General features: G+C 30.1%; 44 protein-coding genes, 1 tRNA gene and 1 pseudogene (1 of these 46 running past the window's edge). 15 read left to right on the forward strand and 31 right to left on the reverse strand.

Annotated elements, in window-relative coordinates:
- Positions 1 to 98: 98 nt before the first annotated feature.
- Complete coding sequence (locus JEY78_RS09710; protein ID WP_291850228.1) at positions 99 to 791, reverse strand: DUF4294 domain-containing protein; 693 nt, start codon at positions 789 to 791, stop codon at positions 99 to 101.
- Positions 792 to 944: 153 nt separating this feature from the next.
- Between JEY78_RS09710 and JEY78_RS09715 the strand changes: the two genes are divergently transcribed.
- The 9 genes from JEY78_RS09715 (at position 945) to JEY78_RS09755 (ending at position 12,344) form a co-directional block, all read left to right on the forward strand.
- Positions 945 to 2,030 (forward strand): M42 family metallopeptidase, encoded by a 1,086-nt coding sequence (locus JEY78_RS09715; RefSeq protein ID WP_291850231.1) that lies wholly within the window; start codon positions 945 to 947, stop codon positions 2,028 to 2,030.
- Positions 2,031 to 2,068: 38 nt separating this feature from the next.
- Positions 2,069 to 2,614, forward strand: a complete 546-nt coding sequence (locus JEY78_RS09720; protein ID WP_291850234.1) for an NUDIX domain-containing protein — start codon at positions 2,069 to 2,071, stop codon at positions 2,612 to 2,614.
- 188 nt (positions 2,615 to 2,802) lie between these two features.
- Entirely contained in the window at positions 2,803 to 5,256 is a 2,454-nt protein-coding gene (gene hypD, locus JEY78_RS09725) for a trans-4-hydroxy-L-proline dehydratase (RefSeq protein WP_291850236.1), read from the forward strand.
- The gene (locus JEY78_RS09730) at positions 5,257 to 6,165 is read left to right on the forward strand and encodes a glycyl-radical enzyme activating protein (protein WP_291850239.1); all 909 of its coding nucleotides are present in this window, start codon (positions 5,257 to 5,259) and stop codon (positions 6,163 to 6,165) included.
- Positions 6,166 to 6,242: 77 nt separating this feature from the next.
- Entirely contained in the window at positions 6,243 to 6,995 is a 753-nt protein-coding gene (locus JEY78_RS09735; protein ID WP_291850242.1) for a 1-acyl-sn-glycerol-3-phosphate acyltransferase, read from the forward strand.
- A gap of 121 nt (positions 6,996 to 7,116) precedes the next feature.
- Complete coding sequence (locus JEY78_RS09740) at positions 7,117 to 9,033, forward strand: DUF294 nucleotidyltransferase-like domain-containing protein (RefSeq protein ID WP_291850244.1); 1,917 nt, start codon at positions 7,117 to 7,119, stop codon at positions 9,031 to 9,033.
- Between the two features lie 3 nt (positions 9,034 to 9,036).
- On the forward strand, positions 9,037 to 9,705 hold the full coding sequence (locus tag JEY78_RS09745; protein ID WP_291850247.1) for a PolC-type DNA polymerase III: 669 nt from the start codon (positions 9,037 to 9,039) through the stop codon (positions 9,703 to 9,705).
- Between the two features lie 60 nt (positions 9,706 to 9,765).
- Entirely contained in the window at positions 9,766 to 11,682 is a 1,917-nt protein-coding gene (locus JEY78_RS09750; protein ID WP_291850250.1) for a DUF294 nucleotidyltransferase-like domain-containing protein, read from the forward strand.
- Positions 11,682 to 12,344 carry a PolC-type DNA polymerase III gene (locus JEY78_RS09755; protein ID WP_291850252.1) on the forward strand — a complete coding sequence of 221 codons (663 nt, stop codon included), beginning with the start codon at positions 11,682 to 11,684 and terminating at the stop codon, positions 12,342 to 12,344. Before JEY78_RS09750 ends, JEY78_RS09755 begins: the two co-directional genes overlap by 1 nt.
- Positions 12,345 to 12,391: 47 nt before the next feature.
- Here JEY78_RS09755 and acs read toward each other — a convergent pair whose 3' ends face one another.
- The 7 genes from acs to JEY78_RS09795 all read right to left on the reverse strand — a co-directional run bounded on the left by acs (position 12,392) and on the right by JEY78_RS09795 (position 23,213).
- Positions 12,392 to 16,216, reverse strand: a complete 3,825-nt coding sequence (gene acs, locus JEY78_RS09760) for an acetate--CoA ligase (protein WP_291850255.1) — start codon at positions 16,214 to 16,216, stop codon at positions 12,392 to 12,394.
- A gap of 52 nt (positions 16,217 to 16,268) precedes the next feature.
- Positions 16,269 to 16,631 (reverse strand): response regulator, encoded by a 363-nt coding sequence (locus JEY78_RS09765; protein ID WP_291850258.1) that lies wholly within the window; start codon positions 16,629 to 16,631, stop codon positions 16,269 to 16,271.
- A gap of 1 nt (position 16,632) precedes the next feature.
- Positions 16,633 to 19,263 carry a sensor histidine kinase gene (locus tag JEY78_RS09770; protein WP_291850261.1) on the reverse strand — a complete coding sequence of 877 codons (2,631 nt, stop codon included), beginning with the start codon at positions 19,261 to 19,263 and terminating at the stop codon, positions 16,633 to 16,635.
- A 258-nt stretch (positions 19,264 to 19,521) separates the two neighbouring features.
- Positions 19,522 to 21,213, reverse strand: a complete 1,692-nt coding sequence (locus JEY78_RS09780; protein WP_291850268.1) for a sodium:solute symporter family protein — start codon at positions 21,211 to 21,213, stop codon at positions 19,522 to 19,524.
- A 22-nt stretch (positions 21,214 to 21,235) separates the two neighbouring features.
- Positions 21,236 to 21,490 carry a DUF4212 domain-containing protein gene (locus JEY78_RS09785; RefSeq protein ID WP_291850270.1) on the reverse strand — a complete coding sequence of 85 codons (255 nt, stop codon included), beginning with the start codon at positions 21,488 to 21,490 and terminating at the stop codon, positions 21,236 to 21,238.
- Positions 21,491 to 21,501: 11 nt separating this feature from the next.
- A complete protein-coding gene (locus JEY78_RS09790) occupies positions 21,502 to 22,677 on the reverse strand; it encodes a hypothetical protein (RefSeq protein WP_291850274.1) in 1,176 nt (391 codons plus the stop codon).
- A gap of 116 nt (positions 22,678 to 22,793) precedes the next feature.
- Positions 22,794 to 23,213 carry a helix-turn-helix domain-containing protein gene (locus JEY78_RS09795; RefSeq protein ID WP_291850277.1) on the reverse strand — a complete coding sequence of 140 codons (420 nt, stop codon included), beginning with the start codon at positions 23,211 to 23,213 and terminating at the stop codon, positions 22,794 to 22,796.
- Positions 23,214 to 23,541: 328 nt separating this feature from the next.
- Between JEY78_RS09795 and gltB the strand changes: the two genes are divergently transcribed.
- The 4 genes from gltB (at position 23,542) to JEY78_RS09815 (ending at position 30,843) form a co-directional block, all read left to right on the forward strand.
- Complete coding sequence (gltB, locus tag JEY78_RS09800) at positions 23,542 to 28,053, forward strand: glutamate synthase large subunit (RefSeq protein ID WP_291850280.1); 4,512 nt, start codon at positions 23,542 to 23,544, stop codon at positions 28,051 to 28,053.
- A 4-nt stretch (positions 28,054 to 28,057) separates the two neighbouring features.
- Entirely contained in the window at positions 28,058 to 29,518 is a 1,461-nt protein-coding gene (locus JEY78_RS09805; RefSeq protein ID WP_291850283.1) for a glutamate synthase subunit beta, read from the forward strand.
- A 227-nt stretch (positions 29,519 to 29,745) separates the two neighbouring features.
- Entirely contained in the window at positions 29,746 to 30,273 is a 528-nt protein-coding gene (locus tag JEY78_RS09810; RefSeq protein WP_291850286.1) for a hypothetical protein, read from the forward strand.
- Positions 30,274 to 30,285: 12 nt separating this feature from the next.
- The gene (locus tag JEY78_RS09815; protein WP_291850289.1) at positions 30,286 to 30,843 is read left to right on the forward strand and encodes a PepSY-associated TM helix domain-containing protein; all 558 of its coding nucleotides are present in this window, start codon (positions 30,286 to 30,288) and stop codon (positions 30,841 to 30,843) included.
- A 36-nt stretch (positions 30,844 to 30,879) separates the two neighbouring features.
- Here JEY78_RS09815 and aroC read toward each other — a convergent pair whose 3' ends face one another.
- A complete protein-coding gene (gene aroC / locus JEY78_RS09820; protein WP_291850292.1) occupies positions 30,880 to 31,929 on the reverse strand; it encodes a chorismate synthase in 1,050 nt (349 codons plus the stop codon).
- Positions 31,930 to 31,997: 68 nt separating this feature from the next.
- Positions 31,998 to 32,749: pseudogene (locus JEY78_RS09825) on the reverse strand (sulfite exporter TauE/SafE family protein).
- Positions 32,750 to 32,884: 135 nt separating this feature from the next.
- On the opposite strand from JEY78_RS09825, the gene JEY78_RS09830 reads away from it, so the two are divergent.
- Positions 32,885 to 32,969: transfer RNA gene (locus JEY78_RS09830), tRNA-Ser, on the forward strand.
- A 171-nt stretch (positions 32,970 to 33,140) separates the two neighbouring features.
- On the opposite strand, the gene JEY78_RS09835 is transcribed toward JEY78_RS09830, so the two are convergent.
- The 16 genes from JEY78_RS09835 to JEY78_RS09910 all read right to left on the reverse strand — a co-directional run bounded on the left by JEY78_RS09835 (position 33,141) and on the right by JEY78_RS09910 (position 52,095).
- Complete coding sequence (locus tag JEY78_RS09835; RefSeq protein WP_291850294.1) at positions 33,141 to 34,115, reverse strand: hypothetical protein; 975 nt, start codon at positions 34,113 to 34,115, stop codon at positions 33,141 to 33,143.
- Between the two features lie 11 nt (positions 34,116 to 34,126).
- The gene (locus JEY78_RS09840; RefSeq protein ID WP_291850297.1) at positions 34,127 to 35,194 is read right to left on the reverse strand and encodes a hypothetical protein; all 1,068 of its coding nucleotides are present in this window, start codon (positions 35,192 to 35,194) and stop codon (positions 34,127 to 34,129) included.
- A gap of 11 nt (positions 35,195 to 35,205) precedes the next feature.
- Positions 35,206 to 36,120 carry a hypothetical protein gene (locus tag JEY78_RS09845; protein ID WP_291850300.1) on the reverse strand — a complete coding sequence of 305 codons (915 nt, stop codon included), beginning with the start codon at positions 36,118 to 36,120 and terminating at the stop codon, positions 35,206 to 35,208.
- Positions 36,121 to 36,141: 21 nt separating this feature from the next.
- Positions 36,142 to 38,385 (reverse strand): hypothetical protein, encoded by a 2,244-nt coding sequence (locus JEY78_RS09850; RefSeq protein ID WP_291850303.1) that lies wholly within the window; start codon positions 38,383 to 38,385, stop codon positions 36,142 to 36,144.
- Positions 38,386 to 38,409: 24 nt separating this feature from the next.
- Positions 38,410 to 39,120: a hypothetical protein gene (locus JEY78_RS09855; protein ID WP_291850305.1), complete on the reverse strand. Its 711-nt coding sequence runs from the start codon at positions 39,118 to 39,120 to the stop codon at positions 38,410 to 38,412.
- 19 nt (positions 39,121 to 39,139) lie between these two features.
- Positions 39,140 to 40,393 carry an SPFH domain-containing protein gene (locus tag JEY78_RS09860; RefSeq protein ID WP_291850309.1) on the reverse strand — a complete coding sequence of 418 codons (1,254 nt, stop codon included), beginning with the start codon at positions 40,391 to 40,393 and terminating at the stop codon, positions 39,140 to 39,142.
- A gap of 1,640 nt (positions 40,394 to 42,033) precedes the next feature.
- Positions 42,034 to 43,233 carry a primase-helicase family protein gene (locus JEY78_RS09865; protein ID WP_291850311.1) on the reverse strand — a complete coding sequence of 400 codons (1,200 nt, stop codon included), beginning with the start codon at positions 43,231 to 43,233 and terminating at the stop codon, positions 42,034 to 42,036.
- Positions 43,220 to 43,573 (reverse strand): hypothetical protein, encoded by a 354-nt coding sequence (locus tag JEY78_RS09870; protein ID WP_291850314.1) that lies wholly within the window; start codon positions 43,571 to 43,573, stop codon positions 43,220 to 43,222. The genes JEY78_RS09865 and JEY78_RS09870 overlap by 14 nt, the downstream gene beginning before the upstream one ends.
- Positions 43,573 to 43,866, reverse strand: coding sequence for a helix-turn-helix domain-containing protein (locus tag JEY78_RS09875; protein ID WP_291850317.1), 294 nt, complete (start codon positions 43,864 to 43,866; stop codon positions 43,573 to 43,575). Before JEY78_RS09875 ends, JEY78_RS09870 begins: the two co-directional genes overlap by 1 nt.
- A gap of 233 nt (positions 43,867 to 44,099) precedes the next feature.
- Positions 44,100 to 45,260 (reverse strand): hypothetical protein, encoded by a 1,161-nt coding sequence (locus JEY78_RS09880; RefSeq protein ID WP_291850320.1) that lies wholly within the window; start codon positions 45,258 to 45,260, stop codon positions 44,100 to 44,102.
- 9 nt (positions 45,261 to 45,269) lie between these two features.
- Positions 45,270 to 46,517, reverse strand: a complete 1,248-nt coding sequence (locus JEY78_RS09885) for a tyrosine-type recombinase/integrase (protein ID WP_291850322.1) — start codon at positions 46,515 to 46,517, stop codon at positions 45,270 to 45,272.
- Positions 46,518 to 46,715: 198 nt separating this feature from the next.
- Positions 46,716 to 47,669, reverse strand: a complete 954-nt coding sequence (locus tag JEY78_RS09890) for an NAD(P)-dependent alcohol dehydrogenase (protein ID WP_291850325.1) — start codon at positions 47,667 to 47,669, stop codon at positions 46,716 to 46,718.
- Between the two features lie 45 nt (positions 47,670 to 47,714).
- Positions 47,715 to 49,160 carry an amidohydrolase family protein gene (locus tag JEY78_RS09895; protein ID WP_291850328.1) on the reverse strand — a complete coding sequence of 482 codons (1,446 nt, stop codon included), beginning with the start codon at positions 49,158 to 49,160 and terminating at the stop codon, positions 47,715 to 47,717.
- 14 nt (positions 49,161 to 49,174) lie between these two features.
- Positions 49,175 to 50,218, reverse strand: coding sequence for a serine hydrolase (locus JEY78_RS09900; protein WP_291850331.1), 1,044 nt, complete (start codon positions 50,216 to 50,218; stop codon positions 49,175 to 49,177).
- Between the two features lie 172 nt (positions 50,219 to 50,390).
- On the reverse strand, positions 50,391 to 51,482 hold the full coding sequence (locus JEY78_RS09905) for an acyltransferase family protein (RefSeq protein ID WP_291850334.1): 1,092 nt from the start codon (positions 51,480 to 51,482) through the stop codon (positions 50,391 to 50,393).
- 19 nt (positions 51,483 to 51,501) lie between these two features.
- Positions 51,502 to 52,095 (reverse strand): ankyrin repeat domain-containing protein, encoded by a 594-nt coding sequence (locus tag JEY78_RS09910; RefSeq protein WP_291850337.1) that lies wholly within the window; start codon positions 52,093 to 52,095, stop codon positions 51,502 to 51,504.
- A 237-nt stretch (positions 52,096 to 52,332) separates the two neighbouring features.
- Here JEY78_RS09910 and JEY78_RS09915 point away from each other — a divergent pair, with 237 nt between their 5' ends.
- On the forward strand, positions 52,333 to 54,426 hold the full coding sequence (locus JEY78_RS09915; RefSeq protein WP_291850340.1) for a helix-turn-helix domain-containing protein: 2,094 nt from the start codon (positions 52,333 to 52,335) through the stop codon (positions 54,424 to 54,426).
- 33 nt (positions 54,427 to 54,459) lie between these two features.
- Here JEY78_RS09915 and JEY78_RS09920 read toward each other — a convergent pair whose 3' ends face one another.
- From JEY78_RS09920 to JEY78_RS09940, 5 genes are all read right to left on the reverse strand, one after another.
- Positions 54,460 to 55,308: a PPK2 family polyphosphate kinase gene (locus tag JEY78_RS09920; RefSeq protein ID WP_291850343.1), complete on the reverse strand. Its 849-nt coding sequence runs from the start codon at positions 55,306 to 55,308 to the stop codon at positions 54,460 to 54,462.
- Between the two features lie 114 nt (positions 55,309 to 55,422).
- Complete coding sequence (locus tag JEY78_RS09925) at positions 55,423 to 55,680, reverse strand: hypothetical protein (RefSeq protein ID WP_090228007.1); 258 nt, start codon at positions 55,678 to 55,680, stop codon at positions 55,423 to 55,425.
- On the reverse strand, positions 55,661 to 55,975 hold the full coding sequence (locus JEY78_RS09930; protein ID WP_291850350.1) for a co-chaperone YbbN: 315 nt from the start codon (positions 55,973 to 55,975) through the stop codon (positions 55,661 to 55,663). Before JEY78_RS09930 ends, JEY78_RS09925 begins: the two co-directional genes overlap by 20 nt.
- Before the next feature lie 11 nt (positions 55,976 to 55,986).
- The gene (locus tag JEY78_RS09935) at positions 55,987 to 56,628 is read right to left on the reverse strand and encodes a peroxiredoxin (RefSeq protein WP_291850354.1); all 642 of its coding nucleotides are present in this window, start codon (positions 56,626 to 56,628) and stop codon (positions 55,987 to 55,989) included.
- A gap of 196 nt (positions 56,629 to 56,824) precedes the next feature.
- Positions 56,825 to 57,671: the 3' portion of a sigma-54 dependent transcriptional regulator gene (locus JEY78_RS09940; protein ID WP_291850357.1), read on the reverse strand. Its footprint extends 320 nt past the window's final position; 847 of the gene's 1,167 nt are visible here — the last part of the coding sequence; its start codon lies beyond the right edge, outside the window; its stop codon occupies positions 56,825 to 56,827.

Consider the following 57,671-nt stretch of genomic DNA (forward strand, 5'->3'; position numbering starts at 1 on the left):
TATTCCTTGAAATTATTTGAATGGACCCTTTCAAAAAAAGACGGATAGCTAAGATAATAACTTATTCTGTATTACACAATAGTATTTAAGAGATTTTTTTACTTCTTTTTTTTAACAATTGAAGATACATCTATTTCCTTTTTACTTAAATTAATATAGTCGTATTTAAGTTTTGATGGTTGTTCTTTTAAATTTCCAGCTAAAAAAGCTCTTTGAAGAATATCTTCAATTAAATAATCTTCTGGATTTTTTTCTGGATTATATTTATCCTTCAACGAAAGTTTAAACATACTTGCCGTTGTATTATACCAAAATGCCTTCCAACCACTTCGTAAATCTTTAACAACATCATATGTTGTTTCTCCAGTTTGCCTGTGAATTAGTTTAATTAAAATCCTTCCTTCAGTTCTTGTAAGCTTTTTTAGTTGATCTGTAAATTCACCTTCCATGTATTTTTGAACTCTAATAGTATATTCTCTTTTTTTACTTTTAGATTTTATACTATCTCTTCTTTGGTTTAAGACTGTTAATCTTTCTGAAGCCAATTTAGCGTATGGATAGGCTTTTAAAACTTTTTTTCTAAACCAATAATAATACTTTTGGTCGTATGCTGTTTTAAACTTCACTTTCTTCAACAACATTATTTCATCTAATTCTATTAATAAGGTGTCTCCTTCAAAAACAATATATTGATCAGACAAAGGAATTGAATCTGTATTTTGTTGAGAATATAGGTTTATACTTATAATAAGTATAAATAAAGTAAGTATTATATGTAGGTGTTTATTCATAAATAATTTATCAATCAAAAAGAGCGCCAAATTTACGTAATTCAAATTTCTATTTCAAAAATTGTTTCGCTATTTTAAAACGTAAAAGAAATGGCAAAATTTTATGGGTAGATAACATTTTACTATCTTCGTTTATTCAATAATATAATAAATATGAGTAAACAAATTTTAAATAAAAAGTCGATTGACTTTTTGGAAAAGTATTTAAATAATGCATCTCCTACTGGATATGAAAGTGAAGGTCAAAAAATATGGATGGAATATTTGAAACCATATGTTGATACATTTATTACGGATAACTATGGAACTGCAGTTGGAGTTATTAATCCCGATGCTGAATTTAAAGTTGTAATTGAAGGACATGCCGATGAAATTTCTTGGTATGTAAATTATATAACTCCTGAAGGATTGATATATGTGATAAGAAATGGAGGAAGCGATCATCAAATTGCGCCATCTAAAATTGTTAACATACATACTAAAAAGAGCATTGTAAAAGGTGTATTTGGTTGGCCAGCAATTCATACAAGAATTAGTGGAAAAGAAGAAGCGCCTACTTTAGACAATATTTTTATTGATGTTGGTTGCAAAAAGAAAGAAGAAGTTGAAGCTTTAGGCGTTCACGTTGGTTGTGTAATTACGTATCCTGATACATTTTTTATTTTAAACAAAACTAATTTTGTTTGCAGGGCTATTGATAACAGAATGGGTGGTTTTATGATTGCTGAAGTTGCGAGATTATTAAAAGAAAATAAAATTATACTTCCTTTTGGTTTGTACATTACCAATTCTGTACAAGAAGAAATTGGCTTAAGAGGTGCAGAAATGATAACTCAAACTATTAAACCAAATGTGGCAATAGTAACTGATGTTTGTCACGACACCACTACTCCAATGATTAATAAAAATAAAGAAGGAGAAACAAAATGTGGTGACGGACCAGTTATTAGCTATGCTCCTGCTGTTCAAAATAATTTAAGAGAATTAATTATTGAAACTGCCGAAGCAAATAAAATTCCTTTTCAACGTATGGCTTCATCTAGATCTACCGGAACAGATACTGATGCTTTTGCATATAGTAATGGAGGCGTTCCATCAGCATTAATTAGTTTGGCTTTGCGTTATATGCATACAACTGTTGAAATGGTTTCTAAAGATGATGTTGAAAATGTGATTAAATTAATTTATGAAACACTCTTAAAAATTAATCCAAAAGAAGGTTTTAGCTATTTTAAATAATTTATAGAGACAGCTTCGGCTGTCTTTTTACTTTTTATATGGATGAATATATTGACATATTAAATGATACCGGTGAAGTTTCAGGAAAAACCTGCTTAAAATCTGAAGCGCATAAAAAAGGCTTGTTTCACCAAAGTGTGCATATTTGGATTCTAGATTTTGATAAAAATGTTTTAATTCAAAAAAGAGCTTCTAATAAAGATGTTTTTCCAAATTTATGGGATGTTTCTGTTGCAGGGCATATTTCAGCTGGAGAACAACCTGAAATTTCTGCTATAAGAGAAATTGAAGAAGAAATATGTTTATCAGTTTCAAAAGATGAATTGAAATATATTGGTACTTCAAAGAAGAAAATAATTCATAAAATTGATTTAATTGACAATGAATTACACCATATATATATATGTATAGTGAATTTTGATTTTAAAGCACTAAAAATTCAAGTTGAAGAAGTGTCTAAAATTAAAATAATGAAACTTGAAAACTTAATTACGGCTGTTTTCAACGAAAAAAATAATTTTGTCCCACACGGAAAAGACTATTATACTTTTGTGTTTAATGAATTAAAAAAATTGTATATTTGAGATTAGTTTATCTTCTATAATAAATGATTCTTAAAAAGAACATATCAAACTTAACAAAAACATACAGGAAACTGTTTGAATGTTTGATGTTTTTTGAACTCTCCATATAATCAACTACATAAAATTAGTTCAATCTTTTGTATCATTATTTTCAGTTTAAAGCTGAAATTTAGTTCCTAAATTATACTATGGAAGCAAATCAAAAAGTATTAAAACCAGAAAGACCTGCGTCTGCGCAAGGTAATTTTTACCAACCAATAACCAATGCTGTTGGACCAGGAATGAATGAGCGCATTCAAAAGCTTCGAAAAATTAGTTTTGAAACAGAACCTTCATTATCTATTGAAAGAGCCTTAATTCAAACACATTTTTACAAAGAAAACTTCGGGAAATATTCAATACCAGTTTTAAGAGCATTAAATTTTTTAGAAATCTGTAAACAAAAATCAATTTATTTAGGCCTTGGTGAGTTAATAGTTGGTGAACGTGGACCAAAACCAAAATCAGTGCCAACATTTCCAGAATTAACGTGTCATAGTGTTGAAGATTTTAATGTGTTAAACACACGTGAAATGCAGCGTTATACAATTTCTCAGCAAGATATTGATACCTACAAAAAAGAAGTAATTCCTTACTGGAGTGGGAAAACAATGCGTGAGAGAATTTTTAGCCACGTTCCAAAAGAATGGCGTAATTTATATGAGGCGGGTTTGTTTACGGAGTTTATGGAGCAACGTGCACCTGGGCATACAGCGTTAGACGGGAAAATTTATGAAAAGGGAATGCTCGATTTCAAAAAACAGATTCAAGAAGAAATTAAAAAACTAGATTTTTTAAATGATATTGAAGCTACAGATAAGAAGGAACAATTAGATGGAATGTTAATTTCTTGTGATGCTGCAATTGTTTTTGCAGAACGTCATGCAGATTTAGCTACAGAATTAGCTTCAAAAGAAAAAGATGACCAACGAAAAACGGAATTATTAAAAATTGCGGAAGTTTGTCGCAGGGTACCTGCAAATGCTCCAAGAAATTTTTACGAAGCCATTCAAATGTATTGGTTTGTTCATTTAGGGACTATTACTGAATTAAATGGTTGGGACGCCATGAATCCTGGTCATTTTGATCAACATTTAACGCCTTTTTACGAAAGAGAATTAGCAGAAGGAACTTTAACCAGAGACGAAGCAAAAGAATTATTAAGCTGTTTTTGGATTAAGGTAAACAATCATCCTGCACCTCCAAAAGTAGGAATTACAGCCAAAGAAAGTGGAACGTATAATGATTTTACAAATATTAACATTGGTGGTGTAAAAAAAGATGGCTCAAATGGTGTGAGCGAAGTTTCGTACATAATGTTGGAAATTATTGAGGAATTACACGTACTTCAACCTGGAAATTCTGTACATATTAGTTCCAAAACGCCAGACCGTTTTTTAAAAGAAGCTTGTAAAGTAATTCGTCAAGGACACGGTTATCCTTCTATTTTCAATCCAGATATTTATATTCAGGAAATGTTGCGTCAAGGAAAATCGTTGCAAGATGCTCGAGAAGGTGGTTGCAGTGGTTGCATTGAAGTGGGCGCTTTTGGGAAAGAAGCGTATATTTTAACAGGCTATTTAAATGTTCCAAAAATAATTGAAATTGCCTTGAACAATGGAGTGAATCCACTTACAGGAAAACAAGTAAGTATAAAAACTGGAGATCCCAACAGTTTTAAAACCTATAAAGAATTGTACGATGCGTTCTTAAAACAACTGAACTATATAGTAAATCAGAAGGTTTTAGTAAGTAATTATATTGATAGAATGTTTGCAAAATACAGCCCAGCTACCTTTTTATCGGTAGTTATTGAAGATTGTATTTCAAAGGGAAAAGATTACTATAATGGCGGTCCAAGATACAATACAAATTACATTCAATGCACAGGTTTAGGAACGGTAACAGATAGTTTGTCTGTTTTAAAGAAACACGTTTTTGAAGATAAAACTTTTTCAATGAATGTCATTTTAAATGCCATAGCTAAAAATTTTGAAGGTGAGGAAATTTTAAGGCAAACCATTATAAATAATACACCTTTCTATGGAAATGATAATAATTATGCCGATGATATTGCATTGCAGGTTTACAATGATTTATTTGAAGCAATAGATGGGAAACCAAATACAAAAGGCGAAACATTTCATTTAAATATGCTATCTACAACGTGTCACGTTTATTTTGGAAAAGTAATGGGAGCAACTCCAAATGGACGTTTGGCGCAAAAATCAATTTCTGATGGGACTTCACCGTCACACGGCTGTGATGTTAATGGACCTTCGGCTGTTATAAAATCGTTAACTAAAATTGATCAGGTGAAATCTGGTGGAACCTTGTTAAATCAACGTTTTTTGCCAAGTTTATTAAAACGCGATGAAGATATTATAAAATTAGGTCAATTAGTTAGAAGCTATTTTGCTTTAGGAGGACATCATATACAATTTAATATTGTAGATACAGCAACGTTATATGCAGCTCAAAAAAATCCTGAAGATTATAAAGATTTATTAGTGAGAATGGCTGGTTATAGCGATTATTTTAACGATATGAATATTGATTTACAGCAAGAAGTTATTGAACGAACCGAAAATGAATCGTTTTAAATGAGTACAGGTTTAATTTTTGATATTAAAAAATTCGCCATTAATGATGGACCCGGAATTCGCTTAACCGTATTTTTTAAAGGATGTAATTTAGAGTGTAAATGGTGTCATAACCCAGAAAGCATGTCTCCAAAAGCGCAAAAAATGTACAATGCTAAAAAATGTATTGGCGCGCTAAGTTGTATTGAAATTTGTCCGAATAATGCTTTAAAAATGACTCCAGATGGTATTGTAACAGATTATAACGTTTGTAATTTATGCGGTAAATGCGCTGAAGTTTGTCCTACCAAAGCTTTTGAAATGTTGGGTTCGGAAATTCCAATTGCTGAATTAATGAAAAAGATTGATAATGAAGCTATTTTCTTTGATCAATCAGGTGGTGGTGTCACTTTTTCAGGCGGAGAACCTTTAATGCATTCAGTATATTTATTGGCGGCTTTAAAAGAATGTGGAAAAAGAATGTATCACCGAGTTGTGGATACCACAGCATTTTCAAAATTAGAAACAGTATTGGAAGTTGCCAAACATACCGAACTTTTTTTAATTGATTTAAAGGTGATGAATTCTGAAAAACATAAAGAATTTACGGGTGTTGGAAATGAAAAAATTCTTTCAAATATAGTTGAATTGGCTAAAACAAAATGTGAAATTATTTTTAGAATTCCGCTGATAGAAGGAGTGAATACTTCTGAAGAAAACATATTGCAAACAGCTTTATTTATAAATTCTTTAGAAGGAAATAGACGTGTTGTAAACTTATTACCTTATCATAATATTTCAGAAAATAAGCATGTGAAATTAGGAAATTCATCCAATTATATAACATTTAAAACTCCCACAGCTATTGAAATAAAAAAAATAATATCAATTTTTGAAAAACAAGGAATTACAGCAACAATTGGAGGATAATTATTTAAAAATAACCTCAGTAAACAATGTCAGAAATGCTATGTTTGCAAAACTCAAAATTTCACTTAAAAAATTAAATGATTATACTTAAATTTTTATTAAGCTTTACCAGACTTCTATTATTTTTCCTTTTAACATTATCTGTTTTTTGTCTGCTTGCATTCACTAATTTATTTTATAAAAATAAATCGAAGAAAGTTGAACGAGGAATTGTTTTTAGGCGTACAAACATTAGAATATTACACTATATTTTAAATTCAAAAATTACAGTATACGGAAAAGAACCTTTAGTTTCTGGATTAATTATATCTAACCATAGAACTTACTTTGACCCTATTGTTATTTTAAAAAATATTTTGGCATACCCTATTGCTAAAAAAGAAGTTGAGTCCTGGCCATTGATTGGAAATTTTGGAAAAGCAACTGGTGTTATTTTTGTAAAAAGAAATTGCAAATATAGCAGAGAAGAATCGCGAAACCAAATAAACACCGTTTTAGAAAAAGGTTTTTCAATATTAAATACTCCTGAAGGAACCACACACAAAGAATCAACTACTATTCGGTTTTTACCTGGCGCTTTTAACTTAGCAGTTCAATTACGTGTTCCTGTAATACCAGTTGCTATTGATTATAAAGATATAAATGATGCTTGGGTTGGTGACGATACTTTTATCCCTCATTTTTTACGTTGTTTTAGCAAATGGAAAACTGAAATTAAAGTGAGTTATTTAGAGCCCATTTATTCAAATAATGCCGATGAATTAATAATTGCTTCAAAAAAACAAATTGATGCAGAACTAATTAGATTTAGAAAAGAATGGAATAATTAAAATTATTTTGCCCAATTAACTTACCTTGTTTTCTTATTTATAAAGGTTAATATTTAAAAACGCTTCATTAAAAAATCCTATTTTTGCAACTTAAATAGTTAATCTCAATTGAATTTTCTCTATGAAAAACACCATTGCCGAACGTATATTCGATTTTTTAAAAGATTATCCACCTTTTAATTTAATTTCAAAAGAGACTTTATTGGAAGTTTCTAAAAGTGTGGAAATTCAATATTTTGAAAAAGATCAAATTATATTTAATCAAAATGATACACCACACGAACATTTTTACATAATATATGAAGGTGCAATTAGGCTTTATAGATTTGTTGATAATGAAAAACACAATTTAGATATTTGTGATGAAGGTGATTTATTTGGATTGAGACCTTTAATAATGCAAGAAAGTTATTTAATGGGTGCCGCTGCCAATGAGGAAACCATATTATATGGAATTCCTATAAGTTTATTTAACAGCATAATTTTAAATTATCCAAAAGTTAGTCAGTTTTTAATAGCAAGTTTTGCCACCAATACACGAGATCCTTTTTCTGATAAGCATAAAGGAAAATTATTTGCCAATGTTTCTTCTATTCAAAAAATAGAAAATAGCTTTGCTGAAACACAATCGGCTAAATACAGTAAAAATCCCATAACTTGTAATGTTGAAACTTCCATAAAAGAAGCCTCAATAATAATGACAAAGCACATTATTAATTCTATAATTGTGGCAAAAGACAATATTCCTATAGGAATTATTACGGATAAAGATATTAGAACAAAAATTGGAACAGGTATTTTTAGTATATTGGATCCGGTGAGCAAAATTATGTCTAGCCCGGTAGTAACTTTTCCTGAAAAAATTACGGTGGCAGAAGCTCAAATTGCCTTGTTAAAACACAAAGTTTCACATATTTGTATCACCAAAGATGGTACAGACCAATCTGAACTTGTTGGAATTTTAGCTGAGCACGATTTAAATATTCTTCAAACAAATAATCCCATGTTTTTAGTGCGAGAAATTAAATATGCCCAAGATGCCGAAACTTTAAAGCATATTAGAACCAAAGCTTCCGAATTAACAAAAGGTTATTTAGAGCAAGAAATACCAATTTATTTTATAACCAAAGTAATAACTGAAATTAATACTGCTATAACAAAAAGAATTATTCGCTTGGCTGTAAAAGAATTAGGTCAGGATCCACCAGTGGCATATGCTTGGTTAGCAATGGGAAGTCAAGGAAGAAGTGAACAATTATTAATGACCGACCAAGATAATGCATTGGTTTTTGAAAATGTTGAAGATGAAGATTATGAACGTGTAAAGGAATATTTTTTAAAGTTTTCAACTATAATAACACAAAAATTAAACATTGTTGGCTTTGAATATTGTCCGGCAAATATTATGGCTAGCAATCCAAAATGGTGTTTATCATTAAAAGAATGGAAAGCGCAATTTAAAGATTGGGTAAAACATCCTACTTCAGATAAAATTTTGTTAAGTATTATCTTTTTTGATTTTGAATATATTTTTGGAGATAAAGAATTGTACAACCAAATGTCTGAAAGTGTATTTAGATACATTTCAAAAAAACAAACTTTTTTAGGCTTCTTAAGTAAAGCAACTTTAGACAATCCTCCTCCATTAGGATTTTTCAAACAATTTTTAGTAGAGCAAGATGGAGAAAACAAAGATCATTTTGATATAAAAAGTAGAGCAATTAGACCTTTGGTTGATGCTGCCCGAATTTTTTCATTACACCACAGTTTAAAAGTGAATAATACTATTGCTCGTTATGAAAAATTGATGGAAGAAGAACCTCAAAACAAAGATTTGTTTGAATCTTGCGCAAATGCTTTTAAAATTCTGTTGCAATTTAGAACTTCACAAGGGTTGGCAAATAAGGATAGTGGAAAATTTGTTGACATAAATAACTTGAGTAAATCTGACCGTTTAAAGCTCAAAAGTTGTTTTAAACCCATAAAAAACATTCAAGATTCATTAAAAATACGTTTCAACGTTTCTCAAATTCCATAAACAATGTTCAACTTTTTTAAGAAAAAAAAATATCCTGAATATTGGCAAAAACATATTAATGCCGTAAAAAATAGCAGAAATTATTCAAATTATGAAAGTATCCGGTTTGTATGTTTAGATACTGAAACTACGGGTTTTGATTATGATAATGATCGTATTTTATGCATTGGAGCTGTTGCTATTAAAAATAATAAAATTTTAGTTTCTGACTCATTTGAAATTTATATTCAGCAAGAAGTATTTAATAAAGAAACTATAAAAATTCACGGAATTAGAAGAAATGGTACCGAGAAAAAAGTTAGTGAAGAAGAAGCTATCATTCAATTTTTAGAATATTTAGATGATGCTGTAATTATTGCGCATCATACCAAATTTGATATTACAATGATTAATGAAGCCTTAAAAAGGCTGAAAATTGGACCCATAAAATCTAAACAATTAGATACTAATTTTATTCATAAAAAAATTGCACAGGGAAATTGGTTTAAAAAACTGTTTAGTTTAGATGAATTGTGTGAAATTTATAACATAAAAATGCACGATAGGCATACAGCCTCTGGAGATGCTCTATTAACTGCCTACGTTTTTTTAAAATTGACTTTTAAATACAAAAAAAACAACGTACTTAATTTAACCGACCTTATAAATACCAACTACTATTTAAACAAATAAATAGCTTTTTTTACTATTGCAAATTTTGTAACTTTAAAGTTTACACCGCTTTAACAGATTATGAAAAATACCATTGCCGAGCGCATCTTCGATTTTTTAAAAAACTTCCCTCCTTTTGATGTTTTAGAAAAAGAGCAATTATTTAATATTGCTTCTAACGTAAAAGTAACTTATATTGAAAAAGATTCGTTTGTTTTTAGGCAAGATGAATTACCGCATCAAAATTTTTACATAGTAAAAGATGGTGCTATTGGTTTGTATAGAACTATGGAGTCCGATCATATTTTAATAGATATTTGTGATGAAGGTGATATTTTTGGCTTGCGCCCAATAATACAAAACGATCATTATTTAATGAGCGCCAAAGCCAATGAAGAAACTGTTTTGTATGCTATTTCTGTTGAAATTTTAAAAGAAATTATAAAAACAAATGAAAAAGCTAACAAATATATTATTGCTAGTTTTTCATCAAATATTAAAACACCTTATGCAAAAACCAATAATGGTCAGTTGTTTGCGAATGTAAATTCTTTAGAAACAAATAATGCTTTTTCAGAAGTTCAAACAGCGCAATACAGTAAAAATCCTATTACATGTTTAAAAAATGCTACCATACAAGAAGCTGCATTAATAATGAGCGACAAAAAAGTGGGCTCTATTTTAATTGTTGAAGACAAAAAACCAATAGGAATTATTACCGACAAAGATTTACGATTGAAAATTGCCACAGGAATAATCTCAATTGACAAAAATGTGAGTAAAATTATGTCGTTTCCAGTGATTACTTTTCCTGAAAAAATCACCATTGCTGAGGCTCAAATTGCCATGATAAAACATAAAATTACACATTTATGTATTACAAAAGATGGGTCGCCAAATTCAGAATTAGTTGGTATTTTATCGGAACATGATATTGTTGTGTTGCACGGAAATAATCCTTCTGTGCTAATTAAAGAGTTAAAACGTTCAAAAAATGTTGAAACTTTAAAATATGTTAGAGAAAAATCAGCTGAATTATTAAAAGGTTACATTGAACAGAATATTCCAATTACATTTATTTCAAAAATTATTTCTGAAATTACCGATGCTATAACTATAAAGGCTATTGAACTTTCTATAACTGAAATGAAAACTGAACCACCTGTAAAATTTAGTTGGTTAGCGTTAGGAAGCCAAGGTAGAAAAGAACAATTATTAATTACCGATCAAGATAATGCCTTGGTTTTTGAAGATGTTTCAGAAGAAAATTATCAAAAAACGAAAAATTATTTTTTAGAACTTTCACAAAAAATTACTGAAAAATTACATTTTGTAGGTTATGAATTTTGTCCTGCTGATATGATGGCAAGCAACCCAAAATGGTGTTTATCACTTTCTGAATGGAAACAACAATTTAATAGTTGGATAACAAAACCAACTGAAGACGCAATTATGCTTTGTACCATTTTTTTCGATTATAATTTTGTGTATGGTGAAAAAGAATTGGTTACAAAACTTTCTAAAAGCATTTTTAAATCCATTCAATCCTTTGAAATATTTTTAAACTTTTTAGGAAGAAACGCTTTAAAAAACCCACCACCATTAGGCTTTTTCCGTCAATTTTTAATGGAACAAGACGGAAATCACAAAGATCAATTCGATTTAAAAAGCAGGGCTTTAATGCCTTTAATTGATGCTGCCCGTTTAATAACATTATCTCACAATATAAAAGACAAAAACAATACCATTTCTAGGTTTCATAAATTGGCTAAAATTGAACCACAAAACAAAGATTTATACCTTTCTTGTGCAGATTCCTTTAAAATTTTATTGCATTACAGAACCGAGCAAGGTTTAAAAAACAATGATTCTGGTAGATATATTAATTTAAATACACTTACCAAATTGGAAAAATTAAAATTAAAAGGTTGTTTTAAACCTATAAAAGATATTCAAGATTTATTAAATATTCGCTACAATTTAGCCCAAATGATGTGATGTTTAAATGGTTTACATATAAAACTTATCCCGAATTCTTTAAAACTTACCTAAAAAGTTTTAAAGAAAAACAGCCCAAATCTATTGAAGAAACACGGTTTGTAGTTTTTGATACAGAAACTACTGGCTTAGATTTAGCAAATGACAGAATTTTATCTATTGGAGCAATTGCCATAAATAATAATATAATTGAAGTTGCAGATAGTTTTGAAATCTATTTAAAACAAGACGCATTTAATGCTGAAACTGTTGAAATCCACGGACTTTTAAAAGATGGAAATTTAATAAAAACTACCGAAATTGAAGCCATTGAACAATTTATTAGGTTTTTAGGAAACTCAATTTTAGTAGCACATCACGCTGCTTTTGATATTGAAATGATGAACGCAGCATTAAAAAGAATGAAGCTTCCAAAATTGAGAAACAAAACAATTGATACCGGAATTTTATATAAAAAATTAGAAGGTAAAAAGGAAAATCATTTTAATTTGGACGTTTTATGCACAGAGTTTAACATTCCAAAACACGATAGACATACCGCATCTGGAGATGCCTATATTACTGCTCTTCTTTTTTTGAAAATTATTTCAAAACTTAAAAAAGAACGAACAGTTCATTATTCAGATTTGTTTAGAACTTCAAACCATAAAGGATTAATATAAAAAACGCTCCCAAAATTTGAGAGCGTTTTTTATTTAAAATTTAAAAACTACTTCACCAAAGAACCTTCTTTTATAGCTTCTACAACTTCTGGATTTAACAATGTTGAAATATCACCTAAATTTGAAGTTTCATTTTCAGCTATTTTGCGTAGAATTCTACGCATAATTTTTCCAGAACGTGTTTTAGGTAATCCTGGTACAAATTGAATTTTATCCAATTTGGCTATTGGACCAATAGTTCTTCCTATTAAATCATTAATTTCATGACGTAAAAAGTCTTCATTTTCTGGTTTTTCATACACAATTACATAAGCATATAATGCATTTCCTTTAATATTATGAGGGAAACCAACAACAGCAGATTCTACCACATTACTATGTTCATTAATAATATTTTCAATTGGAGCAGTTCCTAAATTATGTCCAGAAACAATAACTACATCATCTACTCTACCTGTTATTCTATAATTTCCTTCTAAATCTCTAAAAGAGCCATCACCTGTAAAATATTTTCCTTCAAATGCCGTAAAATAGGTTTCTTTATAACGTTGATGATTTCCATAAATAGTACGTGCAATAGATGGCCATGGGTATTTGATACACAATCTTCCTTCTGCAGGATTGGTATTTACTTCGTTTCCATGTTCATCCACCAAACAAGGTTGAATTCCTGGCAAAGGTCGTGTGGCAAACGTTGGTTTTGTTGGTGTAACTCCTGCCAATGGAGAAATCATAATTCCACCAGTTTCTGTTTGCCACCAAGTATCTACAATTGGCGATTTTTGTTTTCCAATTTTTTCATCGTACCAGTGCCAAGCTTCTTCATTAATTGGCTCTCCAACTGTACCTAACACTTTTATGGAACTCAAATCGTTGCGTTCAGTTAATTCATTCCCTTGTGCGGCCAACGCTCTAATTGCTGTTGGAGCCGTATAAAACTGATTTACTTTATACTTTTCTACAATTTGCCAAAAACGACTATAATCTGGGTACGATGGAACTCCTTCAAACATTAAAGTTGTTGCTCCAGCAGCCAGCGGTCCGTATACAATATAAGAGTGACCAGTAATCCAACCAATATCCGCCGTACAGAAATAAACATCACCATGAGTATATTGGAACACATTTTTAAAACTATACGCAGTATGCACCATATAACCTGCACACGTATGCACCATTCCTTTTGGTTTACCCGTTGAACCTGAAGTATATAAAATAAACAACATATCTTCCGCATCCATTACTTCCGCTTCACAAACTGCATCAACTTTTGCAATTTCATCATGCCACCAAACATCACGACCGGCTTTCATTTTAATATTTCCATTCACTCTATTTAATACAATTGAAGTTTCAATAGTTGGACAAGTTTCCAATGCTTCATCAACAATGGTTTTAAAATCTACCGCTTTGCTTCCTCTAAAAACGCCATCAGAAGTTAATAACATTTTACACTCAGCATCATTAATTCTTGTTGAAAGTGCAACCGCTGAAAATCCTGCAAAAACAACAGAATGCACCGCTCCTATTCTTGCACAAGCTAATACTGCAATTGCCAATTCAGGAACCATTGGCATATACACACATACTCTATCTCCTTTTTCTACACCATTATTTTTTAATACGTTAGAAAATTTACAAACCTCAGCATGTAATTCTTTGTATGTAAAAGTTCTGTTGCTTTCGTTCGGGTTGTTTGGTTCCCAAATAATGGCTAAATCATCACCTCTTTTTGATAAATGACGATCTAAACAGTTCTCTGTAATATTTAATTTAGCACCTTTAAACCATTCAAATTTTGGTTTCTCCCAATCAAACTCCACAACTTTATCCCATTTTTTACGCCATGTAAACGTATCTGCAATCTGAGACCAAAATCCTTCTGGATCATTAACACTGTGTTGGTATGATTTGTAATATTTAATGAAAGAATCAATTTTTAAATCATCTAAAGTTTCTTTTTCTTCTTCGGTTGCATGTTCAAATATTCCTATTTTATGTAATTTGAATTCATGCGTAATTTCATTAATAATTTCAGGATCATCAATTGTTGAAGGAATTGTATATTCAACACCATCTGCAATATTTCTTAATAATTTTCTAAGAATTTTTCCAGAACGTGTTTTTGGTAAACGTTGAACTAATAGTACCCTTTTTAAAGAAGCAACCGCTCCAATTTGTTTTCTAACTTCTTGAACAACTTTATATTCTAACTCAAAACTAGAAACATAATCACCCGATTTTAGAACCACTAAAGCCAAAGGAACCTGTCCTTTTAATTGATCTTCAATTCCAAAAACAGCACATTCAGCAACTGAAGGATTTGAAGCTACAATTTCTTCCATTTCAGCAGTTGACAAACGATGACCTGCAACATTTATCACATCATCTACTCTACCGGTAATATACACATAACCGTCATCATCCGTATAACCACCATCACCAGAAAAATAAAAACCTGGTAATTTCTTTAAATAACCATCCACAAAACGGTCAGTATTTCCCCAAATATTAAGCAAAGTTCCTGGCGGCATTGGCAATTTTACTGCTACCAAACCTTCTTCATTAGCTCCTAATTGTTTGCCTTCAGTATTTAAAATTTGAATATCGTATCCCGGAACTGCTTTTGCTGCAGAACCTGGTTTAACTGGTAATTGTTCAATACCCATCATATTAGATAACATTGGCCAACCAGATTCTGTTTGCCACCAATGATCAATTACGGGAATATTTAATTGTTCTTCTAACCAATTTAAAGTAGCAGCATCACAACGTTCTCCTGCTAAAAATTGATATTTCAAACAACTTAAATCGTACATTTTTAATAATTCACCTTCAGGATCTTCTTTTTTAATTGCACGAATTGCTGTTGGAGCTGTAAACATCACTTTTACATTATTTTCACTAATAATTCTCCAAAACGTACTTGCATCGGGTGTTTTTATAGGTTTTCCTTCAAAAACAATGGTAGTATTTCTGTTTAAAAGTGGTCCATAAACTATATAACTATGTCCAACAACCCAACCAACATCTGAAGCTGCCCAAAAAGTATCACCTTCTTCAACACCATATACATTTTTCATAGAATATTTTAAAGCAGTTGCATAACCACCCGTATCCCTTAAAATCCCTTTAGGTTTTCCTGTTGTTCCTGATGTATACAAAATATACAATGGATCAGTTGAATTCATTTCAACACAAGGCGCTGGTTCAGATTTTTTTACTAATTTTTTATAACTTATATAACGTTCAGTTTTTGGATTAATAGCTCCTAAATTACGTTGGTAAACAATAACTTTATCTGGTTTATGAGCAGCTAATTGTACAGCTTCATCCACCAAAGGTTTGTATGCTATTAATCGGTCAACTTCCATTCCAGATGTTGCCGTAATTATAGCTTTTGGCTTACAGTCATCAATTCTAATTGCCAATTCATGAGGAGCAAAACCACCAAAAACAACAGAATGAATAGCTCCAATACGTGCACAAGCCAACATACTAAATGCGGCATGAGGAATCATTGGCATATAAATAATTACCGTATCTCCTTTTTTAACGCCTAAATCACGAAGTCCTCCAGCCAAACGCTCCACCTGACTTTTAACATCATTATAAGTATAAGTTACTTTTTGTTGCGTTACCGGAGATTCATAAATAATAGCTACTTGCTCTCCATAGCCATCTTCAACATGTTTATCTACAGCTAAATAGCAAATATTTAATTTTCCATCTGCAAACCATCTATCAAAACCATTTTCATCTTTTGATAAAATAGTTTCTGGTTTTTTATACCATTTTAAATTATTGGATTGTTCCTTCCAAAATTCCTGTGGATTTTCAATACTGTGATTGTAGTGTTTTTGGTAACTCATACTATTATATTTTTATTGGTTATAACCCAATTTACATTGGATTCAAAAATTTTTATTTTAATAATTTATAGACTTCACTTACTAATTTTTTTGTTGAAAATGGTTTTGTAATATATTTATCAGCGCCTAATTGCATACCTAATTCTATATCCGACGCTTTGTTTTTTGCCGATAAGAAAATAACTTTAATATCATTCAATTTTGGGCTTTCTTTTAAAAAACGCAATACTTGATAACCGTCAACATTTGGCATCATAATATCTAGCAATATAATGTCTGGAATTTTTATTTCTGCAATTTCTAGTGCTTCCGCGCCATCTCTTGCTATAAAAACTTCAAAATTTTCTTTTGAAAATAAGTATTCTAATGACATTACAATATTTGGTTCGTCGTCTACTATTAATATCTTTTTCATTTTAATTGGCATTTATTGGTAGTGTAAATGTTATTTTTGCTCCCATAGGCTTTACATTTTCAGCCCAAATTTTACCGTTGTGACTTTCAATAATTTGTTTACTAATTGCTAAACCTAAACCGCTACCAACGGGTTTTAAAATTGTTTGATTTTTAGATTGATAAAATTTATTGAAAATAGAAACTAAATCATCCTTTTCAATTCCTCTTCCATTATCTTCTACCGAAACTTCAATTTTATTTGAATTTACGTAGGTAAAAACTGAAACCAAACCACTGTTTTCTGTTGAAAATTTTATGGCATTGGATAATAAATTAATAATTACCTGTTGAATTCTATCTTCATCATAAAACAGCTGAGCTGCTAGAATTCCTTCACAATTTATTTTAATTCCTTTATTAAGTGCTAATTGTGAAACTGATTCTACAGATTTTAGAATTGTATTTTCTATTGAATTTAATTTTAAATCTAACTTTTCTTTACCAGTAGCTAATTTTTCTAAATCTAATATATTATTAATCAACCTACTAACACGATCGCTTTCATTTAAAATACTAGATAAGAATTTATTTTTAGTTTCTTTGTCAATATTTTCATTCTCTAATAATATTTCAGAAAGTGCTCTAATTGAAGTAATTGGCGTTTTTAGTTCGTGAGAAACAGTATCTAAAAATTCATCTTTTTGCTTGTCGCGTTCTTTCAACTCTTTATTAGATTCTTTTGCTTTTTGAGTTTCATCTAAAATATTTAAAACTTCAGGTAAACTAATTTCCTCTTCTTTTACTACCGATGAAATTAATATTCTTGAAGAAGCACTTCCTATACTTCCAGTTAATAATTTTTCAGAAAAATTTACCAATCTTGCATCGGCTAACTGTGTGTTTTTATCAATATTATATTTCATATAAAACAAATTCAACGCTCTTTCAGTTCTTTGTTCACCTAAAAACCGAGTTAACACTTTTCGTAAATCTTTTACGTAAGCTTCGCCTTTCCATACATAAGCATCTTCGTGTAATAATGCATATTTTGTGCTATCAACATACATTTCTGCAAAATTTCGTTCTCTATAATTTCCAACTACACTTACAGATGCAACTGCATACACCATAATATTAAAAAACATGCTCCAAAAAAAAGCGTGCGGAACTGGTTCAAATAGCTGTAAACCAAAAAGTTCATAAGGCTTTAAAAAAGTAACACCAAATAATCCTTCATTAATAAAAGTGCTTGAAATTAATTGATAATCAATTGTAAAAGGAATTACTAGCGTATAAATTGTTATTATAAACCCAACAATAATACCATATTTTGCACCTTTTGATGAACCTCTTCTCCAAAATAACCCTCCAAAAAATGTTGGTGCCAATTGTGCAATTAATACAAATGAAATTAACCCTATGGAAACTAAAGATCTTTCTAGAGTAAAACTTCTATAAAAAAAGTACGCTAATACAATTAATGAAAAAATAGCAATTCTTCTAATATTTTTAATGGATTCGGTATTTTCTTCAGATTCGCTTTTACTATATTTTTTTAGAAATCCGTACGGAATTATTAAATTATTACTTAACATGGTTGAAAGTGCTAACGTTGAAATTACCACCATAGAAATTGCTGCAGAAAAACCACCTAAAAAAACTAATAATGCTAAAAATTCATTTCCGCTTGCTAATGGTAACATTAGTGTAAATAAATCCGCATCAACTTCTTGATTTTGAAAAATTACATTTCCTCCCCAAGCAATAAAAATTACAAAAACATTAAATAATAATAAGTATAAGGGAAACAACCAAGTTACCTTTTTTAAATATTTTTCGCGTTCATTTTCAACCACAGTTACCTGAAACTGTCTTGGTAACAACATAATTGCTATCATAGATAACAAACTTAAAAAGAACCAGTTAAAACCGCCTTCTAGTCCATTTATAGTTTGTTGCGCCTCAAAATTTGGTAATATAGATGCTTGATTATAAATATCTGTTGGCCCATTAAATAAATAAAAAGTTACATAAATTCCTATCGCTAAAAAGAATACTAATTTTATAATTGATTCTAAAGCTACGGCCGTAATAATTCCTTTATGACGTTCAGAAGCATCTGTATGTTGCGTTCCAAAAAAAGCAGCAAATATGGCTAATAAAATGGCAATATAAAAAGTAGTATCATTTAAAATGGAATTTGAAATAATATTGTGATTTGTAATTACATTAAACGTTTCTGAAATTGCTTTTAACTGTAATGATATATATGGTACAATTGCTAACACACAAACTACAGTTACTAAAGCTCCTAAAAAACGATTGTTTCCATAACGCAATGAAATAAAATCTGCCAAAGAAGAAATCTTATTTCCTTTAGAAATTCTTATAATTTTTCGCATTAAAATTATCCACGTTGGAATAATAATAATTGGTCCTAAATAAATAGTTAAAAACTTTAACCCTGAAGTAGCTGCTAAACCAACACTTCCGTAATACGTCCAAGCGGTGCAATAAACTGCTAATGAAAGTGTATAAACATATGGATTATTAACCCATTTGCTTTTTGAATTTTTTTCAGCCCAATAAGCAACATAAAAAATAAAACCTAAATAAACTATTATAACAAATATCACCAAAAAACTACTCATAATATTTTTTTAAAATGATATATGAAACAATTATACTAACTATCCAAACAAAAAATATGTATAGGTAAATTAAAGGAAGACCAATAACTACCGTATTGCTATTAAAAATTAAAATAATAGGAATATTTAGTAAGCATAGTAGACTAAATGCTAACACTATTAATTTTTGTTGGTGACGTTTTTTCATTAAATAAATTTATTCCTAAATAAATAAAACAGCACTATAAAAATATAGTGCCGTTTTATACTAACTATTTACTAATGACTGCTTGCTTCCCCTGCTCCAGAAGGTATTCTAATATGTTCAACTATTTCTTGAACATGTTGAGGTGGTTCTGGTGTTAATCTAGATACAACTAATGAAACAACAAAGTTTACAATCATTGCTACGGTTCCAAACCCTTCCGGTGAAATTCCAAACCACCATTCGCTTTTATCTGGCATTTCTCCAATCCAACCTAACTTATATTTTGCCATATAAAAGAACATTAAAGACAATCCAACTATCATTCCTGAAATAGCGCCTTCTTTGTTCATTCGTTTATCAAAAATTCCTAATAAAATGGCTGGGAAAAATGATGCTGCTGCTAAACCAAAAGCTAATGCTACCACTGCGGCGACAAATCCTGGCGGATGAATCCCAAAATAACCTGCAATTAAAACTGCTACAAAAGCACTTAAACGCGCTGCTAATAATTCTCCTTTTTCTGAAATATCTGGTTTTATAATTTTTTTGAATAAATCATGTGAAATTGATGAAGCAATTACCAAAAGTAATCCTGCTGCTGTTGATAAAGCTGCGGCTAAACCACCTGCTCCAACTAATGCAATTACCCAATTTGGTAATTGTGCAATCTCTGGATTTGCCAACACCATAATATCTTGATCAATTGTTAGTTCATTAATTTCTTTGTCTGCTACATATTGTACAATTCCGTCAGCATTTTTATCTTCATAATTTAATAATCCTGTTTTTTCCCAATTATTAAACCACTGTGGTAGTTCTTCATATTTAGTATTACTAACCGTTTCAACCAATTTAATTCTTGCAAAAACTGCAACAGCAGGAACTGTAGTATATAAAATAGCAATAAAAAGCAATGCCCATCCTGCGGAAACACGTGCATCTTTTACTCTTGGTACAGTGAAAAAACGAACAATTACATGTGGTAAACCTGCTGTTCCAACCATTAATGCAGTTGTAATAGCAAATACATCAATCATAGATTTGCTTCCGGAAGTATATTCATGAAAACCAAGTTCTGTTGATAAACCATCTAATTTATCTAATAAATAAATACCATCTTCACCAGTTCCTCCAAAACCTAATTGCGGAATTGGGTTCCCTGTCATTTGAAAGGAAATAAATATTGCTGGAACCATAAAGGCAAATATTAATACACAATATTGTGCAACTTGCGTGTAGGTAATTCCTTTCATTCCACCCAAAACAGCATAAAATAAAACGATAGCCATTCCTATATAAACGCCTGTATTGATATCTACTTCTAAATAACGTGAAAAAACAATTCCAACTCCTCGCATTTGCCCAGCAACATATGTAAATGAAACAATTAATGCCGCTATAACTGCCACCACACGTGCTGTGTTTGAGTAATATCTATCTCCAATAAAATCAGGCACCGTAAATTTCCCAAATTTTCTTAGGTAAGGCGCTAATAATAAAGCCAATAAGACATAACCTCCGGTCCATCCCATAAGATAAACAGATCCATCATATCCTTGAAAAGATACAATTCCTGCTAATGAAATAAATGATGCTGCCGACATCCAGTCAGCTGCTGTAGCCATACCATTCATTATTGGAGGAACTCCTCCACCCGCTACATAAAATTCTTTTGAAGATCCTGCTCTAGCCCAAATTGCAATTCCTATATATAGTGCAAAAGTTAGTCCAACAAGTATCCATGTCCATGCTAATATTCCCATGATTTAATTTTTTAAAGATTAATTATTCGTCTACACCGTATTTTTTATCTAATTTATTCATCAATTTTACATAGACGAATATTAAGATAACAAACACATACATTGACCCTTGTTGCGCGAACCAGAAACCAAGTTTAAACCCAGCAACTTTGATGGTATTTAACTGATCTACTAATAAAATTCCAAACACATAGGAAACTAAAAACCATATACTTAGCAGAATAGCTAAATAACCAAGATTTTCTTTCCAATATGCTTTCATATCTGTTTTTGACATAATTGTAGGTTTTAAAATTTATAAATTGCTGTTGTTAATAATCTGAAATTATTTACTGGATCAACGGAAGATGTAATATCTCCATTTCCATCAATTGAACCATATTGAGCGTTGGTATATTCACCTTCAACACCTATTGTTAAAGCACCAGATTTCCAGCCAATTCTAGGTGCAATTCTAAATGCATTTTCCACAGTTCCTAAAAACCCATTTACATAAGTTATAGCTTCACCAAACCCACCATTTTCAGCATATCCACCAAATAATCCCCATTCCATAGTTTCCGAAAAATCACCGCTAAATTCTGTCCACATAGAAAGCGTTTTATTATTAACAAAATCACCATTTGTAGCAGTTCCAAAACCACCAATTTGAAGTAAATCTGTCATATTCTGACCAAAAGTAGCCTCTCCTTTCCAGGTAGAACTACCCAGTTTAGTTCTAAAATAACCAATAAATGCCGTGCTTGTTAAATTATCATCTCCTAAATTTGGCTGACTAGATTTAACATTAAAACCAATACCTCCTAAAGTTTCGGAAGCTTTCCCAAATTGTAATTGCGCATGAAATTGTGGAATTCCAGATTTACTTACACTAGCTCCTCTGGTTTGAAAATCTCTTTCTGTAAATAAAACTCCAATAAATTTAACATTTCCTTTTGTAGTGATGCGCAATTGAGGATTTCTAGAAAATGGCTGAAATGGTACACCTGTATTAAATGAATAAGTTCCCGGAAAAACAGCGGTTACAAACATCGGGTGCCAGTATTGCCCCATTAAAATTTCAATTTTATCATTGGATAGTTGTACAAATGCATGCCTTAAACGCAACTCACCTATTGAGGCATCAGAATTACCAAAAAAGGCAGCTTCAATTGCTCCAGACGTTTTCATGCCAAAAAAGTCGGGCCCGGAAATTGCAGCTTTTAACCTTGTTTGAATTGATAAAATATTGAAGTTAGATTGATCATTCAAGTCCTTCCCTCCAACTAAATTTTCTGCTGCTGGTAAAATATTAAAGTGTCCTTCTCGAGCATTTACTACCTGACGCGTGTCGTACATAAAGTCGGTTTTAACAAATCCACTCCAATTTATACCGAATTTTTTGTCAGCAGTGTCTGACTGACCATAACTGAAGCAAGTAGCTATTAATAAAGCAATTAACAGTACTGAAAGTTGTTTTTTCATAATGTATATTTGGTTAGTTAATTAATTATTGTTAAAAATTAATTTTAACCATCACAATATGAAAATAAAAAAGTGTGAGAAGAAATTCTATATATATATATGCTAATATACTATAGTTACTCCTTAAATCGCTCCCACCTTATCAACATAAATTTATCACCAAGTTCAGTAACAATAACACCTGCACCTATTAAATTTTTATTATCGGCAAAATATTTAGCGAGTTCTGTGGCATTTAAAATTTTATAAGTAGAGTGATATTCAAAGCTATATGGTCTTTTTACATTGTATTTTTTCACCCAATTGATAATACTCACATGTGAAATCCCTAGAATTCGTTCAATTTCTCTATAACTCAATCCTTCTAAATATAATTGCAAGGCTTTGTTAACATAATAGGAGTCTATCTGCTTTCCAATTTTATTTACAGTAAAATAATAACCGCATTTTTTACATTTATAACGCTGTCTATCTTTAATAACACCACTCTTAACATATTGGTCTGAAGTACAATTTGGGCAAAACTCAATATTCATATATATTATTTTTGCATAAATATATTAATTTAGCATTTTAAAACAAAACTTAATTCAAAAACAGCGCAAAATTTACTTATAAAATTTTTTAACGCCAATAATTAAAAATTTCCAAAAACTGACGTTTTTGAATTTTCAATACATTTTAATTAAATTTTATGAATCATTTTTTTTACATAAATCATAAAATGATAACCAAAATTTAACGATTTAATTATTAATAACAATTTCAAAATTATATTATCACAATTACAACGTTTTCGTAAAATCATTCACATTCTGAAACTAATTTCTCTATTTTTGTAAACATTCAAAAACTAAACTGAATATGTTAAAAAAACAAGGACTTTACTTACCAGAATTTGAGCATGAAAACTGTGGCGCAGGGTTTATTTGTAACTTAAAAGGAGAAAAAACCAACCAAATTATACATGACGCTTTAGAAATACTAGTGCAGCTAGAGCATCGTGGCGGTGTAAGTTCAGATGGAAAAACAGGAGATGGTGCAGGACTTTTAATAGATATTCCACATGAATATTTTAAAAGAGTTTGTAAGTTTGATATTCCTAATCAAAGAGAATATGCAGTTGGAATGGTTTTTTTACCTAAAAAAAATAATCAATACCAATTTTGTAAAGATATATTTGAAAAAGAAATTAAAGAACAAGGTCTTTCTATTTTAGGTTGGAGAAAAGTTCCTGTAGATTCTTCTCAATTAGGCCCAATAGCATTGGCTTCAGAACCAACTATTGAGCAAATTTTCATCCCTAAACCAGAAAATACTTCCGACGAAAATTTTAAAGCTAAATTATATGCTGCTCGTAAAATTACTGAGCACGCGATTGCTGCTTCAAAAATGTCTGAAAGCTCATATTTTTATCTTCCAAGCCTTTCAACAACCACATTAATATATAAAGGTATAATTATGCCTGAAGATATTGGGCCTTATTATACCGATTTACAGCAACCTGATTTAGTAACTAGATTGGCTTTAGTACATCAGCGTTTTTCAACAAATACAATGCCTTCGTGGGAATTAGCACAACCTTTTAGATATATGTGTCAAAATGGTGAAATTAATACGTTGAGAGGAAACGTGAGTAGAATGCGTGTTCGTGAAGAAATCATGAGAAGTGATGTATTTGGACCGCAAATAGAAAAATTATTCCCAATAATTTTACCTGGAAAATCAGATTCTGCTTCTATGGATATGGTAGTTGAATTATTAACACATTCTGGAAGGTCTTTACCTGAAATTATGATGATGATGATTCCCGAAGCTTGGGAAAAACACAAAACAATGTCTGAAGAAAGAAAAGCTTTCTATGAATACAATTGTTGTATTATGGAACCTTGGGATGGCCCAGCTTCTGTTCCTTTTACAGACGGAGATTATATAGGTGCTTTATTAGATAGAAACGGATTAAGACCTTCAAGATATACTATTACAAAAAGCGGTAAACTAATTATGGCATCAGAAATTGGTGTTGTAAATATTGATCCTGCCGATGTTGAAGTTCATGGCAGATTAGAACCTGGAAAAATGTTTCTGGTAGACATGAACGAAGGAAGAATTATTAAAGATGAAGAAATTAAAAGTAAAATTGTTTCTGAAAGACCTTATAAAAAATGGTTAGATGAAACCAGATTGCACTTAAAAGATATTCCTTATGAAGGTGAAGTTTGTTCCGTAGAAACCATAGATTTAAAAACAAGGCAACGTTTATTTAATTACACTATAGAAGATATTCAGGAAGTAATTACACCAATGGCACTTAAAGGAAAAGAAGCTTTAGGTTCTATGGGGACAGATACTCCTTTGGCTGTTTTGTCAGACAAACCTCAACTAATTTCAAACTATTTTAAACAATTATTCGCTCAAGTTACAAATCCACCATTAGATGGAATTAGAGAAGAAATTGTAACAGATATTAGCTTAAACTTAGGTAAAGACAGAAATATTTTCAGTATTACAGAACGACAGTGTAGAAAATTAAGAATTCAAAACCCAGTTATTTCTAATAATGACTTAGAAAAAATAAGAACTGTTTCTGTTTTAAACTTTAAAGCCGAAACTTTTGAAATGCTTTATCAAAAAGATAAAGGATTAAATGGTTTAGAAGAAGCTTTAGATAATATAATTATTCAAGTTACAAAAGCAATTGATAATGGCGCAAATATTATTATTTTGTCCGATAGAGGCGTAAATAAAGAATTTGCACCAATTCCATCATTATTAGCATGTTCTTATGTAAACCACCAAATGAATCGTTTGCGTAAAAGATCTTATTTTGATATTGTTATTGAATCTGCGGAACCTCGTGAACCTCATCATTTTGCAACATTATTTGGCTATGGCGCAAGTGCCATAAATCCATATATGGTAAATGAAATTATTAGAATGCAAGTTCAAGAAGGGTTTATTAAAGATTTAACTGAACAACAAGCCGTTGACAATTTTAACAAAGCTATTGGATATGGTATTTTAAAAATAATGAACAAAATTGGAATCTCAACATTACATTCATATAGAGGTTCTCAAATTTTTGAAATTGTTGGATTCAACTCTGCTTTTGTTGAAAAATACTTCCCTTACACCGCTTCAAGAATTGAAGGTATTGGATTATATGAAGTTGAAAGAGAGATTAATGAAAGATATAAATATGCTTATCCAGACACTTTTATAAATAAACGTTTAGGTTTAAACATTGGTGGAGATTACAGATGGAGAAGAAATGGAGAAAAACATATGTTTAATCCAACAACCATTTCAAAATTACAACAAGCTGTAAGATTAAGTGATCAGGCAAGTTATGATATTTATGCTAAAGCAATAAACGAGCAATCTGAAAACTTAATGACAATTCGTGGTTTATTTGAGTTTGATAACTTTGATCCTATTCCGTTAAATGAGGTGGAACCTTGGACTGATATTGTAAAACGTTTTAAAACTGGAGCAATGTCTTACGGATCAATCTCTAGAGAAGCACACGAAAATTTAGCTATCGCAATGAACAGAATTGGTGGAAAATCAAATTCTGGTGAAGGTGGTGAAGATAGAAAACGTTTCCAAAAAGATATAAATGGTGATAGCAGAAACTCTGCAATTAAACAAGTAGCTTCAGGACGATTTGGAGTAACATCGCATTATTTAACAAATGCTCAGGAAATTCAAATTAAAATGGCTCAGGGAGCAAAACCTGGTGAAGGTGGACAACTACCTGGTGAAAAAGTTTTACCTTGGATAGCTGCAGCAAGAAACTCTACTCCATTTGTTGGATTAATTTCTCCTCCACCACATCACGATATTTATTCCATTGAAGATTTAGCACAATTAATTTTCGATTTAAAAAATGCAAATAGAGAGGCTAGAATTAACGTAAAATTGGTTTCTGAAGTTGGTGTTGGAACAATTGCAGCTGGAGTTTCAAAAGCAAAAGCTGATGTTGTTTTAATTTCTGGTTACGACGGAGGAACAGGCGCATCACCACTTACATCATTAAAACATGCGGGTTTACCTTGGGAACTTGGCTTGGCTGAAGCACAACAAACTTTAGTTTTAAATAACTTAAGAAGTAGAATTGTTGTAGAATGTGACGGTCAGTTAAAAACAGGTCGTGATGTAGCAATTGCAGCTTTATTAGGTGCTGAAGAATTTGGTTTTGCAACAGCGCCGTTAGTAGCTTCAGGTTGTATTATGATGCGTAAATGTCATTTAAATACATGTCCTGTTGGAATTGCAACTCAAGATAAAGAATTGCGTAAAAACTTTAAAGGAACTCCAGAACACGTAATTAATTTCTTCTATTATATTGCAGAAGAATTAAGAAACATTATGGCTGAATTAGGATTCAGAACACTAAATGAAATGGTTGGTCAAACACATAAAATAAATGCCAACAAAGCCATTACCCACTACAAAGCTAAAGGACTTGATTTATCTGCAATTTTACACAGACCTGCGAAATACAGTGAAATGACACTAAAGAATACTGAAAAACAAGATCATAATTTAGAAAACGTGATGGATTTCAAAATTCTAAAAGATTCACACAGAGCTTTATACAGAAAAGAAAAAATGACATTAGCGTATCCAATTGCAAATACAGACAGGTCTGTTGGAGCCATTGTAAGTAATGAAATTTCAAAAATATATGGTCATTTAGGCTTACCTGAAAACACCTTGAATATTAATTTTACCGGTTCAGCTGGTCAAAGTTTTGGAGCTTTTGGTGCATATGGATTAACTTTTACTGTTGAAGGAAATACCAATGATTATTTAGGAAAAGGATTATCTGGAGCTAAGTTAATTGTAAAGAAACCTACTTCAGCAACATTTTTAGCAGAAAAAAATGTAATTGTTGGAAACGTTTGTTTATTTGGTGCAGTAGCAGGTGAGGCTTTTATAAATGGTATGGCTGGCGAACGTTTCGCAGTTAGAAACTCTGGAGCAATTGCTGTTGTTGAAGGAGTTGGTGATCACTGCTGCGAATATATGACGGGCGGAAAAGTAGTTGTTTTAGGTAGCACTGGACGAAACTTTGCTGCAGGTATGAGTGGTGGAATTGCATACATTTATGATCCAGAAAATAAATTCATTAATGGATTGTGTAATACTGACACTATTGAATTTGAAGAAATAGCGCCTGAAGATGCACAAGATTTGAAAGCATTAATTGAAAAACATGTTCTTTATACCAACAGTAATCTTGGTAAAGAATTATTATCAAATTGGGAAACTAGCTTAAGTAGTTTTGTTAGAATTATGCCAATTGAATACAAACGTGCATTAAAACGTTTAGAAACAGAAGAACAAATGGTTGAAGAATTAACAGCATAGAACTATGGGGAAAGTAACAGGTTTTAAAGAATTTGAAAGAAAAGACGAAGCATATACTGATGTAAAAAATCGTGTAATGCATTATAAAGAATTTACAATTTCACTAAGTGAAACAGAAATAACTAAACAAGGTTCTCGTTGTATGGATTGTGGAATTCCATTTTGCCATAGTGGTTGCCCACTGGGAAATTTGATTCCAGATTTTAATCATATGGTGCATCAAGGAGAATGGCAAAAAGCATCTTGGATATTACATTCAACAAATAATTTTCCAGAATTTACTGGAAGATTATGCCCTGCACCTTGCGAAAAAGCATGTGTTCTTGGTATTATTGAAGATCCAGTTTCTATTGAAAATTTAGAGAAAAATATTGTAGAACGTGCTTTTAAAGAAGGATGGATTAAACCATTAATACCAAAATTAAGAACAGGAAAAACAATTGCTATTATTGGATCTGGCCCTGCTGGATTGGCTGCTGCTCAACAACTTAACAGAGCCGGACACACCGTTACAGTTTTTGAAAGAGATGATGAATTGGGAGGGTTATTAAGGTATGGTATTCCAAACTTTAAATTAGAAAAGGAAATTATTGATCGCCGTATTGCTATTTTAAAAGCAGAAGGAATTCTATTTCAAGTAAACGTGAACGTTGGTGTAAACTACAAAGTTGAGGAGCTAAAATCTTTTGATGCTGTTCTTTTATGCGGTGGAGCGACAGAAAGAAGGAGTTTACCAACTTTAGGAGCAGATGCAATTGGAGTTGTTCAAGCAATGGATTTTTTAACGCAACAAACCAAGGTTCTTTTTGGAAAAGAAGTGAAAGACCAAGTAGTAGCAACAAACAAAAATGTAATTGTAATTGGTGGTGGAGATACTGGTTCGGATTGTGTTGGAACATCTAATAGACAAGGAGCTAATTCAGTTACAAATTTTGAAATTATGCCGAAGCCTCCAGGACAACGCTCACCTTCAACACCTTGGCCATTTTGGCCGTTACAACTAAAAACTTCTTCATCACATGAAGAAGGTTGTGATAGAAACTGGTTAATAAATACGAAAGAATTTATTAAAGATGCTTCTGGAAAACTAACAGGATTAAAGACTGTAAATGTAGAATGGAAAATGGTTCCTGGCCAACGCCCTCAACTAATGGAAATTGAAGGTACTGAAAAAACTTGGCCTTGTGATTTAGCTTTATTAGCTTTAGGTTTTACTGGTCCAGAAAAAACAATTGCTGACCAACTGGGATTAAATCTTGATGAACGCTCAAATTATAAAGCAGCTGAAGGGAATTACCAAACAAACATTCCTAATATTTTTACTGCTGGTGATATGCGTAGAGGACAATCTTTAATTGTTTGGGCTATTTCTGAGGGACGAGAAGCTGCAAGACAAGTAGACATCTATTTAATGGGGAAATCTGATTTACCAACTAAAGGAAATGGAGATTTGTTAGGAGTATAAATCTAACTTCATTTTATCAAATAATTTAAAACACCTTTAGCTAATTGTTAAAGGTGTTTTTTTATTGTATAACAACTACCTAACAATCTGTACTTTATAAGAATTAAGCAACTTAAGTTACTTAATAACAATTAGATAGCTGATATTTATCATCAATTTCAAATCTTTACATTCCTATTTTTATAGTTGCGTAAAACACGTATTTTATAAATTTAAATAATACTAAAATGAAAAAAATTGTATTTCTTTTAATGCTATCAGCTATTATAATTTCTTGTAAAACAGAATCTAAACCCAACATTGATGAAAGTTCACAAACAGCTGAAGTTGAAGTTACAAAAACTCCAATTATTGCTTTAGGTGAATTTGATACAAAAGCAGGAGAATTTGTTAATAAAGAAGTTGAAGTTAAAGGAATTGTTGACCACGTTTGTAAACATGGAGGTAAAAAAATATTATTGGTTACAGATGATGGTGATGTTCATGTAAATTCTGATGAAAGGTTTGAAGAAACATTAAAAGGAACTGAAATTTCAGTAACTGGTACTGTTGTAGAAGAAAGAATTGACGAATCTTATTGTTTAAAAATGGATGAAGACAACATTAAAAGTCATTCTGAAGGTGTTTCAAACAAAGAACAATTTGAAGCTAAAAAGAAACACGTTCAACAATATAGAGACCAAATGAAGGCAAATAATGTAGACCATATTTCTTTATATTCATTAAAATATGTTTCTCATTCAGAAGCTGAATAAATCAAATTTTTTATGAAAAACATTCGAAAATGGAGTAGAATACTTCATAGAGATATTGGTTTCTTCTTTATTGGTACCACATTAATTTATGCTATTTCTGGAATTGCTTTAAATCATATGAGCGACTGGAACCCAAATTATTCTGTTGAAAACAAACAGTTTTCTACATCATTAAACTTGGAAAAAACAGCTTCATTAAAAACTAATATTTTAAAATTACTTGATGATATTGATAATAGAGATAATTATAAAAAACACTATTTTCCTTCACAAAATAATTTAAAAATATTTTTAAAAGGAGGTTCTTCAATTGTTGTAAATATAAAAAATGGTACTGGAAATGCTGAGTTTTTAAAAAGGCGTCCTATTTTTTATGAAGTAAATTACTTGCATTACAATCCTAATAAAATTTGGACGTGGTTTTCAGATATTTTTGCTGGGGCCCTTATACTATTTGCAGTAACATCATTATTTATGAATAAAGGAAAAAACGGATTAAAAGGTTGGGGTGGAATATATACCGCATTAGGTTTTTTAATTCCACTACTCTTTATAATCATATATGCTTAAAAAAATACGGCTGAAATTTAATTTCAGCCGTATTTCTTATTTATTCAATAACATAAAATCTACCAATACCATAGCAGCTAAAGCTTCTACAATAGGCACAGCTCTTGGCACAACACAAGGATCGTGACGACCTTTCCCATGCATTTCAACAATGTTACCACTTTTATCTATAGTTTGTTGCCCCTGCATTATAGTAGCTACAGGCTTAAAAGCAACTCTAAAATAAATATCCATTCCGTTACTTATTCCTCCTTGAATACCTCCTGAAAGATTGGTTTTAGTTGAGCCATCAGCGTTAAATATATCATTATGCTCACTACCTTTCATTTTTGCACCACAAAAACCACTACCATATTCAAAACCTTTCACTGCATTAATTGAAAGCATTGCTTTTCCTAGCTGTGCGTGTAATTTATCAAAAATAGGTTCTCCTAATCCCACCGGGACATTTTTAATGACACAAGTTACCGTTCCGCCAATAGTATCGCCTTTCTTTCTTATTTCATCAATCTTTTTAATCATTTTTTCAGCAACTTCATCATCTGGACAACGAACAATATTATCTTCCGTTTTAGAAAAATCTAAATCCTGATATGGCTTTTCTAAAAACAAATCACCAACTGATGACGTATATGCATTTATTTTAATTTCAGGAATTACTTGTTTTGCTATTGCTCCACCAACAACCCAATTAGCAGTTTCTCTTGCTGAAGTTCTTCCACCGCCTCTATAATCTCTAACACCATATTTCTTATCATATGTATAATCTGCATGAGATGGCCTATATGAATCTTTTATATGAGTATAATCGTTTGAACGCTGGTGTACATTATTAATTATAAATCCAATAGAAGCTCCAGTTGTTTTCCCTTCAAAAATACCTGAAAGAAACTGAACCTCATCTGGTTCTTTCCTTTGCGTAACAATTTTAGACTGACCAGGTTTTCTTCTATCCAACTCCGCTTGAATTTCCTCTAAGTCAAGATCAATTCCTGCAGGACAACCATCAATAACCCCACCAATAGCAGGTCCATGAGATTCTCCAAAAGTTGTTATCGTAAATATTTTTCCAAATGAATTAGACATAGTACTATTTTAGCGACAAATGTAAAAAAAGAATTTTACAGATCTGTTAATAATGTATTGAAATAAATTTAAAAAAACCACAACTTTATTGCCAAAATGATAACCATAACAATTAAAAATTTTTGTAATAACGTATCGCCTTTTTTAACTGACCACCTACTAGCTAACCACCCACCAATTGAATTTCCAATGGCTAAAATTAACCCCAATTTCCAATTAATTTTATCGCTATAAGCAAAAACTGCCACAGCTGAAATTGTAAAATTAAGGCAACCATAACCTTTATAGCATTACTTTTTACTAATGAAATATTATTAACGGATGATAATACAAACAGCATTATTATCCCTACACCTGCTTGAATAAAACCACCATAAACCCCAACAAAAAAGAATATTAATATACTTATCCATAAATGCTTACCAGTAGTTTTTTCAAGGCTATCCAATTGCTTATATTTTGATTTTAAAACCATAAACGCAACTACCATTATCATTATAACTGCTAAAATTTTATTGAAAGTCTCACCTTTAATATCTATAGCAATTTGAGCTCCCAAAATAGAACCAAACAAAGCAGAAATACCAATATAAATACTGAAAGGGAATGTAACTATTCCTTTACTTTTAAAACCAGCGGTAGTAAAAATACTTTGAAATAGAATTCCAATTCTGTTTGTTCCATTTGCAATATTTGGAGGTAAACCTAAAAAAATTAGAATTGGCAATGTTAATAATGATCCTCCACCAGCAATAGTATTTATAAAACCTGCAATAAACCCAATTGAAATTAAAATGAGTATTTGTAACGTAGCATCCATAAAATTAAATGATTAGCAAAAGTACTGTATTTATTTATGAAAAAAATTGAAAAAAAACACAAAAATATTTGAGCAAAAGAAAAAAGGTTTCTATATTTGCACCCGCATTCAGCGAATAGCTGATGAGACACTCAAGGAGAAATGGCAGAGTGGTCGAATGCGGCAGTCTTGAAAACTGTTGAGGGTCACACCTCCGGGGGTTCGAATCCCTCTTTCTCCGCAAAAAACCCTGTAAATCATTGATTTACAGGGTTTTATTTTTTAAGGCGACAGGATAGGTGATAATTCTAAAGTTGAAGTATTTCAAAAACATTTATTAATTAATCATTTAAATGCAATTATACGGCCGTTTAGTGGTTTGCAAATGTGCTTACTTTACGACCGGCATTGATTAGTTAAATTTTCCTGTTATTTGTGAAATATCAAAGTTTCCATTAATTTCTTGAACTTCAATTTTACCAAGTAAGATGTCAAAGAAGAGATTCCTTATTTTATCAAAAGTCAAAGTAACAGGTTCTCCCTTGGAATTAACACCCAAGTCATAATTTTTGAGTAATTGTGAACCCAAACTTGCTGCTGTTAGTAAAAAATGATTTTGAAATTTGTCCATATCCAATAAGTCAGCAGCCAAAACTTTACCAACAACAGTATAACTTCTTAATGTTTTCTGAGTTTCTTCATTAGTAAGCGTTGTTTTTACTGCGTCAAATTCAAGATTCATTTCAATTTTACCCGAATTAGCTCTCTGTTTCATGCCTTTATAAAGGGAACCTAAGTCAGCTAAACTTAAATTAAAGAATTTTGTACCTGGTATCATTACAATTTTCTCAATTGAAAAAGCACTTGGTAATAATAGCCATACTGCTTGTGAAGCTTTAATTGACGGAGTATTAAAAGTACCAACAATTGAATTTGTAATATCAATATTTTGAGTTGCAAATACGCCACCAATAACAACGCAATTCTGTAAAATAATTTCATCAGCGTAAATACTTCCTGCCACAAATGCATTGTAAAGCGTTACACTTTTAGCATTTATGTCTGAATAAAACATAATATTACATTTTGGCGCTCTGGAAACAATAGAGTTAGCTGAACCAACGCTCTTTTTGAAAGAGATATTACCAGTTGCTTCACTGTTTACATACAATTCAAGTTGCGTAAAAACAGCTCCTTTAATTTCAGAATCACCTTGTTGAATTTCTAGTTTATGTGCATAAACTGCTCCCTCAATAACTGAGTTTCCTTGAATTGTTATTGTTCTGTCAAGTTCTACTATTTTTTCAGGTAGTATTGAGCCTTTAACCAAATTATCTTTAAGTTGTATATTCGTCTCATTAAAACGAAGTTCTTTTAATTCTTTCATGTTTTTAAGTTTTAAATTTTTTGAAAATTAATTACTTTCATTGAGCCAAGATTGGCTATTTTCTGAATCATCTCTTTGACTCTTTCAGCATGCTGGTCAGCAGAGGAATATGACTTATTCAACTCAGAGTTAAAATACAAATTCAAATTGTCGTTATATTCCTTTGGAATAGCACTCCACGAATTTGACGCTTCAGCGAAATGTTCAATTATCTCACTTTTTTTATTGCTCTCTTGAAGTGCCGTTAAAAATGTGGGAGTAAACAAATTCTTAGCAATCTGATTTTTTTCGTTATTTGTCTCAATGAAACAAACAGGAGAAAATTTTTGATTATCAAAATTTTCATTCAACATACATCTTTGTATCGTATTGTTTAACTTTTTCTGTTGCCACAAAAAAACCTTTGCTTGATTCAAAGTGTCTAAAGCTCTTTTCTTTGCGATTGAAGTGCTAATTTTAGTATGCAAATCCCCACATTCACCGCTTAGAATGGCTGCTGTATTTACCAAGTCATTTTCAGATGTTCTTTTGCTTTGAGCATCCGTTTCTTTTTTAAAAACAAATGTTGGCTTATCTAATTCATGAATCCTATTTGATAATTCATTATTTAAATCATCAAAAATCTTAATATAGCGATTGGAAATCCTATTAAAATCTCCTTCCATCTGTTTCTTCTTGGTAAGGCAAGAATGAGCTAATTCTTTCAGATGCATTAATTGAGCATCAATATTCTGCGATAGTTCAGCCACTTGCTGACTAATTTCAGAACGGATATATCCAAAAAAACCTGAAATGATTGTACTTGCAACCTTTTTAGAGTTTTTATCAATTGAAACTAGTTGTGCAGCTTCAGTAGCTACAACAGCTCCAGTAAGTAAGTTGACATTTCTATTGCAATTTTCAACACTATTATCAAATGGATTAGTGTCTACATTGATATGTACATCTACTTCTTCGTATTCTGTCCCGCTAAAATGAGCCCTTCCTGACCCACCATTTTGAGAAGCTGGATAACTGTAGCTAACTGAACCTGAATAATGCACAGCTATCCTTTCTCTATAATTTCTAGTGTAACTCATATTTTTATCATTTAAATGGTTTGGAAATTATTAGATTGAAACAATTGCATAGCCAAATCCTTTACCCTTTGTGCTTTAGATGAAGAAGATAGTAATTTACTGAACTCATTTTTAATTTCAGAATTTGGAGCTGTCTTTTGTGACCATTCAACATTATTCATTTCAGTATAAGCAGAATTCTGAATTGCAGATTTTGAGAAATTATCTAACTCAACATCAGAAATAATTATCTCTATATTCTTGCTATCTGTTTTATCTCTGTTACACTCACAAATTACAATAGGTATAAAAATTGTTGCATTTTCCGCATATCTGTTGTCATTAATAAGGATTTGGTCTGTAAGTTTTTTCTGAGTATTCATTTCAAAAAGAAAACTTCTCATAGAGTTGATTACATTTAGTCCTTTGAGTTTAATATTTGAAGCAACGATTCTCTGACTTAATGAAATCGATTCTAACTGTGTTATAGGTATTGATGCTGTCAGATATTTAGTTCTGTTGGAAACTTTATCAACTTCTTTAATTGCAAAATCAATTGTTGGCTTATCTAGCTCAAAAACTCTTTGTTTTAGATTTGCATTAAGTCCATTAAAAAGTTTACCATATCGCCCTGCAATCATATTGTAATCACGTTGCATTCTGTTTTTAATGCTTAACAAAGCATTTTTTTGCTGAACTAGCTGCATTAAGTTAGAATCAACATCGCTTTGCAGTTTAGCCATCTTCTGCGATATTTGGGAGCGTATTAGTGAATAAAACCCCTTATTCACATTGTTGCAAACATGATCGGCTGCTTTTTCTTCTGCGAAAATAACAGCAGTTTGCATAGCTACCACAGCGCCAGTTGTTGCGTTCACATGATGCGAAACGCTTCTGATTTCTTCTGCCATTGGCTTTGTATCTACCGTATAATTAAATGTTGCCATAATTTTTAATTTTAAATGAGTTTAATTATTTGTTTTATTATCGCCCTCATCTTCATTCTCGTTTGCATTCCCTTGCAGAAACAGTATTGTCCATATGGCATTATCTCTATCAAATTCTTCATTGGGTTTAATATTCCATTTATTCATAATTTCTACTATCTCAGAATCTGATAATTCTTCAAGCTCCTCTTTTGTGTAAATCTCCGCATCTGTTTCCTGCTCTTCATCACTTTCCACTTCATCGGATTCTAAATTTTCTTCATTATTCTCTTCACCTAACGAATGTTCTTCTTCGCTCCTAATAACTTCTTCATCAGAGCTCAAAATAGCAGCATTATCATCAACTACTTCTTCAATAACGGAAGTACTGCTAGCAATATCTGCAGCTTCTTCAACATTTGTAGTTGGGTCCAAAACTAAATCTTCATCAAGTTCTCTCAATGTGTTCTTTGCAATACTTGGTAAATTTAAAGAGATATGATCGTAAGTAATATCTTCAACATTAGGTTTTGGAGGCATTTCTGATGTTTTAGCAAACAATGGATTTACTGTAATTAAAGGCTTTCTCCTTTCGTCAAGTTCATGCACTTCGCTACTTGCAACTGCAATATCTTTTGAATTACCATCTCTTAGTAAAGCATCATAATAATCTATATGCTCAAATTTTCCTGCTTTAACATCAATATCCTCTTTTAGACGTTCCATATAGCTCTCAAAATCCATCTGAACATTTTCGAATTCTTTAGATTGTAATTCAAATGCCGCAAATACTTCTGCGGAATTTTCAGTAGCAGTTACAACTGTTGAATCAAGCGAACCACCTGATTTAGCCATGCTGTCTTCTGTTTTCTTTAAAGAAGTTAAGGTATTGTATGCTGCAACATAATCTCGTAAACTGGCACGCATTAAATTAATTAAGTCTGCACTTTCAGCACGATTTCTGCCATAGAAATCTTCAGTATCTTGATGCCATTTGTTTAGGTAACTAATTTTTTGACCTTTAATATGATTGTAGATTTTTAATCTTTCAATTCTTGTTTCATTCATTAAGTTTTGAACTATAGGCGCAACAATTTCTTCATGAATTTGATGAACCCCAAATGGGAAATTTGTAGTGCTTCCATCTTCTGCTGTCCAAGTATCTGAAAGTAAATTGTATCTAACTTTTGAACTTTCTTTTAATTGAAAAGGAACATAATCACTTACTGCTTCGGCATAATTGAAATTTTCATTTTTTATCCTTTCAATTTCAGATGCCTCTAATACAGGTGAATAGTGATTATAAGGTGATTTTAATATTTTATAAAGTACCTTATTTGATTCAAATACAATTTTGTCAGTAGAAGCTACTTTAAGTGCGGAAATTGCTTGAACTGAGCTAGCCATTGTAACCATTAAGCCCCTTAATACATCCTCAAATTGAGCAGAATGTCTTGAAAGCGAATCTTTAAGTTTGTTCAGCTCTTGAAATTTAGCAATATCATCCTTGTGTTTTTCAGTATTAAAAACCTCAAAAACGGGCGAACCTTCAGGAACTTCATTTGTTGAAAACTCTTTTAAGAAATTCAAATAACTGCTTTCATTTGCAACTAGAGGCAATGAAACCGAAGTAACATCTAAATCGTCCATGCAGTATGAAATAGTCCGCAAAGACCTTTCTAATTTTCCAAAATAATCGTGTTGGTTAATTTGCTGCATTGAAGTAGAATATTGGGCGGTTTCAATTTCTTCAATTTCAACTGATGATTCTACTAAAGGAGCTTGGGCTGATAAATTTTCCAAACTCGAAATAGTTTCAATTAATAAATCATTTTGTCTTGAAAGTTGCAATTTAACTTCTGACTCATCAACCATTCCTGTATAGTCGACTATAAAGCTTTTACTTTCATATTTTATTTGGTCTGCAACTGGCACATAAGCAACACCCAATTTACTTACTTTATAATCACGGAAAATTTCCTTGTGTAGTTTTTTAAATTCATTTACTCTTTCATCAAGTACCACAATTTGTTTTATTAATCCGCTTTCTTTAATCATGAAATAGATAAAAGGAATTATCAAAATGCAAAGCACCCATTTCCATAATTTGGCTTTTGCCAAATCCTGATTTAAAACGCTTTTTTCTTCTTCGAGTTTCACAATTTCTTTTTCAATGCGTTCTTCTTCTTGTACTATTTTTTCAGCCATTTGCTGATAATAGTTAAATAATATCTTCGCTTGGTCTTGGAAAATATTACTTGTTTCAGGGAAAATTTTACCTTTCATACTTTTTAAATTTTTAGATTTATATTAATTGGAAAAAACTTGTTTTCTTTCTATTAAAGTGCGATTACAATTCTGTATCTTGTCGTTTATTTTTTCGAGATCCAAAGGAATATCAAAAAAACAACCATTTAACACTCTCATTTCTTCAACAAACTTTGCTTCAAGTTCATTAGCATTTCTATTATTAGATGGAGAAAGAAAGCGAAGATTCTCCTGCAAATCCTTTAATTTATTAATAATGTCCATTGGGATATTTTTCATCTGATCAATTTTTAGCTGAACTTCTTTAGTCGCTTTTTTCATTTCATCAATCCTGTCACGATTTAGTTTTTCCTCTACATAAACTTCTTGAATTTTATCTGAAGAAGAAAAAGCCAAGAAAAAACCTATTAATAAAAAGAAAAATAAAATTCCCTGAATTATGATTTGGCTTGTAAAATGAATAGGTTTTACAGAATTGAATACTATCATTGCGCCAATAGCAAGTAGCATATAAAAAAAAGTGAAAAACCATCGCAGTCCGATTGAACCAATAGTTTTTTGAGATTTATCTTTAAAATTTACCCATGGTACAAAAATATCAATAAATAGGAGGCTGTAAGTTATTGTTGATACTACAATGGTCAACGTAAGTATTTCGGTTTGAACATTTCTTCCAAAATGTAGGAAACAAAGAATCAGTAATGCCTCGCCAAATATGACGAGCAATAGAGAAAATATTTTTTTGGTATTCATAATTTTTATATTTTAAAAGTTATCTTTTTTGTCCGCACTTCGGACAGAATTTAGTTGATGGTGCTAATTGAGTACTGCAGCGTGAACATTTATCATCCGCTTGCTGTTTTCCACAATTTCCACAAAAGCTACTTCCAGCAGCAAGGGGTGTATTACAATTAGTACATAAAACTGTTTCACTTTGGAGCTGAGTACCACAACTCACACAGCGTTGTGCACTTTTGTCATTATCTGTTCCGCATTTTGGACAAGCGTCATAAGGATCGCCACAATGAGAACAGAAACGATGGGAACTTGGAAATTTCTTTGAGCAATTTGAACAATAAACTTCTCTTATTTGATTTACGGGTTGATTTGTTCCTCCTTGTTGTCCTTGATTAGTGCTTACAAAGGCTGGCTGATTATATTGAGGCTGCATTACCCCTCCACTTGCACCGCCTAAACCACCCATCATATTTGTTGCAATTACAGCTCCCATTATTCCAGAATTACTATTAGCTAAACCGTCAACAGCATCTTTTGCAACGTCAAATGCTTTTTCTTGTTGCCAAGTGTAACCCCCGATTGATTGAGCACTTTGCCTTGAAATTGCATCTAAAACTCTTCTGCCCACCTCCGTTGTGCTGTCAACTTCAATACTTGTAACATAAAATTTTGTCAATTCTAAACCAAGATTTTCCCAAAACGGAAGCATAATAGTTTTTAAATGTTCTGAAATATTATCTAAATGAGCTGAAATTTGCTTTAGCCCTATTTTGTTATTTATCATGAACTGCAAAATCGTAGATTTTGTTTTTGTAGAAAATTCTCCAAAAAATTGGTCTGTCAGGTCATTTTGGTCAAATGAATTCTTAGCCCCAACAATCTTGATAAGAAATCTTTCAGAATCATTAATTTTTAAACCATATCTACCATTTGAAATAAGAGGAATACCTGTATTGTAGTCAGTATCATGAATATCCATTCTGTCTATCGACCAATCAATATTATAAGGTTGTAATTTATTTACAAACCAAACTTCTGCTGTGAATGGATTTTTACTACCAAATGGCAAACCGTATAAACTTCTAAGAATAGGTAAGTTTTCGGTATTTAAGGTATGCTTACCTGGACCGAATTTCCCAACAATTTGCCCTTTTGAGAACAAAATTGCTTCTTGCGATTCTTGCACAATAAGCTGTGTATATGTGCTAAGATTCGTCTCTGGAAACCTATAAGCATATATGGTTTGATTTCCTTGAGGAGTCCAACGTACTAGATCAATTATTGCCATAATTATTTAATTTAAAGTTTATACTTGTTAATTTGATTTTTTCATGTGGGTTAGTAAGAAATGGTTCTTTGACTTTTGCGCAGCATTACTTTGAGTGTCGGGAAAAAAGGTAATGTGCCATTTATGTGTTGGCTCTTAAAAAACAAAAATGTGGGTAGTAAAACATAAAACTTTATAGGGTCGGAAAGTGTGGTCGGCAGTCATTCCGATTTGTCTTTGTTTTCTATCTTTGTAAGCGGTATTGTCAATTTTCATGTCGCTATCTTTTTTCTTAAACTTGTCGCTAACTATACATATCCATAATAAATATTCTCTTATCCATTTAAATCTTTGGAATAAAACAATATTTAGCTTATCCCAATAACTAATTAACTTTTAAGATACTCCACAACAAACATCTGAAACTATGAATAGTTTAGTTCATATAAATTTAAAATGTATGGTAATTTTTTAGCAATCATCTTTATAAGGTAATTCAAGAAATGAAATTAAGTGGTTTTATTGAAAATATTTATAACTTTTATCAAGTACCGAAGCTATATATAAAAAAGTATAATTTATTACGGAAAACCGTAAAGCAATAATAAATTTCTATTGTACTTTTTTTAAATCAAACTAATAAGCCCAAGATTAAAATAAATTTGGGTAGTCAGGGATTAAATGTAAATGTTAATTTAAATAAATTATTGTTTGATTTAGATAGATTGGAACGCAACATGAAATCATGTTACAACAATATCAACTTCCTTTGCAATTAAGTTTCAACGAAGAATAATTACATGTTGCAACGCCTGCAACGAAGAATCAACACATGTTGCAACGCCTGCAGCGAATTCTTAATTATGTGTTGCAACAAACAATTATATTAAATTCATTTAACTTTAATTGAAATAAAAACTCTAAAGTCATTGCCTTTAAAGATAAAGCCCGACAGGAATTATACTTTAGAGATAAAACGTATTTTAAGGAATTACCCAAGTTCCGTTATGCAAAAATAATTTATATTGTTCTAAGGATGAACTTAAAAATAGGAAATTCAAAAATCATTTTTATACACATTCAACTTTTATAGTTTTTTACACTATCAATTCTGTTGCATTTCACCCCTCAAGTCGCCCTCAAAACTCCCTCAAAACTCCCTCAAAACTCCCTCAAACTATCCTCAAGTTACCCTCAAGTTACCCTCAATTATTCCTCAGATCACCCTCAACAACCCCTCAACCCTTATACAGTATGGCCTCAGTAGTTTTATTGAATTACTCATAGCTTTTCATTAAACCAAATAATCTTATTAAAAGTCACCAATTTTTTATAAAAGGGTATCATAAAAAAGCTCCCTGAAAAGGGAGCTTAAAAAATTGCTATGAAAAAGAATATGGTATAATACCATATTAAACAAACATATAAAATTCTAATAACAAATCAAAATGTTGTGTTGACTTGTTGAAAATTCACATACATTACTTGTTTTCAATTGCTTAACTCTCAACATTTATTCAACATAGTGTCAACAATTGAAATATCACAAATTTTAATAGTTTTTTAAAAGTCAATTTGTTGACGAATTGTTGAACTAAAGTTATCATACAAAATTCTGATATACAATGTATTGTAACCAAATTCAACAATTCAACAACCATTTACTCTTTTATAAAATCTCTTTTATAAAATGTAAAATACCTTCCTTTTTGTTTAATTTCTTCAGCGTAATAATCTCCAGATGAAGGATTCGTGGTTTGAAAATATTTGGAATAGGATCCATTCTTACTTTCTACTTCAAAATACTCCTTTAAAACTTCTGAAATTTTAGCTGTTGAAACTCTTACATTGTTTTTTGATAAAACTTCAACCAAATCACCCAATGAATATTTCAACTCTTCCTTTTCATATTTTATGAAATCTTCAATTAAAATTTCTTCAATTTCCTTATTCAAATAGGTTTTATTTCCTTTTACCAGTTTTAATAACGCTTCTGTGTAAATTTGTTCTTTTGTAAACCACATTCTAGTACGTTTTTTGGCACTTATTCTTCTTTCTTTTAGGTAATACATAAAATATGGCAACTCTTCTTTCAGCTCCTCTAACAAATTTGGATTTTCATCTTGATCTGGTAATCTAGGAACTTTCCTTACCCAGTAACGAATTTCATCTTTATCTACAATTATAAAATTTTCTTCGTTGTTAGAGCATAAAATAAATTTACCAAAAAAGTAACCTTCAACTTTATCCACTCCTTTTGATTCTGTTTTATAACTCTGGGCTGTAGATAGGTTTTTTATTCGTTCACTATCTTCTTTTTTATCAAGTAATACTTCATCAACTGAAATTATAAGTTTAGCGGCCCAGTCTGCATTAAATCGGCTTCTAAAATCTTCATTTTTATTAATAGTCATATTCCCTTGAAAGACAAATTTCAGCCAATTTAAAAAGGTAGTTTTACCTGTTTTCCGTTCTCCACTAACTAAACATAGTATTGGAAGTACTTGATTAGGATAATGCCATAAAATTGACAAATAGTCCAGTCCAAAATTATATTGGTCTCCAAAAATATGTTTTAAGAAGCCCTTAGTCTTTAAAAAACTTCCCATTAAAAAAGTGTGATCCACTTTTTCGTACTTGTTATAAAATCCTTTTATTTCTTGCTCATACTCATTATGTGATGGTATTAAACAAAATCCATCGTACTTTTTGATTTCTTGTAAAAAATCTTTTCCTTCATCTGTAACAATTTCACTTTTTTTCCATTTTAAAAGTGTATTATAAGTATCTCCACTAAAAAGGGGAACTTGCCCCTTTTTGTAGTAATCTGTTCCAATTCTAAGATAGCTATTCTTCATCATTCAATATTTCTTTATCAATTAATATTTTAATGCGTCCCATCTTAGAAGGATCTGGATTCCTTTTAAATGCAATTATCAGATTAAATCCATCAAGTTCTCCAAAAGCTTCTTTATATAATTTTTTCATTTCTAAATAAATTGTATTAAAATAGGCTTTAGGCTCAGCAATTATAAGTGACTTTATTAAACTAATTCTATTTAATAGTTTTTCAAATAGCCATACAAGAATTGAATTTTTATTGTTGTCCAATTTTGCTCTACTTAGATCTGTTTCAATTTCTGATAATTGATAATCTATATCACTCATATAACTATCAGTAGGTTTTTTCATTGCATCCATTATCTTCTGTATTTTAGTGATTTAACTTCTGATAAAGAATTTTCAAGATCATCACAATTAATGACAATGCGTCTACCTATTTTCTCAGCTTTTATAAATCCCTTCTTAATGTAATTGTGGACTGTTAATTCTGTAACATTTAATTTTTTTGCTACTTCTTTAACAGTTAAATTAGATTTAGTAGGTTTTAAGTTTTCTTCAATTAATATTTTTAGACTTTCCATTTGAGCACTGACACTCATCTCCAAAAGAGTTTTTAACTCTTCTGAAGTAGTTAATATAATTTTATTCATTTTTTTTTAATGATTATTTTTGTTATTAATTGAATCATAGCGCGACCGGTCATTGCTTGACTCCTATAACAAAAATGCCATGATCTCCGAAACGAAAAAACTAAGAAAAAAGTTAAACTTTTAAATTTTTCAAAACTACCATAACAGCTAATTAACAGCTAATTACATAATCAAAAGCTTAAAATTGGAAGAATAAAACAAGGAATTTACGAGGAAAAATAAAATTTTTATTTCTAAAAATACCTCTTTGCTATATCAAGACATAAAATATCTATTATATTTTTAGTTTTTGCCCATTGATTAGCCTTTTTATAATCTCTAATATAATTTTTTTGGAAATTATTGTCAATTGGCGAATAATCAATATAAAACTTACGGGTTAAAACACTCAAATACACGTCTTTTCTATTTCTAAATTCAGAAAGAAAGAATGGTTTTATTTTCTCAAGTAAATAACCAATCTCTCTCTTACCAAGAGCATCGGAATTTAAGTTTATGGGTTCTAAATTTTGAATACTCATAATTGAAGCAAAGTAGCTCCAATTCTCTTTTACAACATTGTGCTTTTGCAGAAAATCAAACAGAACTTTAAGAGCTGGATAATTATCTCCCCAATACAACTCATTAAATTGACAAACAGGTGTGTAATCATTTTTTGAAATTTCATATTTTAAAATTTCTATATAGTTCAAAAGGGATTCCTTTTCAACACTAAAAAATTTCAATTTGGTATTTAAATCAAATATATTATCTCTATATTTTTCTACCTCTTTTTCTAAAATTAAAGAATCATTAAATATTTGAATATTATTATTTGTTAATTCTTCAATTCTAGCATCATAATTATTAATAACCCTTTTAATCCTAGATCTAAATTCATTTAACTCATCCTCTAAAATAGTAAATACTCCTACTTCAAAATTATCAATTATAGGTAGTTGTATTTTTCCATTATACTTATAATCATTATTAATGTAATAAATTATATCCTTCGCCCGATTAAAAAGGGTAATATTTTTCAAACTTATTTTTATTGATGTTTTTAATTTATCAATAAACCTTTGCTCCGTTAATATACTTTGTTTATGATGAAAATCATAAAAGAATAAAGAAGCTGCTGCAAACCTTTCCCTTTCATTTAATCTTAATATTTTATATGATAAATTGTTTTCACACAAATGATTTATTAAATGGTAATTGGAGTTTAAGTCTTCCAAATAATTTACCTTCCAATTTAGAATACATTTATATAGTATATTTTTATCAAATGATTCTTCAGTAAATTCTTCCAAAAAGGAATTATACTCTTTTTCAGCCTCTTCAACACCCTCCTTCTCTGCTTCAACAATAATCTCCACTAACTGATTTATTTTTTCCCTGTCAATTTTTATCATAGCATTACTTTATAGCTTCCAGACATTTTCCATAAAATTTTTCTTATCCTCCTCATTAGGTTTATAATACTTATTAAAAACCTCAAGACTTTTATGTCCCGTAAACTCCATAATAACTTTATCTGGAATTTTTTTGTTTTTCATAACAGTGATAAAGGTTCTACGAGCAGTGTGTGAAGAGATTCGTTCATAAAATGGTTGGACTGTATCAATAATTTCATTTCCAACTCTAGTAACCTTTTTAATATTCTGATCAAACTTTAATTCCTCAAATACATCTTTAATATATTCATTAAATTTTTGAGTGGAAATGATTGGTAATTCATAATCATATTTCTCTAAAATCTCCAATGAAAAATCATTTAACGGAATTTTTAATTGTTTGTCTTTATTTTTCTTATCAGTAACTTTTATGTAACCATCCTCAATGTCATTTTTACATACTTTAGAATAATTACTTATCCTCATTCCTGTTGAACAACCAAAAACAAACAAATCTCTTACTCGTTGTAACTTCGGCTTTTCACTTAAATCACTTTCATAAATTTCTTTTACTTGCTCTAACGATAATGCAATTTCATCTGTTACTTGTGGTTTTGGTGATTTGAAATTTTTAAATTCAGCTTTATATGTATAATTTTTTTCTAACGACCAATTTAAAAATGTTTTTAATAATCCCACATTCCTTCTAAGTGTGTTTGCTGAATGTTTCCTAATAGTAATACAGTAATTTAAAAACGAATTATAAAAATCTTGATCTATTTTATTGAAAATTAAATTAAACTTAGTATTAGCTTTAAAATCTTCTAAAATCGTTTTTAGGTACTCATATCTTTTAATAGTACTTGGAGAATTAGCACTATCTGATTTATCATTCTTTTTTTCTTGTATAAACAAATCATAAACCTCAAAAAATTTACTTGAATTTTTTTTTACTTTTTTAAAATGTTTATCAAATTCATCACGTACAATTTCAATATCAATATCCTGATTAGAATTTTTATATCTATTCACAAGTTCAATAAAAAAATTAGAATATCTATCTAGCTGCTTTTTAACTGTTCTTTGAACTTCTGCATCCTTAGTTCTTCCAGTTAAATTATTTGGTTGCCTATATTTAAAATCCCAATCTTTTGAATGAATAGTTTCACCAGTTGAATAAACAAACTTCTTTCCTTCATTTTTAAAATAGGAAGAAAAATAAATTAAAGTCTCCTTATCCTCCTTTGGATTTTTCAAATTAAAAGTATATCTCATTTTAAAGGTGACAATTTTGGTGACAGTAAAGATACATTTTAATATCATTTTTCACCTATATTAAGATAAAAAATTCACTTAATAAATGATAAAACCCTATATAATATAGGATTTAAGGCATATTACAATAAAAAAGGTTCAATAACCTCTTTCTCCGCAATACCCTTGTAATTAAATAATTACAAGGGTTTCTTTTTTTTAGTAATTTATTATTACATTTCCTGTTTTTTCACCCTGTATTACATAATTATAAGCTTTTGAAATAGCTTCAAAATTATACTCTTTATCTATCACCGGATAAAATTTTCCTTCTTCTAACATTTTAATAATAAAAGGAATTGTAATTTGTTTACTATATGGAATTGGGAATATGACTTTTTTATTAAACAATGGAGACAATATATGATAAAATAAGTTTTTTGAACAACCTCCTAATTCAGACGAAATATAGCTACCATTTTTATTTAAAAAAGGCTTACATTTTTTATATGAACTTTTACCCACTGTATCAAATATAAAATCAAATGTATCAACATTATTTCTAAAATCTTCTTTAGTATAATCATAAACTTTATACGCTCCTAAAGATTGAATTAAATGAATGTTTTTACCATTACACGTAGCTATAATTTTAGTAGTGTACTGTTTAACAAATTGTAAAAGTGCAGAACCTATACCGCCATCTGCACCTATAATTAAAATTTTCTGATTTCTTAGTATTGTAATTTTTTGAAGAAAACTAAATGCATAATAAGCACCTTCTAGGCTTGCAGCTGCTGCTTTGAAATTTATATTTTGTGGTATTAGAAATAATCTTTTTTCAGTTGCAATCATATATTCTCCCTGAGATTCAAAACCTAAATCATGAAAACCAAATACTTTATCACCAACTTTAAACGATTTAACTGCCTTTCCTATTTGTATAATTTCTCCTGCAACATCTGTACCCAATATTATTTTTTTAGGTTTAGTGAAACCAATAAAAAAGCGCATTATAAACGGTTTAGCCATTAAAATTGCACAATCAGTTCTATTAACAGTTGTTGCATGTACTTTTATTAAAACTTCATTATTTTTGAGCTCTGGAATTTTTAGCGTTTCAATTTTCATGAGATTTGGTGCACCATATTTTCTACGTATTAAAGCTTTCATTTTAAAAATCTTCTAATTTATCAAGTAAGGTTAATCTATTTTGTGTTAATCTTGCAAAAAAAAGTTTTCAAAATACCTCAATGCTGAAACAATTAAGTTACTTCTATTTTTTGCTTTTTCTTGAAAACTTTGAAGTAAATTATGATGAAGTTTTCTTCCATTAATAAAAACAATGTTAGGATTTTTAAGCGTATTTATATTTAACAACGGATTTTCATCAACCAAAATTAAGTTTGCCATTTTTCCTACTTCAATTGTACCTAAATTATTCATAATTTTATGAGTTTTAGCCGCATTTACAGTTGCCGTTTTTAAAACTTCAAAATTTGAAAGTCCGGCTGCTTTATAAAAAGCCAATTCATTATGAATTGAAAAACCTGGAACTGTTACACCAATACCTGCATCTGTTCCACAAATAATTGAAACACCTGCCTTATGAAGCTTACCAACTATTGCTAAATGAAAATTGTGCTGTTCTTTAATAGAATTTACAATTGTAGAATCATTTAATTTACTGTTGTGCCATCTATTATATTGCGCTTTACTATCAACCATATAAATTAGCGGATTCAAATACTTCATTCGATCAGTTTTTAAAATTTGATCATCCATAAGCATTTGATAAATGTTATTATACACTGTTAAAGTGGGACAAAAATTTGTTTGTTTAAATTTTGAAAAATCACTTATTAAATCATTTAATTTAATAGAATCTAACTTGTAATTTAAAGGTTGTTGCACAATATCTTCAGCGTGTTCTATTGATTTAATTTGAGAATTAAAATGATAGTTATATGCTACTTTTTGTGATGGATGTGCAATAATATCCATTTCAGAGCGTGTTGCTTGCGCTATTATTGCATCAAATAAATCTTTATCAAGGCCATAGTATGTTTTAATAAAATCATAGCCATTTTTTTTATATCGTATTACTTTTTCCTTAGCTTCTTTTGTGCTAAATAGTTGTAAATTATCGTCACCAATAAATTCTGGACCTGTAAGTTTTGGACCCGTAGTAAAAAGCATAGGAGCTACTATTTTATTAGTATTTATTTCCTTTTTAAGCCTTAAATGCATTGGCATACCCCATAAATTTCTAACAGCAGTAACTCCATTTGAAAGGTACAAACCCAATTCATATTTATCCCAAACATGAACGTGCATATCAATAAGTCCGGGTAATAAAAATTTATTATTTGCATCAATTACTGGTATTCCTTGCTCCTCAATACTATCAGAAATTTTATGAATTACACCACTTTTTAAATAAACTATTTTATTTTTTAAAATAGTATCTTTTGACATTGGCAGTATATTTACATTGGTAATTATGTACGAATTATTACTTGCATCATCAATATTTTCTATTTTAAAATAACTTGTTTTTTGCTCATCATCCCAAATTGCAACAATAAGTAATATCAACATTAAACCAATAGTTAATACTAATATTTTTACACTTTTCTTTAAAATTTTTACCATGTTTTTCATTTCAAAATATTTAATTATAATTTATGGTTTCGCTTGAGAATTTTAATAATTCTTTGATATCCAATTTCAGATAAAGTCCAATTATAGCCATCAAAATCAACTGTATTTGTAAATTGTATTACAACCGCATCAATATCATTATGATATTTAGCAATCGTTTGATAACCAGGAATTAATCCTGTATGCTCATATTTATAAATGGAATTATAAATTTCCTGTTCCGCATTATTAGTAAAAATAGTACCGTTATTTAAAGCCCGTATAAATTTGGCTAAATCTTCAGCCGTTGTTAATATTCCATCTACTTCTACTGATTTTAAATCGCTTTCATACCCAACATAATATCCGCTCATAACATCGTTTAAATTAACTTGATTTATAGAACTAAACGTGTTTTTTAAATGAAGTTTTTTTAATATTTCGCTTTTAATATATTCAAATTCAGAAACATTGGTAACTCTTTCAATTAATTCAGAAAGTAATACATAATTTGTATTACAGTATTCATAACTTGTATCAGGTATAAAATTTGCTGGCAAATCGAGTATTAAGTCTAATTTTTCTGAATTGTTTTGTTTAGGATTCATCCAATAATTTTGTGTAGCTGTAAAATTTGGAATACCGCTGCGGTGACTAACCAGCATTTTTATTGTTATTGTATCGGCATACTGTATACGACCTTTAAGTTCAGGAAAATAAAAAGCTAATGATTTGTCTAAAGAAATTAGTCCTTGATAATGTAATTTTGCAATTGCAACTGCAGTATATAATTTTCCAACGCTTGCAATTTTAAACAACGTATTTGGTGTAGCAGACTCTTTGGTTTCTCGATTTTTATACCCAGCAGTATAAAAAGCTGGTTGTTTACCTTCTTCATCAACATAAACTATAATTCCATCAAATCCATACCCCTTTGTTTTATCAACTTGTAATTGTACCGTTTTAGGTAAGGGCGTTATCCATGCTCTTACTATTGGCCAAGGAACAAAGTATAAAGAAATAACTGTTCCTAAAAATAATAAAATTCGTATCATCGTAATTTTCTGCTTTTTGTTCATTTTTTTAGTTTTTATGATTCTTTTGGTTGAAATAAACCCAAACACTTATTATCATTTTGAATCAAATATTTAATTTATTGTCCCTCCAAATGTATTCAGCAATCATTTTTTTGATTCATTAATAGCCTTTTGTAATTTTTAACAAGTTACTATATTTAATTTTATTAAATTTTTACATTGAGGTTGAAACTATTTCAACTTTTTTAGAGGTTTTATTTTTTAGTTTTAAGCCAAATAATGGTCTTAAAAAAATGATTTTTTTTACCACAAACTCATAAATAATGAAACAACCTAAAAAAGTAAAAATAACTATACTTCCAAATTTTATGATTGGCTGTAATTTTAATGGCAAAATAAAAAGTGCACCTGCATATAATACAAACATGTGAATAATATAGATAGGATAAGCTGCTTGACTTAAATAGCTTAACAAGTTACTTGGTTTGTTTAAATACTGGTAACCAATGCCAAAAAGACCAAAAATCCAACAATTAGATTCAATTACTTTTAAATAATACATTGTTGATAATGCATAGCCCTCAATGCGAATTAAACATAATAATGTCGCTAAAGCAATATATAACCATTTCCACTTTAAAACTGTTTTCCAAAATGTTGTTCCTGAATAAACAAATAGAAAACCAAAAAAGAAAGCAATAAATCCTATAAAAAAACCATGCCAAGTTTGAGCATATAATTCAAAAAGCTGCGGTTTAACAACTAGTAATTCAATAATAAAAAACAGTGATACCAACAGAGGGCCAAAAGCATACTTCATCACTTTTGAAATTGCATTTTTTAATGAATTACTTTTTAAATTCTTTAAATAGAAAAAAAGTGGCGAAAGTAAAATAACATAGGCAAAAATATTTCCTAAAAACCATAAATGACCTCTACTAGGATAATAGCTGTATGGCATATTATAATAATTCTGAAATACCAATATATGTAACGGAGTAATAGCAATACAGCCAAATAAAAATGGCACTAAAATTCTTTTTGTTCTTTCTATTAAAACACTTTTATTGGTTCTTTTTTTCATCGCAAAATACATGCCCATTCCAGAAACATAAAATAAAAGTGGAATTCTCCAAACATTTAACATCGTCATTGGTGTCCAAAGTCTTTCAAGTGCTTCATTACTTTTAATAAAACCTATAAACAAAGCCCAAGGCTGAAAAATAATGGCTATATGATAAATAAGCAACAAACCAATTGCAATAACTCTTAACCAATCAATGTCGTATCTCCTTTCTGCTGTCATGTTAAAATATTTACTTTAATTATTGTAACATCATTGCTATAACCGGACGCGCTTTTTGAAGTTCAATCATATCCAATGTAAAACCCATAGGTTGCAATTGACTTATTAGCATTTCGTATATAGGTTTCATTTCATTAAAATTGGCTAACACAGTTTCTCTAGGTGTAGCTCCAAAATTATTTTTAATAGTCTTATTAGCCTTAGCATCAATTAAAATTTGAACAATTTCTACACGTCCAAAAAAAGCAGCAATATGTAAAGCTGTTGAACCATCATTATTTTTAATAGCTAATTTTGCTTGTGCGTTTATTAAATATTTTGCTATTTCAATTTTATTAAATGTTGCAGCAGACATTAAAGGTGTAGAGCCACTCATAGGTTCTTTTTGATTGATATCTGTACCTGCTTTAATATGCTGTTTTACAGCTTCTAAATCTCCTGAAATAACTGCGGAATGTATATCAATTTTTGGTTTGCTTACAATTTTAGCAGTACTATTATTACTAGATGAATTTGCATTTTTATTAGATTGTGCGCATGCGCTAGTTAATAAAACAGTTAGCACTAAAATTTTAATGGTCAGGTTAAATCTGTTTATTTTTAATGTTTTCATACTTAAAATTTTTTAATGATTATTTTTATATTTTTTAACAGTACAAAGATGTGATATTGAGCATATTACTTTAAAACAAGTATGATGCTATTTATATTAAATTTGATGAAGACATATAAAAAATGATGCAGAAATATCAATTATGACGCAAAAGCAATTTTTAAACGAAAGAAATTTACATATTTAGCAAAAAGGCATTTAAATAAATTTTTCTACTTTTGATATAATTCGAAAAAAATGTCAAATATCTCATTACAAGGAAAATTTATTGAACAAGCAGAAGTTCTTGTTTTAGAAAATATTTCAAATGAACAATTTGGGGTTTCTGAGTTGGCTGAATTGATGAATATGAGTCGCTCTAATTTACTCCGAAAAATTAAAAAAGAAACCCAGCTTTCTGCAAGTCAATTTATAAGACAAGTACGTCTTCAAAAGGGATTAATTATGTTAACAGAAACCGAACTAACAGTTTCTGAAATTTCGTATTTGGTTGGTTTTGGAAACAATTCATACTTTATTAAATGTTTTAGAGAACATTTTGGATATTCACCAGGAGAAGCAAGAAAAAAAACTTTTGAGAGTGCACAAAACATCGCAATAGAACCTTCTGAAAAATATATATCCAAAACCAAACCATTTAAATATAATATTCTAAAAATTGCAATTTTAACTTTGCTTATTTTCACAATTGGTACAATTATTTTTTTTAATACAAAAACCCAAAACACAGCAGTACATAATGTAAATGCAAAAAAATCAATTGCAATTCTTCCATTTAAAAATATGAGTAATGATTCTACAAATCTTTATTTTGTAAATGGTCTTATGGAATCATCACTTAACAACTTGCAAAAAATTAAAGATTTACGTGTTATTAGCAGAACATCTGTTGAAAAGTACAGAAACACGAATAAAACAGTTTCAGAAATAGCCAAAGAACTAAATGTTAATTATTTAGTTGAAGGAAGCGGACAACGTATTGGTGATCAGGTATTATTAAATATCCAATTAATAGATGCTTTAAATGACACACCTATGTGGACGGAACAATACAACCACAAAATACTTAACATCTTTGATTTGCAAAATACCGTAGCTAAAAAAATTGCAGCAGCAATAAAAGCAACAGTAACACAATCTGAACTTTTACAAATTGATAAAAAACCAACTGAAAATTTAGAAGCTTACGAATATTATTTGAAAGGTTTAGAACCTTTTCAAACTGAAACAAAAGAAGGCTTAAAAAAAGCCATTCCGCTGTTTGAAAAAGCAATTGCAATAGATTCTAAGTTTGCTTTAGCTTATTCCAAACTTGCAACTTCATATTATTATTTAGACATTAATAAAGCTGAAAAACAATATACAGACATTATCAATAATTATGCTGATAAATCGTTACTTTACGATTCAAAATCGGCCGAAAGTTTAATTTCTAAAGCATTGTACTACATTAATATTCATGAATTTAGACTGGCAGTACCTTACTTAGAAAAAGCCTTAGAATACAACCCTAATTCTTCTTCGGTTGTGCAAATATTGGCCGATATTTATTCACGTGTAATTCCTGATACTGCAAAATATTTAAAATATGCTTTATTAGGGTTACAAATAGATATAGAAGCAAATGATTCTATTACAAAAAGTTATATGTATTTATCATTAAGCAATGCTTTTATTCAAAATGGTTTTGTTGACCAAGCAAATAAATATATTGATTTATCTTTAACTTATAATCCTAAAAATTATTATGCGCCGTTTTTAAAAGTTTTTATTCAATATGCTACACATCAAAATATAGGAAAAACAACTAAGGCATTAGTTAAAGAATGGAAAAAAGACACATTGCGACTAGACATTTTACAAGAAGTTGGTAAGTTTTATTATTTTCAAGAAAACTATAATAAAGCCTACTATTACTATAAAAAGTTTGTTGATACTCGACAAAAAAATGGTTTAAACATCTATCCTCAAGAAAATTTAAAAATAGGATATGTATATGAAAAAATAGGTAAAGTTAAAGAAGCTGAAACATTGTATAAAGCATATGATATTTATTGTAAAAACGATCAATCCATCTATCAGCCAGCAAGTTTAGCAATGAAATACTTAAAAGAAAACAAACCAGAACTTGCTATACAACAATTAAATAAGTTTGCTTCTAACAATAATTACCAATATTGGATATTGTTATTTTTAGAAAAAGACCCACTAGTTAAGCCTTTAAAAAATCACCCAAAATATGATGCACTTATTAAAAAAATAAACACTAAGTTTTGGGAAAACCACCAACAGCTTAAAAAAAAGTTAAAAGAAACAGATTTATTAAAGTAAAAACTTCTTATCAATACTAATTGATGTTTTCAATTATTCACTTTCAAGTTGCTTTTTATAATTTTCAATTTCCATTTTATACTTTTCTGGTAATTCAGGTTCTTTAAAATTCAGGTTATCAAGTGTTTCAATAATTATATCAGAAATTAATAAACGTGCCGTGTCTTTATCATCGGCAGGAATCACAAACCAAGGTGCATTTTCTGTTGATGTTTTGTTCAACAATTCTTGATAACAAAACTGGTATTTTTCCCATAATTGACGCTCTTTTAAATCTCCTGGTGAAAATTTCCAGTTCTTTTCTTTTAACTTTAATCTACGTAATAATCTATTTTTTTGTTCTTCTTTTGAAAGGTTTAAAAAGAATTTTAATACAATAGTTCCATTATTGGTAATTTGTTGTTCAAAATTGTTGATTTCATTCATTCTATTATTGTAAAAATCATCATTCAAATCTTCAATACTTTTTACTGTTGGAATATTTTCACTGAAAACATACTCTGGATGCACACGTGTTACCAATACATTTTCAAAATGTGTTCTATTAAAAATTCCAATTTTCCCTTTTTCAGGCAAAGCTAAATAGTGCCGCCATAAATAATTATGCTTCAATTCTACTTCCGTAGGAACTTTAAAGCTATGTACTTCAACACCTTGCGCATTTACATCTTTAAAAACTTCACGTATTAAACTATCTTTTCCTGAAGTATCCATTCCTTGCAAGCAAATTAACACAGCATACTTACCTTCGGCATACATAGTATCTTGTAATTTGCTTAACTTCTTTCTATTTTTCTTTAGTTTTTTCGAAGCTTTTTCAATAATTTCTTTGGTACTAACTTCGCTTAAATTAACTTTTGTTGTTACTTTATATGGATTCATTTTTGTTTTGTTTTTATAAATATATAAAAATGATTGCAAAAAAAAATCCTGACTTTTACAATCAGGATTTTTTTATTTAATTAGTAGTATGATTAATTTAGTAGTAATTTTTTTTTAAGAATCTATTGATCCTAATACTCTTTTCATAAAAGTATTTAAAGCTTCTTTTTGCGGCATTCCTTCTTTTATCATTTTATCAACTTCAAGGGCGCCATATAAGTTAGAAATTAATTCACCAATTACATCTAACTCTTCATCTTTTAAAGAAGAAACTTCTGTTAACGCTTCTAGAGTTTCTATAGTCTCTATCACATAATCTTGATCATTTTCTTCAATAAAGTTGGTTAGGTGTTTAATTATTGGTAACTTCATCTACTAATTCTTTTAAAACTTCAAATTTATTAGTTTGTACTTGATTTACAAAAGCGCCACTTTTAAAAGTAGCAAATGTTGGTAAATTATCTACCGTTGCCATTTTTCTAGATTCTGGAAACTTTTCTGCATCTACAATTAAAAAAACCGCATCTTCATTTTCTGATGACAATTTTTTAAATTTAGGCTTCATTATTCTACAATTGCCACACCACGTAGCCGCATATTGAACAACTACCGTTTTGTTATCACGTATTATTTGTGCTAAATTATCTTCTGCTAATTCTTGAAACATAGTTCTTAATTTTAGTGAGAAGCTAAATAATCAGCTGTTCCTTTTCTATCAGCTTTCATTGCATCTTTACCTTCTTCCCAGTTTGCTGGACAAACTTCTCCGTGACTTTGAACGTGCGCATAAGCATCAATTAAACGCATAAATTCTTTTACGTTTCTACCAACTGGCATATGATTAATTCCTTCGTGAAAAACTGTTCCTTCTTCATCAATTAAATACGTAGCTCTGTATGTTACGTTATCTCCTTCAACTTCAACAGTACCAGTTTCTTCATTGTAAGTTTCATTTACAATATCTAAAATTCCTAATCTGCTAGATAAATTTCTGTTACTATCTGCTAAAATTGGATAAGTTACTCCTTCAATTCCTCCATTGTCTTTTGCTGTATTTAACCAAGCAAAATGTACTTCAGGTGTATCGCAAGACGCTCCAATAACAATTGTATTTCTTTTTTCAAATTCTCCTAATGCTTCTTGAAAAGCGTGTAACTCTGTAGGACAAACAAATGTGAAATCTTTTGGGTACCAAAATAACAATACTTTCTTTTTATTATTTACTGCTTCTTCCAAAATATTAATTTTGAAAGTATCACCCATTTCATTCATTGCATCTACATTTAAATCTGGGAATTTTTTTCCAACTGCTGTTGCCATATTTTTTAGTGTTTTAAATTATTTACTTTTTTTATTACTGCAAATATACTATTGATCACGTTTGTAAAACTATATTTTCAATCCGATTTTTTTATTTGATTATAGAAATTATTTATAGTAAATAATTTCACATAGTAATTCATTATTTATAGTGAAAAAAAAAGGAAGATAAAATTTATCTTCCTTTTTTTACTTTTTATTTATTTGCAAATAGTTTAATATCATTTTCAGAAACTTCTTTTTCACCTAATATAATCAATCGCTCAACTACGTTTCGTAATTCTCTAATATTCCCTGTCCAATCATAATCTTGCAATAATTTAACAGCTGCTTTCGAGAATTTTTTTACAGCAGTTCCTTGCTCTTGTGCAATTTGATCGGTAAAAAACTCAATTAATAAAGGAATATCATCTCTCCTATCATTTAATGCAGGAACATTTATTAAAATTACAGCCAACCTATGGTATAAATCTTCTCTAAATCTTCCTTCAGCAATTTCTTTTTGTAAATCTTTATTTGTTGCTGCTATTACACGAACATCTACTTTAATATCTCTATCACTTCCTACTCTAGCAATTCTATTTTCTTGTAAAGCTCTTAAAACTTTTGCTTGAGCTGAAAGACTCATGTCTCCAATTTCATCTAAAAAAATAGTTCCACCATTTGCCGCTTCAAATTTACCTGCTCTATCTTTATTTGCGCCAGTAAATGAACCTTTTACGTGACCGAATAGTTCGCTTTCAATCAATTCTGAAGGTATTGCTGCACAGTTCACCTCAACCATTGGCGCTTTTGTACGCTCACTTTTTTCGTGTAACCAATGCGCTACTAATTCTTTTCCTGTTCCGTTTGGTCCAGTAATTAAAACTCTAGCATCTGTTGGAGCAACTTTTTCTATCATGTTTTTTATAAGATCAATAGCTTCACTTTCACCTATCATCTCATATTTTTTGCTTACTTTCTTTTTAAGTAATTTATTCTCAACAACTAATTCTTTTTTATCAAGAGCATTTCTAACGGTATTTAACAAGCGATTTAAATCT

Origin of the sequence: Lutibacter sp. (genome assembly GCF_016342705.1) — a bacterium.
GTDB lineage: Bacteria > Bacteroidota > Bacteroidia > Flavobacteriales > Flavobacteriaceae > Lutibacter.

Coding starts and splice junctions, on each gene's coding strand:
- JEY78_RS09710 (WP_291850228.1), bottom strand. CDS start 791: ATGAATAAACACCTACATATAATACTTACTTTATTTATACTTATTATA.
- JEY78_RS09715 (WP_291850231.1), top strand. CDS start 945: ATGAGTAAACAAATTTTAAATAAAAAGTCGATTGACTTTTTGGAAAAG.
- JEY78_RS09720 (WP_291850234.1), top strand. CDS start 2,069: ATGGATGAATATATTGACATATTAAATGATACCGGTGAAGTTTCAGGA.
- hypD (WP_291850236.1), top strand. CDS start 2,803: ATGGAAGCAAATCAAAAAGTATTAAAACCAGAAAGACCTGCGTCTGCG.
- JEY78_RS09730 (WP_291850239.1), top strand. CDS start 5,257: ATGAGTACAGGTTTAATTTTTGATATTAAAAAATTCGCCATTAATGAT.
- JEY78_RS09735 (WP_291850242.1), top strand. CDS start 6,243: ATGATTATACTTAAATTTTTATTAAGCTTTACCAGACTTCTATTATTT.
- JEY78_RS09740 (WP_291850244.1), top strand. CDS start 7,117: ATGAAAAACACCATTGCCGAACGTATATTCGATTTTTTAAAAGATTAT.
- JEY78_RS09745 (WP_291850247.1), top strand. CDS start 9,037: ATGTTCAACTTTTTTAAGAAAAAAAAATATCCTGAATATTGGCAAAAA.
- JEY78_RS09750 (WP_291850250.1), top strand. CDS start 9,766: ATGAAAAATACCATTGCCGAGCGCATCTTCGATTTTTTAAAAAACTTC.
- JEY78_RS09755 (WP_291850252.1), top strand. CDS start 11,682: ATGTTTAAATGGTTTACATATAAAACTTATCCCGAATTCTTTAAAACT.
- acs (WP_291850255.1), bottom strand. CDS start 16,216: ATGAGTTACCAAAAACACTACAATCACAGTATTGAAAATCCACAGGAA.
- JEY78_RS09765 (WP_291850258.1), bottom strand. CDS start 16,631: ATGAAAAAGATATTAATAGTAGACGACGAACCAAATATTGTAATGTCA.
- JEY78_RS09770 (WP_291850261.1), bottom strand. CDS start 19,263: ATGAGTAGTTTTTTGGTGATATTTGTTATAATAGTTTATTTAGGTTTT.
- JEY78_RS09780 (WP_291850268.1), bottom strand. CDS start 21,213: ATGGGAATATTAGCATGGACATGGATACTTGTTGGACTAACTTTTGCA.
- JEY78_RS09785 (WP_291850270.1), bottom strand. CDS start 21,490: ATGTCAAAAACAGATATGAAAGCATATTGGAAAGAAAATCTTGGTTAT.
- JEY78_RS09790 (WP_291850274.1), bottom strand. CDS start 22,677: ATGAAAAAACAACTTTCAGTACTGTTAATTGCTTTATTAATAGCTACT.
- JEY78_RS09795 (WP_291850277.1), bottom strand. CDS start 23,213: ATGAATATTGAGTTTTGCCCAAATTGTACTTCAGACCAATATGTTAAG.
- gltB (WP_291850280.1), top strand. CDS start 23,542: ATGTTAAAAAAACAAGGACTTTACTTACCAGAATTTGAGCATGAAAAC.
- JEY78_RS09805 (WP_291850283.1), top strand. CDS start 28,058: ATGGGGAAAGTAACAGGTTTTAAAGAATTTGAAAGAAAAGACGAAGCA.
- JEY78_RS09810 (WP_291850286.1), top strand. CDS start 29,746: ATGAAAAAAATTGTATTTCTTTTAATGCTATCAGCTATTATAATTTCT.
- JEY78_RS09815 (WP_291850289.1), top strand. CDS start 30,286: ATGAAAAACATTCGAAAATGGAGTAGAATACTTCATAGAGATATTGGT.
- aroC (WP_291850292.1), bottom strand. CDS start 31,929: ATGTCTAATTCATTTGGAAAAATATTTACGATAACAACTTTTGGAGAA.
- JEY78_RS09835 (WP_291850294.1), bottom strand. CDS start 34,115: ATGAAAGAATTAAAAGAACTTCGTTTTAATGAGACGAATATACAACTT.
- JEY78_RS09840 (WP_291850297.1), bottom strand. CDS start 35,194: ATGAGTTACACTAGAAATTATAGAGAAAGGATAGCTGTGCATTATTCA.
- JEY78_RS09845 (WP_291850300.1), bottom strand. CDS start 36,120: ATGGCAACATTTAATTATACGGTAGATACAAAGCCAATGGCAGAAGAA.
- JEY78_RS09850 (WP_291850303.1), bottom strand. CDS start 38,385: ATGAAAGGTAAAATTTTCCCTGAAACAAGTAATATTTTCCAAGACCAA.
- JEY78_RS09855 (WP_291850305.1), bottom strand. CDS start 39,120: ATGAATACCAAAAAAATATTTTCTCTATTGCTCGTCATATTTGGCGAG.
- JEY78_RS09860 (WP_291850309.1), bottom strand. CDS start 40,393: ATGGCAATAATTGATCTAGTACGTTGGACTCCTCAAGGAAATCAAACC.
- JEY78_RS09865 (WP_291850311.1), bottom strand. CDS start 43,233: ATGATGAAGAATAGCTATCTTAGAATTGGAACAGATTACTACAAAAAG.
- JEY78_RS09870 (WP_291850314.1), bottom strand. CDS start 43,573: ATGGATGCAATGAAAAAACCTACTGATAGTTATATGAGTGATATAGAT.
- JEY78_RS09875 (WP_291850317.1), bottom strand. CDS start 43,866: ATGAATAAAATTATATTAACTACTTCAGAAGAGTTAAAAACTCTTTTG.
- JEY78_RS09880 (WP_291850320.1), bottom strand. CDS start 45,260: ATGATAAAAATTGACAGGGAAAAAATAAATCAGTTAGTGGAGATTATT.
- JEY78_RS09885 (WP_291850322.1), bottom strand. CDS start 46,517: ATGAGATATACTTTTAATTTGAAAAATCCAAAGGAGGATAAGGAGACT.
- JEY78_RS09890 (WP_291850325.1), bottom strand. CDS start 47,669: ATGAAAGCTTTAATACGTAGAAAATATGGTGCACCAAATCTCATGAAA.
- JEY78_RS09895 (WP_291850328.1), bottom strand. CDS start 49,160: ATGAAAAACATGGTAAAAATTTTAAAGAAAAGTGTAAAAATATTAGTA.
- JEY78_RS09900 (WP_291850331.1), bottom strand. CDS start 50,218: ATGAACAAAAAGCAGAAAATTACGATGATACGAATTTTATTATTTTTA.
- JEY78_RS09905 (WP_291850334.1), bottom strand. CDS start 51,482: ATGACAGCAGAAAGGAGATACGACATTGATTGGTTAAGAGTTATTGCA.
- JEY78_RS09910 (WP_291850337.1), bottom strand. CDS start 52,095: ATGAAAACATTAAAAATAAACAGATTTAACCTGACCATTAAAATTTTA.
- JEY78_RS09915 (WP_291850340.1), top strand. CDS start 52,333: ATGTCAAATATCTCATTACAAGGAAAATTTATTGAACAAGCAGAAGTT.
- JEY78_RS09920 (WP_291850343.1), bottom strand. CDS start 55,308: ATGAATCCATATAAAGTAACAACAAAAGTTAATTTAAGCGAAGTTAGT.
- JEY78_RS09925 (WP_090228007.1), bottom strand. CDS start 55,680: ATGAAGTTACCAATAATTAAACACCTAACCAACTTTATTGAAGAAAAT.
- JEY78_RS09930 (WP_291850350.1), bottom strand. CDS start 55,975: ATGTTTCAAGAATTAGCAGAAGATAATTTAGCACAAATAATACGTGAT.
- JEY78_RS09935 (WP_291850354.1), bottom strand. CDS start 56,628: ATGGCAACAGCAGTTGGAAAAAAATTCCCAGATTTAAATGTAGATGCA.